This window comes from Pseudomonas sp. Leaf127 (assembly GCF_001423155.1).
Classification (GTDB): Bacteria; Pseudomonadota; Gammaproteobacteria; order Pseudomonadales; family Pseudomonadaceae; genus Aquipseudomonas; species Aquipseudomonas ovata.
The window spans coordinates 740,781-798,451 of the sequence record NZ_LMOA01000001.1; the positions used below are offsets into that span (position 1 = coordinate 740,781).

Annotated in this window: 50 protein-coding genes and 2 tRNA genes (2 of these 52 cut by a window edge); 27 read left to right on the forward strand and 25 right to left on the reverse strand. The window is 61.7% G+C overall.

Annotated features, from left to right (window positions below; all coding sequences use genetic code 11):
- Window positions 1–849, reverse strand: partial view of a 3-keto-5-aminohexanoate cleavage protein gene (locus ASF84_RS03360; RefSeq protein ID WP_056835179.1) — the 5' portion only. 39 nt of this gene lie to the left of the window's left edge; only the first 849 of its 888 coding nucleotides appear in the window; its start codon is at window positions 847–849; its stop codon lies beyond the left edge, outside the window.
- A gap of 72 nt (window positions 850–921) precedes the next feature.
- Entirely contained in the window at window positions 922–1,866 is a 945-nt protein-coding gene (locus ASF84_RS03365) for a choline ABC transporter substrate-binding protein (RefSeq protein WP_056835181.1), read from the reverse strand.
- 193 nt (window positions 1,867–2,059) lie between these two features.
- Between ASF84_RS03365 and ASF84_RS03370 the strand changes: the two genes are divergently transcribed.
- Window positions 2,060–3,004, forward strand: coding sequence for a GlxA family transcriptional regulator (locus ASF84_RS03370; RefSeq protein ID WP_056835367.1), 945 nt, complete (start codon window positions 2,060–2,062; stop codon window positions 3,002–3,004).
- 62 nt (window positions 3,005–3,066) lie between these two features.
- Here ASF84_RS03370 and ASF84_RS03375 read toward each other — a convergent pair whose 3' ends face one another.
- The gene (locus tag ASF84_RS03375) at window positions 3,067–5,991 is read right to left on the reverse strand and encodes a DUF4132 domain-containing protein (RefSeq protein WP_056835183.1); all 2,925 of its coding nucleotides are present in this window, start codon (window positions 5,989–5,991) and stop codon (window positions 3,067–3,069) included.
- Window positions 5,992–6,021: 30 nt separating this feature from the next.
- A complete protein-coding gene (locus ASF84_RS03380; protein ID WP_236709348.1) occupies window positions 6,022–6,366 on the reverse strand; it encodes a hypothetical protein in 345 nt (114 codons plus the stop codon).
- Window positions 6,367–6,715: 349 nt separating this feature from the next.
- On the opposite strand from ASF84_RS03380, the gene ASF84_RS03385 reads away from it, so the two are divergent.
- The 10 genes from ASF84_RS03385 (at window position 6,716) to ASF84_RS03430 (ending at window position 18,550) form a co-directional block, all read left to right on the forward strand.
- A tRNA-Val gene (locus tag ASF84_RS03385) sits at window positions 6,716–6,791 on the forward strand.
- 15 nt (window positions 6,792–6,806) lie between these two features.
- Window positions 6,807–6,883, forward strand: a tRNA-Asp gene (locus ASF84_RS03390).
- A gap of 661 nt (window positions 6,884–7,544) precedes the next feature.
- Complete coding sequence (locus ASF84_RS03395) at window positions 7,545–10,007, forward strand: TonB-dependent receptor plug domain-containing protein (RefSeq protein WP_056835187.1); 2,463 nt, start codon at window positions 7,545–7,547, stop codon at window positions 10,005–10,007.
- 52 nt (window positions 10,008–10,059) lie between these two features.
- Complete coding sequence (locus tag ASF84_RS03400) at window positions 10,060–11,034, forward strand: amino acid ABC transporter permease (RefSeq protein WP_056835189.1); 975 nt, start codon at window positions 10,060–10,062, stop codon at window positions 11,032–11,034.
- Entirely contained in the window at window positions 11,027–11,812 is a 786-nt protein-coding gene (locus tag ASF84_RS03405; protein WP_056835190.1) for an amino acid ABC transporter ATP-binding protein, read from the forward strand. Before ASF84_RS03400 ends, ASF84_RS03405 begins: the two co-directional genes overlap by 8 nt.
- Window positions 11,813–11,840: 28 nt before the next feature.
- Window positions 11,841–12,788 carry an ABC transporter substrate-binding protein gene (locus ASF84_RS03410; RefSeq protein ID WP_056835369.1) on the forward strand — a complete coding sequence of 316 codons (948 nt, stop codon included), beginning with the start codon at window positions 11,841–11,843 and terminating at the stop codon, window positions 12,786–12,788.
- Window positions 12,789–12,803: 15 nt separating this feature from the next.
- Window positions 12,804–14,411: a flavin monoamine oxidase family protein gene (locus ASF84_RS03415; RefSeq protein WP_056835192.1), complete on the forward strand. Its 1,608-nt coding sequence runs from the start codon at window positions 12,804–12,806 to the stop codon at window positions 14,409–14,411.
- 28 nt (window positions 14,412–14,439) lie between these two features.
- Entirely contained in the window at window positions 14,440–14,874 is a 435-nt protein-coding gene (locus ASF84_RS03420; RefSeq protein ID WP_056835194.1) for a RidA family protein, read from the forward strand.
- 139 nt (window positions 14,875–15,013) lie between these two features.
- The gene (locus ASF84_RS03425) at window positions 15,014–17,320 is read left to right on the forward strand and encodes a TonB-dependent receptor domain-containing protein (protein WP_056835196.1); all 2,307 of its coding nucleotides are present in this window, start codon (window positions 15,014–15,016) and stop codon (window positions 17,318–17,320) included.
- Between the two features lie 3 nt (window positions 17,321–17,323).
- Entirely contained in the window at window positions 17,324–18,550 is a 1,227-nt protein-coding gene (locus tag ASF84_RS03430) for a dipeptidase (RefSeq protein WP_056835198.1), read from the forward strand.
- A 90-nt stretch (window positions 18,551–18,640) separates the two neighbouring features.
- Here the strand turns inward: ASF84_RS03430 and ASF84_RS03435 are convergent, their stop codons facing one another.
- A complete protein-coding gene (locus tag ASF84_RS03435; protein ID WP_056835200.1) occupies window positions 18,641–19,696 on the reverse strand; it encodes a tartrate dehydrogenase in 1,056 nt (351 codons plus the stop codon).
- Between the two features lie 133 nt (window positions 19,697–19,829).
- On the opposite strand from ASF84_RS03435, the gene ASF84_RS03440 reads away from it, so the two are divergent.
- From ASF84_RS03440 to ASF84_RS03460, 5 genes are all read left to right on the forward strand, one after another.
- Entirely contained in the window at window positions 19,830–20,756 is a 927-nt protein-coding gene (locus ASF84_RS03440) for a LysR family transcriptional regulator (RefSeq protein ID WP_056835203.1), read from the forward strand.
- A gap of 159 nt (window positions 20,757–20,915) precedes the next feature.
- Window positions 20,916–21,692 (forward strand): FKBP-type peptidyl-prolyl cis-trans isomerase, encoded by a 777-nt coding sequence (locus ASF84_RS03445; protein WP_056835205.1) that lies wholly within the window; start codon window positions 20,916–20,918, stop codon window positions 21,690–21,692.
- Between the two features lie 381 nt (window positions 21,693–22,073).
- Window positions 22,074–22,526 (forward strand): YkvA family protein, encoded by a 453-nt coding sequence (locus ASF84_RS03450; protein ID WP_056835370.1) that lies wholly within the window; start codon window positions 22,074–22,076, stop codon window positions 22,524–22,526.
- Window positions 22,527–22,649: 123 nt separating this feature from the next.
- Window positions 22,650–22,985: a helix-turn-helix domain-containing protein gene (locus ASF84_RS03455; RefSeq protein WP_056835207.1), complete on the forward strand. Its 336-nt coding sequence runs from the start codon at window positions 22,650–22,652 to the stop codon at window positions 22,983–22,985.
- Window positions 22,982–23,365, forward strand: coding sequence for a hypothetical protein (locus ASF84_RS03460; protein WP_056835209.1), 384 nt, complete (start codon window positions 22,982–22,984; stop codon window positions 23,363–23,365). The genes ASF84_RS03455 and ASF84_RS03460 overlap by 4 nt, the downstream gene beginning before the upstream one ends.
- A 171-nt stretch (window positions 23,366–23,536) precedes the next feature.
- Here the strand turns inward: ASF84_RS03460 and ASF84_RS03465 are convergent, their stop codons facing one another.
- Together ASF84_RS03465 and ASF84_RS03470 are read right to left on the reverse strand one after the other, a co-directional pair.
- Window positions 23,537–25,318 (reverse strand): bifunctional diguanylate cyclase/phosphodiesterase, encoded by a 1,782-nt coding sequence (locus ASF84_RS03465; protein WP_056835211.1) that lies wholly within the window; start codon window positions 25,316–25,318, stop codon window positions 23,537–23,539.
- Window positions 25,319–25,435: 117 nt separating this feature from the next.
- Entirely contained in the window at window positions 25,436–27,517 is a 2,082-nt protein-coding gene (locus ASF84_RS03470; protein WP_177339440.1) for a carboxy terminal-processing peptidase, read from the reverse strand.
- Between the two features lie 136 nt (window positions 27,518–27,653).
- On the opposite strand from ASF84_RS03470, the gene ASF84_RS03475 reads away from it, so the two are divergent.
- Window positions 27,654–28,619: an NAD(P)H-quinone oxidoreductase gene (locus ASF84_RS03475; protein ID WP_056835214.1), complete on the forward strand. Its 966-nt coding sequence runs from the start codon at window positions 27,654–27,656 to the stop codon at window positions 28,617–28,619.
- A 15-nt stretch (window positions 28,620–28,634) separates the two neighbouring features.
- Here the strand turns inward: ASF84_RS03475 and ASF84_RS03480 are convergent, their stop codons facing one another.
- From ASF84_RS03480 to ASF84_RS03500, 5 genes are all read right to left on the reverse strand, one after another.
- Window positions 28,635–29,288: an HAD family hydrolase gene (locus tag ASF84_RS03480; RefSeq protein WP_056835216.1), complete on the reverse strand. Its 654-nt coding sequence runs from the start codon at window positions 29,286–29,288 to the stop codon at window positions 28,635–28,637.
- 156 nt (window positions 29,289–29,444) lie between these two features.
- The gene (locus ASF84_RS03485) at window positions 29,445–30,434 is read right to left on the reverse strand and encodes an ABC transporter ATP-binding protein (RefSeq protein ID WP_056835218.1); all 990 of its coding nucleotides are present in this window, start codon (window positions 30,432–30,434) and stop codon (window positions 29,445–29,447) included.
- 1 nt (window position 30,435) lies between these two features.
- A complete protein-coding gene (locus ASF84_RS03490) occupies window positions 30,436–31,233 on the reverse strand; it encodes an ABC transporter permease (RefSeq protein ID WP_056835220.1) in 798 nt (265 codons plus the stop codon).
- Window positions 31,220–32,062 (reverse strand): ABC transporter permease, encoded by an 843-nt coding sequence (locus tag ASF84_RS03495; RefSeq protein WP_109514346.1) that lies wholly within the window; start codon window positions 32,060–32,062, stop codon window positions 31,220–31,222. Before ASF84_RS03495 ends, ASF84_RS03490 begins: the two co-directional genes overlap by 14 nt.
- Window positions 32,063–32,159: 97 nt before the next feature.
- On the reverse strand, window positions 32,160–33,227 hold the full coding sequence (locus ASF84_RS03500; protein WP_056835224.1) for an ABC transporter substrate-binding protein: 1,068 nt from the start codon (window positions 33,225–33,227) through the stop codon (window positions 32,160–32,162).
- Window positions 33,228–33,569: 342 nt separating this feature from the next.
- Here ASF84_RS03500 and ASF84_RS03505 point away from each other — a divergent pair, with 342 nt between their 5' ends.
- Window positions 33,570–34,286 (forward strand): UTRA domain-containing protein, encoded by a 717-nt coding sequence (locus ASF84_RS03505; RefSeq protein WP_056835226.1) that lies wholly within the window; start codon window positions 33,570–33,572, stop codon window positions 34,284–34,286.
- Window positions 34,287–34,296: 10 nt separating this feature from the next.
- Here ASF84_RS03505 and ASF84_RS03510 read toward each other — a convergent pair whose 3' ends face one another.
- From ASF84_RS03510 to minC, 5 genes are all read right to left on the reverse strand, one after another.
- Window positions 34,297–35,586, reverse strand: coding sequence for a M18 family aminopeptidase (locus ASF84_RS03510; RefSeq protein WP_056835227.1), 1,290 nt, complete (start codon window positions 35,584–35,586; stop codon window positions 34,297–34,299).
- A 73-nt stretch (window positions 35,587–35,659) separates the two neighbouring features.
- Window positions 35,660–36,295: an RluA family pseudouridine synthase gene (locus ASF84_RS03515; RefSeq protein WP_056835229.1), complete on the reverse strand. Its 636-nt coding sequence runs from the start codon at window positions 36,293–36,295 to the stop codon at window positions 35,660–35,662.
- A gap of 101 nt (window positions 36,296–36,396) precedes the next feature.
- A complete protein-coding gene (gene minE, locus ASF84_RS03520) occupies window positions 36,397–36,657 on the reverse strand; it encodes a cell division topological specificity factor MinE (RefSeq protein WP_056835231.1) in 261 nt (86 codons plus the stop codon).
- A 3-nt stretch (window positions 36,658–36,660) separates the two neighbouring features.
- Entirely contained in the window at window positions 36,661–37,470 is an 810-nt protein-coding gene (minD, locus tag ASF84_RS03525; protein ID WP_056835233.1) for a septum site-determining protein MinD, read from the reverse strand.
- 216 nt (window positions 37,471–37,686) lie between these two features.
- Window positions 37,687–38,433, reverse strand: coding sequence for a septum site-determining protein MinC (gene minC, locus ASF84_RS03530; RefSeq protein WP_056835371.1), 747 nt, complete (start codon window positions 38,431–38,433; stop codon window positions 37,687–37,689).
- Window positions 38,434–38,554: 121 nt separating this feature from the next.
- Here minC and ASF84_RS03535 point away from each other — a divergent pair, with 121 nt between their 5' ends.
- Together ASF84_RS03535 and ASF84_RS03540 are read left to right on the forward strand one after the other, a co-directional pair.
- The gene (locus ASF84_RS03535) at window positions 38,555–39,487 is read left to right on the forward strand and encodes a lipid A biosynthesis lauroyl acyltransferase (protein WP_056835235.1); all 933 of its coding nucleotides are present in this window, start codon (window positions 38,555–38,557) and stop codon (window positions 39,485–39,487) included.
- A gap of 27 nt (window positions 39,488–39,514) precedes the next feature.
- On the forward strand, window positions 39,515–40,702 hold the full coding sequence (locus tag ASF84_RS03540; protein ID WP_056835237.1) for a patatin-like phospholipase family protein: 1,188 nt from the start codon (window positions 39,515–39,517) through the stop codon (window positions 40,700–40,702).
- 208 nt (window positions 40,703–40,910) lie between these two features.
- Here the strand turns inward: ASF84_RS03540 and ASF84_RS03545 are convergent, their stop codons facing one another.
- Entirely contained in the window at window positions 40,911–41,765 is an 855-nt protein-coding gene (locus ASF84_RS03545; protein ID WP_056835239.1) for a pirin family protein, read from the reverse strand.
- 310 nt (window positions 41,766–42,075) lie between these two features.
- On the opposite strand from ASF84_RS03545, the gene ASF84_RS28285 reads away from it, so the two are divergent.
- On the forward strand, window positions 42,076–42,438 hold the full coding sequence (locus ASF84_RS28285) for a DUF805 domain-containing protein (protein ID WP_082481283.1): 363 nt from the start codon (window positions 42,076–42,078) through the stop codon (window positions 42,436–42,438).
- Window positions 42,439–42,518: 80 nt separating this feature from the next.
- On the opposite strand, the gene ASF84_RS03550 is transcribed toward ASF84_RS28285, so the two are convergent.
- Window positions 42,519–43,331 (reverse strand): MlaA family lipoprotein, encoded by an 813-nt coding sequence (locus ASF84_RS03550; protein WP_056835241.1) that lies wholly within the window; start codon window positions 43,329–43,331, stop codon window positions 42,519–42,521.
- The gene (locus tag ASF84_RS03555; protein ID WP_056835372.1) at window positions 43,324–44,622 is read right to left on the reverse strand and encodes a serine/threonine protein kinase; all 1,299 of its coding nucleotides are present in this window, start codon (window positions 44,620–44,622) and stop codon (window positions 43,324–43,326) included. The genes ASF84_RS03550 and ASF84_RS03555 overlap by 8 nt, the downstream gene beginning before the upstream one ends.
- Window positions 44,623–45,825: 1,203 nt before the next feature.
- On the opposite strand from ASF84_RS03555, the gene ASF84_RS03565 reads away from it, so the two are divergent.
- From ASF84_RS03565 to ASF84_RS03575, 3 genes are all read left to right on the forward strand, one after another.
- Window positions 45,826–46,680, forward strand: a complete 855-nt coding sequence (locus ASF84_RS03565) for a glycine betaine ABC transporter substrate-binding protein (RefSeq protein ID WP_056835374.1) — start codon at window positions 45,826–45,828, stop codon at window positions 46,678–46,680.
- Window positions 46,681–46,888: 208 nt separating this feature from the next.
- On the forward strand, window positions 46,889–47,200 hold the full coding sequence (locus ASF84_RS03570) for a DUF485 domain-containing protein (RefSeq protein ID WP_056835245.1): 312 nt from the start codon (window positions 46,889–46,891) through the stop codon (window positions 47,198–47,200).
- Window positions 47,197–48,855, forward strand: a complete 1,659-nt coding sequence (locus tag ASF84_RS03575; RefSeq protein ID WP_056835247.1) for a cation acetate symporter — start codon at window positions 47,197–47,199, stop codon at window positions 48,853–48,855. The genes ASF84_RS03570 and ASF84_RS03575 overlap by 4 nt, the downstream gene beginning before the upstream one ends.
- A gap of 103 nt (window positions 48,856–48,958) precedes the next feature.
- On the opposite strand, the gene ASF84_RS28290 is transcribed toward ASF84_RS03575, so the two are convergent.
- Window positions 48,959–49,117: a DUF3309 family protein gene (locus ASF84_RS28290; protein ID WP_082481286.1), complete on the reverse strand. Its 159-nt coding sequence runs from the start codon at window positions 49,115–49,117 to the stop codon at window positions 48,959–48,961.
- A 295-nt stretch (window positions 49,118–49,412) separates the two neighbouring features.
- Here ASF84_RS28290 and ASF84_RS03580 point away from each other — a divergent pair, with 295 nt between their 5' ends.
- Both ASF84_RS03580 and csrA read left to right on the forward strand, forming a co-directional pair.
- The gene (locus ASF84_RS03580; protein ID WP_056835249.1) at window positions 49,413–49,778 is read left to right on the forward strand and encodes a DUF2784 domain-containing protein; all 366 of its coding nucleotides are present in this window, start codon (window positions 49,413–49,415) and stop codon (window positions 49,776–49,778) included.
- 122 nt (window positions 49,779–49,900) lie between these two features.
- A complete protein-coding gene (csrA, locus tag ASF84_RS03585) occupies window positions 49,901–50,104 on the forward strand; it encodes a carbon storage regulator CsrA (RefSeq protein WP_056835250.1) in 204 nt (67 codons plus the stop codon).
- 6 nt (window positions 50,105–50,110) lie between these two features.
- Here csrA and ASF84_RS03590 read toward each other — a convergent pair whose 3' ends face one another.
- From ASF84_RS03590 to ASF84_RS03605, 4 genes are all read right to left on the reverse strand, one after another.
- Window positions 50,111–50,338, reverse strand: a complete 228-nt coding sequence (locus tag ASF84_RS03590; RefSeq protein ID WP_056835252.1) for a YheU family protein — start codon at window positions 50,336–50,338, stop codon at window positions 50,111–50,113.
- Between the two features lie 111 nt (window positions 50,339–50,449).
- Entirely contained in the window at window positions 50,450–51,643 is a 1,194-nt protein-coding gene (locus ASF84_RS03595; protein ID WP_056835254.1) for an osmoprotectant NAGGN system M42 family peptidase, read from the reverse strand.
- A 96-nt stretch (window positions 51,644–51,739) separates the two neighbouring features.
- A complete protein-coding gene (gene ngg, locus ASF84_RS03600) occupies window positions 51,740–53,479 on the reverse strand; it encodes an N-acetylglutaminylglutamine synthetase (RefSeq protein ID WP_056835256.1) in 1,740 nt (579 codons plus the stop codon).
- Window positions 53,480–53,482: 3 nt separating this feature from the next.
- Window positions 53,483–55,255 carry an N-acetylglutaminylglutamine amidotransferase gene (locus ASF84_RS03605; RefSeq protein WP_056835258.1) on the reverse strand — a complete coding sequence of 591 codons (1,773 nt, stop codon included), beginning with the start codon at window positions 55,253–55,255 and terminating at the stop codon, window positions 53,483–53,485.
- 308 nt (window positions 55,256–55,563) lie between these two features.
- Here ASF84_RS03605 and ASF84_RS03610 point away from each other — a divergent pair, with 308 nt between their 5' ends.
- On the forward strand, window positions 55,564–57,671 hold the 5' portion of the coding sequence (locus ASF84_RS03610; RefSeq protein ID WP_162241240.1) for a polysaccharide lyase family 8 super-sandwich domain-containing protein. 661 nt of this gene lie beyond the right edge of the window; only the first 2,108 of its 2,769 coding nucleotides appear in the window; its start codon is at window positions 55,564–55,566; its stop codon lies beyond the right edge, outside the window.

Sequence of the window (57,671 nt, forward strand, 5' to 3'; positions counted from 1 at the left end):
AGCCGGGGTCAGCACGCGTGCGCCCAGGCGGCTGAGGATTTCGCCGGCGCGCTCCACCAATTGGCCATTGGTCGCCAGCACGCCCTTGTCCAGCCACAGGTTGTCTTCCAGGCCGACGCGGACATTGCCGCCCAGCAGCACCGCTTGCGCCGCCATCGGCATCTGCATGCGGCCGATGCCGAAGCCGGCCCACACGGCATCGGCCGGCAGGTTGTCGACCATGGCCTTCATGGTGGTGGTGTCGGCCGGTGCGCCCCATGGGATGCCCAGGCACAGCTGGAACAGCGGGTTGTCGAGCAGGCCTTCCTTGATCATCTGCCTGGCAAACCACAGGTGGCCGGTGTCGAAGATTTCCAGCTCGGCCTTTACCCCCAGTGCCTGAATGCGTCTGGCCCCGGCGCGCAGTTGCGCCGGGGTGGACACGTAAATGGTGTCGCCGTCGCCGAAGTTCAGGGTGCCGCAGTCCAGGGTGCAGATTTCCGGCAGCAGTTCTTCGACATGGGCCAGGCGGGTCAGCGGACCGACCAGGTCAGTGCCCGGGCCGAAGGCCATCGGGTTTTCCCCCGCACCGATCTCCAGGTCGCCGCCCATGCCGGCAGTAAGGTTGACGATAATGTCGATGTCGGCCTCGCGGATGCGCTCCATGACTTCGCGGTACAACGCCACATCGCGGCTGAACCGGCCGGTCTCGGGGTCACGCACATGGCAATGCACCACGGTGGCGCCGGCCTTGGCGGCTTCCACGGCAGCCGCGGCGATCTGTTTGGGGGTGACCGGCACGTGGGGGCTTCTGGCGGTCGTGTCGCCAGCACCGGTGAGTGCGCAGGTGATGATGACGTCGTGGTTCATGAGGCAATTCCTTAGGGCGTGTTAATGCTGTTCGCAGCCTTTCACAGCGGCGAAGCGGTGATTGAACAGGGATTATTTGCCGGTCAGTTGCAGGTTGGCGGCCGCCGGTTTGCCGTCAAAGGTGGTCACGCCTTCCAGCCAGCGAGCCTGGTCCTGCGGGTGATCCTTGAGCCACTGCCTGGCCGATTCCAGCGGATCCTTGTGATCCAACAGCGGCTGCATCATCCGGCTCTCGTCGGCGGCGGTGAACGTCAGGTTGGTCAGCAGCTTGTGCACGTTGGGGCACTGCTGGGCGTAGGTGGGCGACGTCACCGTCCAGACGGTGGCCATGCCTTCATTCGGGCCCAGGGCATCTTCGCTGCCGGTGAGGTAGGTCATGGCGACGTTGATGTTCATCGGGTGCGGTGCCCAGCCGAAGAACACCACGGCTTCCTTGCGGCGTACGGCGCGGTCGACGGTGGCGAGCATGCCGGCTTCGCTGGACTCCACCAGTTGGAACTTGCCCAGGCCGAACTGGTTTCTGGTAATCATCGCCTTGATCTGGGTATTGGCCCCCGAGCCTGGCTCGATGCCATAGAGCTTGCCACCCAGTTCTTTTTCGAACCGGGCGATGTCGGCAAAGGTTTTCAGGCCCTTGTCTGCCAGGTAGGTCGGCACGGCGAGGGTGGCACGGGCGTCCTGCAGGCTGGGTTTGTCGAGGACCTTGACTTGCCCGGCGTCGACGAACGGGGTGATGGTCTGGGTCATCAGCGGGTTCCAGTAGCCCAGGAACAGGTCCAGGCGCTGGTCGCGGATGCCGGCAAAGATGATCTGCTGGGACGCACTGGTCTGTTTGGTCTTGTAGCCGAGGCCATCAAGCAACACTTGGGTCATGGCACTGGTGGCGATGACATCGGTCCAGTTCACCACGCCCATGCGCACGTTCTGGCAGGACGCGGCATCCGCTGCCATCACCTGTGTGCTCAGGATGGCGCTGGCGCCGAGTGTGAACACGCAGCGGCTGATCAGTCGGTTCATGGTGGAGCCCTCGGCAGTCGTTATTGTGGGGAGGCGGCGTCTTTGTGCACCGTGACGCCACGTTACGGACCTTCGAGGCTGACAAAGCGTACGGTGGCGACCGGCGTTTGCACTGTGGCGACCTGGGCTCTTGAATCTGCCCATGAACGGGAGTATCACAGTGCCACGCTGCCCGTCCTTCGAGAGCGCCATCGTGGTCCAGAACTTCTACTTTTTGCTGATGCCGGGGTTTTCGGCCATTGGTTTCATCTCCGCGCTGGAACCGTTGCGGGTGGCCAACCGCTTTCGTGGCGAGCTGTATCGCTGGCAGGTGTTGAGCGCCGACGGCGGTGCGGTACTGGCGAGCAATGGCATGTCGGTCAACGCCGATGCCGCGCTGGAACCGTTGAAAAAAGGCGCGACCCTGCTGGTGGTTGCCGGTTTCGAACCCTTGCAGTCCGTCACGCCTGCGCTACAGCACTGGCTGCGTCGCCTCGATCACGAGGGCGTGACCCTCGGTGCCATTGACACCGGCGCCTGTGTACTGGCCGAGGCGGGCCTGCTCGACGGCCATCGCCTGACCTTGCACTGGGAAGCCATCGACGCCTTCAAGGAATCCTACCCACAGCTGACGGTGACCCAGGAACTGTTCGAGATCGACCGCCGCCGTATCACCTGTGCCGGTGGCACCGCGTCCATCGACCTGATGCTCGACCTGATCGCCCAGGCGCACGGCCCGGACCTGGCCATCCAGGTCTCCGAACAGTTCGTGCTCGGCCGCATCCGTCCGCGCAAGGATCACCAGCGCATGCAGATCGCCACGCGCTACGGCATCAACAACAAGAAACTGGTGCAGGTGATTGGCGAGATGGAGCAACACACCGAACCCCCGCTGAGCACCCTGGTGCTGGCCGAGACGATCAAGGTCACCCGGCGCCAGCTGGAGCGCTTGTTCCGCTTGCACCTGAACGACACACCGAGCAATTTCTACCTGGGGCTGCGCCTGGAAAAAGCCCGGCAATTGCTGCGCCAGAGCGACATGAGCGTGCTGGAGGTCAGCATTGCCTGCGGGTTTGAATCGCCGTCGTATTTCACCCGCCGTTACCGGGCGCGGTTTGCCAGATGCCCGAGGGAGGATCGGCGACGCGAAGTGGCTTGAGCGTCGCTTTTGCTGTGTCACCCAAGGCACGGCGGCAACCGCACCGTTGAACAAAACCGCCATCAACTGCCGCGCTGTATCTGCTCCAGGATCAGGCTGTCGGTGATGCTCATATCGTCCAGCAACAGGAACAGCTTGCTCAGCACCTCGGCCATTTTCTGGTCGGTGTCGGCGAACGGCAGGTAGAACGCCGTGGGCTGGCTGCCGGCAGGCACGATGCACAAATAGTTGCCCGGCTCGATATGGATGACCGCGCTGCCCAGGTGAAGGCGGTAATTCGCACGCTGGCCGGTAATGTGCAGGAAATGCCCCTCGCACCGGACGTTTTGCAGCCCCAGCCCGGCAATCAGCTCACCGACCAGTTCGGCGCGTCGTTGCAGGGTTTCCTGGCTGGTGCTGTAGCCGTCGGCGGCGTGGGCCACCGACACCAGCAGGTCGGCGTCACGCATGACTTCCGAGAACAGCAGCGGCGGGACCTGCTCAAGCAGCAGGGCGTCGCCGTTGCGCTGGAATGCAATGGTGTCGAAGACAAGGTGTTCGGTTTCCGAGAGGTAATGGCCGGTCTCCAGAAAGTCGAACCGGGCCTCGATACCGTGTTGCTTGCTCGAATAATGGACATCCTCGACGTTTGAGGTCGACCAGTGGCGCGCCTGCAACAACCGGGCGGCGACCTTGCCTTTGAGGCGGTGGCCGGCAAACCGGCTGGACCACAGGGCGGTATCGCGCTCGGCCGGGGTCAGCAGGTACAGCTCGCGAAAGGCCTGCTTGAACGGTTGTACGCGACGGTGGCTGACCACCTCTTTCTGCCAGGCCGACAGCTGTCCTGCCGTGAACAGGTGAAACGGGTGGGCAATGCGCAGCTGCTGTTCAATGACGTGCTGGCGGCCTTCGAGGTCAGTCACCGCCAGCGTGGCGGCATCGAGCCAGCCCAGCACCGTGTCGTCGGCCTGCACGATCAGTTGTTCCAGCAGCAGGCGAACGGCAGGCAGGTTCAGCAGCGGCCCAAGGTCGGCCAGTGCCAGGGCTTCGCCGCTGCTCATCATCGCTTCCAGGGTGCGGCAGAAGCGGGCGATCTGTTCCTTGAGTTGGCTCTGCTGCGTTTTCAAGGCCATGAAGTCGACGTTTTTGCGCAGCGCAGGCGGTGCGCTCTTGAGCGTTTTTCCCGCTTTGCTGATGTGCAGCGTCGGCGACAGGCCGTCGATCACCAACGTAACGTCATAGCCCTCCAGAGTGGCGGCGGTCACGGCCGATTCAGCGATCTGCGATTCCATCGCCCATTCCAGGCGAATGGCCGAAGGGTAACCGGCGACACACGCCAGGTTTTCCAGGCCGGCCTGTATGGCCGCATGGGAGTTGGCCTGTCGTTCGGCGCCGTACTTGCACACCTCCTTGTGCAGTTTCTTCAGCATCAGGTAGCGCTGGCGAACGTCGTCTGCATCGGTGACGGGCAGCACGCCATAGATACGCATGGCCGCCTGGGCATAACGGGCCAGCTTTTTTTCCAGCGCCGGTCGGCCGATTCCCCGGTAGGCGTCGAGCAGCAGGCGTGTCTGGGGAAACGCCCAAGGCGAGTGTTCGAGTGCTGCCAGGTAAGCGCGCAGATGGTCCGGGTCGGCGTCGGCCAGTGCCTGGTCCAGCCGGTCACGATCCACCACCCCCACGGTTTCATCCAGTGTATTGGGCAGGTCAGTGCCCCAGCCGGAGCGGGGCGCCAGGGCAATCTCCAGGTATTGCTGCTGAAAGGCTTGCAGGTCATTCCAGCCGAGCGCGTCGAGCAGCACCGGGCTGGCCTTGCCGGCGTAGGGCAGTGCGGTCAGCAGGGTATTTCTGGAAAAGTCGCTCAGTGCTGTAAGCAGTTCTGCTGACAGGCTACCGGGCAATTGCTCAAGCCGCAGGAAGCGCTCAAGCACCGCAGCCGTATCACCAAAACCGTCATGGAAGTGATCCGGCGTCATGCCCATACGTTCGATAACTGCCAGCGCCTGCAGCAGCCAGCGCGGCTGGAACACCTCTACCAAACGGAAGGTGTCTGCAAGCCTTGCGGCGTTATCGGGCAAGGCGGCCAGGGCCGCCTCGACATAGCGAACGGTGAAATCAATCAGTTCCGGTGGCACGGCCGTGGTGGCTTCAGCGGCAGAGGCATCCTGTTGTGGCGGTTGATCATCAATGTCTTCGTCGGTGGGATGTTCATCATCGTCCTCCTCGCATGCCTCATCGGCATACCGATCCAGGTCAACGTCGTCGCTGGCCAGCCCGGTGTCGTCCGAATAGGCCATCATGGCGCGGCCCCAGGTGTCGGCGGCCCGCACAAAACGCGGGTAATCAAGGCCGCCGGCTTGCAGCAGGGCCGCCGCGATGCGGCCGATGTCCTGGTAGGCGTAGACATAGGCGTCGGCGATTTTCCGGGGTGCGTCATGGGGTGAGGACAGCGGCTGCTCGCGGTTCCAGCGGCCGTCCAGCAACCATCCGGCCAGGGTCTGCCAGGCCGGGGTGGGCGGGTAATGACTCAGGCGCCTGATACAGTCCTCGACATCAGGAAAGGCCCAGGCCTGGTCGTGGCGCCGACGGTAACAGGCCGGGCCGTCTTCGTCCGTGGGCAATGGATAATCACTGTCCTCGAACGCGTATTGCAGCATGTGCTGCAACCGCGCACCGATCTGCTCTTGCGCATAGGCATCCGGGTGGGCGGTGATCCAGGCATCGCAGAGTCGGTATTGCAACTCATGACGCTGTTGATCGCGGCGATCCTCCAGATCGTCCCAGACGGTGGGAAAGACAAAACCCTCTGCCAGTGCCCTGGGGCCTTCCCCGGGCTGCTGCCTGACCCAGTCAGTGGCGATGCGCAGCAAATCGACGCCGTTCCAGAAGCCGGGCTCGCCGTTGTCATGGCCTGCGAGTTCGGGGTCATTATCCAGCGCGTGTTCGCAGAAGGCGCGCAGCGCTGCAAGGCGTGTGGCTTGTTCAGGCACGGGACGGCGTGATTGCATGAGGGCATCCGGGAAAGGGAACGATGAGAATCAGCCGCCCATCAGCGGCACCAGGCGGATAAAGGCAAGCGTGGAGGTCGGACTCAGCTCGATTGACTCATCGAGCCGCTGCAGCATGACGCCGTTGTGCAGAATACGAAAAGCGCGGGTTTCAAAGCCCTTCAAGGCACGCCTGATTTCAACGCTAACGTCCAGTGCTGGAGGAGGGCTTGCCTGGGGCATGGCAATCACGCCTTCACCGGCTTGCTGAACGATGTCCCGCTCGCTCAGGTACTGGCGGTCGAGTACTTCACGCAGCGAGGCCTGTTGCGCGACATGTCGGGCTGAGAGCAAGGTGATCTGTTCGGCAACGGCCAGGCCGATAAGCTCGCTCACCGTTAAGGTCGATGAGGCGGGGCTCAGGCTGACAGAAGGCAGCAAAGGCTCCTGGCGTGCGCCTCTGAGGCAATAGCTATGAACCACCAGCTTCATGGGGTCTTCCTCGCAAGCCAGGCCAGGTTGATGAGTGTATCCCGGCGGGTCGCTTGTCTGCATGCGCCCCGTCTTTTATCAAATACCCGATAACGTGCAGATTCATCGTGCTATGGATTAGCCGCTTGTCATGGATTCGCTCTACACCGGCCCCTTGGGCGCTGTGTCCGCAACAATACGTAAACGTTGATGTTACAAAAGCTTGCTATTGCCGCCAGCACGCCATAGAATGCGCGCCGCACCGAGAGACAAAGGGTGATTAGCTCAGCCGGGAGAGCATCTGCCTTACAAGCAGAGGGTCGGCGGTTCGATCCCGTCATCACCCACCAATCTCAGTGCAATGCGCAGCGGTAGTTCAGTCGGTTAGAATACCGGCCTGTCACGCCGGGGGTCGCGGGTTCGAGTCCCGTCCGCTGCGCCATCTTCAGCTCAGGTTCACTGAACGATCTGAGCCAAACAAGAAAGCGACCTTAGGGTCGCTTTTTTGCTTTCTGCAGGGTGAAGCCGGCTTGTTTGCCGTCATTCATCCCTTCACCAGATCCTATACCTGGCTGTTTATACCTTCGGTGAATCCAGGGCGCAGGTTTAGATAAGTTTTATTCATATTTGGATATAGCCAAATAGAATTATCTGACCGTTATAAATTCCGTTATGTTTGCTTTCAACAGCCTACCCCCGCACCCAGGATGGTCCCAATGTGAAGAAGCGCCTGCATCGCAGACCTTCGCATCCCAGGCCAGACGCCTGAGGCTGTGCAGGTTGCCAGGGTGATCCCACAGGATCCCTGAGCAGGAATGTTGGAAGGGAATCTCCCCATGTCGCACACCCAGTCCTGCGATCTGCATAGCCTGCGCCGTCTGCCCACACGGCCTGTCCAGAAGTACCCGCCCACGCCCTTTTGTCTTGCGCCGCCCGGCCTGAACGGCTGAGGTCTGCCTGCGCGTGTCTTGCCGTCCACGGCGGCGCGCAGCACGGCCATCTGTCTCCTCCTTTTTATAACGCGTCATCCCGATGATGGCGTACGTACCCGACTGCGCCGTCTGGCGACACGGATGGCGCATGCCATTCGTTCTGGAGTGACCATGGAGCCTGTGATTCAAGGCAAAGGTGCGCAAGAAAACCGCCCTACATTCGCACCCGTCCCGTTGGGGCTGGCCATTGCCGGGCTGTTTTGGGCCGGTGCCGTGCAGGCCGATGACCCGGCACTTGCGCCCCGTAGCCAGGCCGACACCCTGTCGACCGTGGTGGTGACCGGCAACCGCGGTGCTGAGCAGCGCACGGTGACCAGCAGCCCGGTGCCGATTGATGTAGTGGGCGCCAGGCAATTGCAGGAAACCGGCAAGCCCGGCCTGATGGAAGCCCTGAGTGCGGTAATCCCGTCGCTGACCCTGCCGGAAAAGACCGGCTCCGATGCCAGCGGCATGGTCAAGGCCCCCAACCTGCGCGGCCTGCCGGCCTCCGAGGTGCTGGTGCTGGTCAACGGCAAGCGCCGCCACACCAGCGCGACGTTGAACATCAACGGTATCAACACCGGCGCAGCGCCCGCGGACCTTGACCTGATCCCCATCAGCGCCATCGACCACGTCGAGGTGCTGCGCGACGGTGCCGCGGCGCAATATGGCTCGGACGCGATTGCCGGGGTGATCAATATCATCCTCAAGGCCGACACCAGCGGTACGTCCATCACCCATGCCGGCATCGGCTACGACGGCAAGAAGCAGACCGTGCAGCAGAGCCTGAACAAGGGCTTCGAGATGGGTAGCGGCGGTATCCTGCAACTGGCCCTTGATGCGCGCAGCCAGAACGACGACAACAAGGCCAGCGACAATGGCTACACCTATGCGCAGGCCTATGACCTGGCGGGCAAATCGACCTATGGCGGTTACGGCACGCCGAAGAACAACCTGCTCAACCTGGCCTACAACGCCGAACTGCCGGTTGGCGACGACCTGACCCTGTACTCGTTCAGCACCTGGTCCCGGCGCAAATACGAGCAAGGCCAGAATTTTCGCCTGCCGACCATCGTCAACACCATTCGCACTGGCCCCAATGGTTACCCGGGCGGCTACACGCCCACCTGGTACATCGACGAAGAAGACTTCCAGGCCGCTTTCGGCGGCAAGGGCCAGGTCGGTGCCTGGGACTGGGATTTGTCGACCACCTATGGCCGTAACGATGCCGAACAGGGCACCTGGCACAACCAGAACCCGTCGCTGGGCGAGGCCACGCCCAATTCATTCAAGTCCGGCACCTGGATCGCCAGCGAGCTGACTACCAACCTGGATTTCAAACGCGGTTTCGATGTCGGCCTGAGCAAGCCGCTGGATGTGTCGCTGGGGTTCGAGCATCGCCGTGATGGCTATGAGGTCGAGGAGGGCGACTGGGCGTCCTGGGCCAACGGTGGTTATTGCCTGGCGGCGGGCAACTGCGCGGCCTCCGGCGCGCAGGTCACCAACGGTATTGCCCCCGACCAGACCGACAAGGCTACCCGCAACAGCCTGGCCAGCTACATCGACGTAGGGTTCAACCCGTTGCCGCAGTGGTACGTAGGCACGGCGCTGCGCTACGAGCATTACAACCAGGGCGTGGGCGCCACCCGCAGCGGCAAGCTGACCACCCGCTATGAATTCACGCCACAGTTTGCCGTACGTGCCACGGTGAGCAACGGCTTTCGGGCGCCGTCCCTGGCCAACAGCCTGTTCAGTGCCCGCTCGACCACCTATGGCGTGGTCGATGGCGTCTACCAGTCGATCAACTATGGCGTGCTGCCGGTGGATTCGGGCGCGGCCAAGGCGCTGGGCGCCGAATCGCTCAAGCCGGAGCGCTCGACCAACTTCAGCCTGGGCTTTGCCTTGACGCCCAGCGAGCGCCTGAGCCTGACCGTCGATGCCTATGTGATCAACCTGCGTGACCGCATCACCCTGACCAACACCTTGCTGGGCAGCGAAGTCACCCAGGTGCTGCTGGGCAATGGCATCGATTCGACCTCGGGCGGGCAGTACTTCATCAATGGCGCCGACACCCGCACCCAAGGCGTCGACCTGGTCGGCAACTACCTCCAGGACCTCGACGGCTTCGGCTCGCTGCGCTGGACGGCGGCGTTCAACTACAACGACACCGAGATCCTCAACTACAAGAACTCCACCACCATCCTGGGCACCGACTACGCGCTGATGGACCGCAAGGCGCGCAACGTGATCGACGGCGTGCAGCCCGCCACCAAGTTCATCCTCAGCGGCGACTGGAAGATCGACCGCTTCAACGTCAACCTGACCCTGACTCGCTACGGCAAGTACACCGAGGTCAATACCGCCAGCGACCGCTCGCTGGATCGCACCTACCAGGCCCGCTGGATCACCGACCTGGACGTGGGCTACGACATTACCCGCGACCTGAACCTGGCCATCGGCGCCAAGAACCTGTTCGACCTTTATCCCGAAAAACAAGGTGTGCCCAGCAGCACCATGGTCAGCAGCTACGGCACCTATTCGCCGTACGGCTTTACCGGTGGCTACTACTACACGCGCCTGAGCTACGCCTTCTGACCCGCCCGTGCGGTTGATCACGACACACGTCTCTGCCTGCAAGGAATATCACATGCCGACCATCGCCAAACCCTTCGATCTGCACCACGAGGTCAAGGATTACACCACCGCCACCGCCCCGCGTCGGCAGGCGCCTGTCCAGGTGCTGCGGGTAGTGCCGACGCGCCATCCGTGGCGCTGGGTCGGCACCGCGTTCGCCGTCCTGGTGCTGCTGACCCTGGGTCATTCGCTGCTGACCAACCCACGCTGGGAGTGGGGCGTGTTCGCCGAATGGTTCCTGGCGCCGTCGGTGCTGCGCGGCCTGGGCCAGACCTTGCTGTTGACCCTGCTGGGCACGGTGTTCAGCATTGTGCTCGGCACTGCGCTGGCGCTGGCGCGGTTGTCGAAATCGCCGCTGCTGGCGTCGCTGGCCTGGGGCTATATCTGGTTCTTTCGGTCGCTGCCGGCGCTGCTGGTGCTGATCATCCTCTACAACTTCGCCTACCTCTACGACCACATCGTGCTCGGTGTGCCGTTCACCGGTTGGGTCCTGGCCGAATGGTCAACGGTGGATGTACTCAGCCAGTTCACCGTGGCGGTGCTGGGCCTGTCATTGATGCAGGCGGCCTACACCGCCGAGATCATTCGCGGCGGCATCCTGGGTGTCGACCAGGGTCAGCATGAAGCCGCCGCCGCGCTGGGTTTGCCGACCCACCGACGCATCGTGCGCATCATCCTGCCGCAGGCGCTGCGTTCGATCCTGCCGTCGGGTTTCAACGAGATCATCGGCCTGGTCAAGGGCACCTCGATCGTCTACGTGCTGGCACTGCCCGAGCTGTTCTACACCGTGCAGGTCATCTACAACCGCACCCAGGCCGTGATCCCGCTGCTGATCGTGGCCACGGTCTGGTACCTGATCATCACCAGTGTGCTGACCCTCCTGCAGTACTACGTCGAGCGTTATTTCGCCCGCGGTACCAGCCGGGTCTTGCCACCGACACCGCTGCAGCGCGTGCAGCACTGGATCGAGGTGCGTCGTCATGGCTGAAGCCACTGCTGCACGGCCGGCAGGCCATATCCGTATCCAGGGCGTGGGCAAGCGTTACGGCCAGCATGAGGTGCTCAAGGGCATCGACCTGGACATCGAGCCGGGCAAGGTCACGGTCATTCTCGGGCCTTCCGGCTCGGGCAAATCGACCTTGCTGCGCACCATCAACCACCTGGAAAAGATCGACCACGGACTGATCACCATCGATGGCGAGTACGTTGGCTACCGACGCAAGGGCGAGCTTCTGTACGAACTCAAGGAGCGTGAAGTCCTCAAGCGCCGGGCCGAGGTGGGCTTTGTGTTCCAGAACTTCAACCTGTTCCCGCACCTGACCGCTGCGCAAAACATCGCCGAGGCGCCGCTGGCCCACAAGCGCTGGAGCAAGCCACAGGCAGCGGGCAGGGCGCTGGAGCTGCTGGCCCGTGTGGGCCTGGCCGACAAGGCGGATGCCTACCCCCGGGAATTGTCCGGTGGCCAGCAACAGCGCGTGGCGATTGCCCGGGCCCTGGCGCTGGAGCCCAAGGTCCTGCTGTTCGACGAGCCGACCTCGGCACTGGACCCCGAGTTGGTCGGGGAAGTGCTGGACGTGATCAAGGGCCTGGCCCGACTGGGCGTGACCCTGGTGGTGGTGACCCACGAGATCGGTTTCGCCCGTGAAGTGGCCGACCATGTGGTGTTCCTGTGCGAAGGCCGGCTGGTCGAGCAGGGGCCGCCGCAGCAGATTTTCAACCATCCGCGCCACCCGCGCACCGCCGCGTTTTTCGGCAAGGTCTTATGAATCCGGATGCACAGGGAGTCCATCGATGATGCTTGTTAATACCACCCGTATCACTTTGCTGGCGCTGGCCGTCAGCCTCGGCCAGTTGGCCGTGGCTGACCCAGGCCCGGCCGATGTCAAGGTTGTGAAGTTCGACCTCAGCGCCGAGCGTGAGCGCATTCGTGCGCCGCGCAACGAGGCGGCCATCGCGCAGATCCCGGCCGGTTTCAGGTTCGCCCAGCCGGGCAAGTTCACCGTGGCGGTGTCTGGCGCCTCCAACCCGCCACTGGCGTTGCTGGCCAGTGACGACAAGACCACCATCGGCAGCGAGGCCGACACTGCGCAATTGATCGCTGACAGTCTGGGCCTGCAGCTCAATGTCGTGCAAAGCAGTTGGGAGGACTGGCCGCTGGGCGTCAGCTCCGGCAAGTACGACGTCGTGATCAGCAACGTGACCGTCACCGAGGCGCGCAAGAAGCGTTTCGATTTCGCCACCTACCGCCAGGACGTGCTGGGGTTCTACGTCAAGAGCACCAGCCCGATCCAGGCCATCAACGCAGCCCCCGATATTGCGGGGCTGAAGATCATCGTCGGCTCCGGCACCAATCAGGAGAAGGTCCTGCTGGCCTGGAACCAGGCCAATGAAAAGGCCGGGCTCAAGCCGGCCTTGCTGCAGTACTACGACGACAACGCCTCGGCGCAACTGGCGGTGCAGTCCGGGCGTTCCGATGCCACCTTCGGGCCCAACGCCACCGCAGCCTATGCCGCCGCCCTGACCGGCGGCACACGTCGGGTCGGGGTGGTCAACGGCGGCTGGCCCTTGCAGGCCGACATCGCCGTGACCACCCGCAAGGACAACGGCCTGATCACGCCCGTTCATACCGCCCTGCAAGGGGTGATCGAGGGCGGTCAATACACCCAGGTGCTGCAGCGCTGGGGGCTGGATGTCGAGCGCATCGCCCGCTCGCAGATCAACCCACCGGGCCTGCCGGACTGACCCAGGAGAACGGACATGACACTGACACGACGTGAAGCCCTGTCGACCCTCGCCACCGTTGGCGGCGAGGGCGCAGTGACCGGGGCGCTGGCCGCACTGGGCCTTGGGCCTTCTGCACACCGTCGCCCGCAACCGCTCAAGCTGGCCGCCAACACCGGGCAGGGCGCCAGCGTGCTGGTTCTGGGCGCTGGTATCGCCGGGCTGGTCTCGGCACTGGAACTGACCCGCGCAGGGTTCAAGGTGCAGGTGCTGGAGGCCCGCCAGCGCGTGGGTGGGCGGACCTGGACGCTGCGCGATGGCGACCGGGTCGACTACCTCGACGGTCGCAGCCAGACCGCGCGGCTTGACCCTGGCTTATATTTCAATGCCGGGCCTGCGCGTATTCCCAGCCAGCATCGCACCTTGCTCGACTATTGCAGCGAGCTGGGCGTACCGCTGGAAGTGCTGGTCAACAGCAGCCATGGCGCCCATGTCAGGCCGGACCTGCAACAGCCGGCGTTCACCGTCGGCCAGGCCGTCAACGACACCCGTGGGCACCTGGCCGGCCTGCTGGCCACGGCGGTCAGGCGCGATGCGCTGGATGATGTGTTGAGCCACGAGGAGCGCACCCGGTTGCTGGCGTTTCTACAGGTCTACGGTGACCTGTCCCAGGAACTGGCCTATGAAGGCAGCCTGCGCGCCGGTCACCGGGAGTCGCAGCGGCACCCCGGTGCCTTGCCGGGCAGCCTGACGCCGGTAAGCCTTGACCGGTTACTGCATCCGGAGTTGTGGGGCGCCTTGCTGCACAGTGAGTTTCCCGAGTTCTCGGCGACCATGTTCCAGCCGGTCGGCGGTATGGACCGGATCACTGACGCCTTCTACCAGCGGGTTCGCGATCATGTGCAACTGGGCGCCGAGGTGCGCAGCCTGCGCCAGCGCGACGACGGCGTGGCGGTGACCTATCACGATCACGCCAGCGGTCTGGAGCAGGTGGTGCGTGCCGACTACCTGATTTCCACCGTGCCGCTGCCGCTGCTGGCGCGGCTTGATACCGACTTCAGCGAGCCGGTCAAGGCCGCCTTGCAGCGTGTCCCCAATGGCCAGGCCACCAAGGTGGCCTGGCAGTCACCGCGTTTCTGGGAAAGCGACTACCGCATTTATGGCGGCCTGTCCTGGGTCGAGCACCCGGCGCGACTGCTCTGGTACCCGAGCAACGACTTGAACACCCGCAACGGCCTGCTGGTGGCCGGTTACCTCACCAGCGACGACGCCCGCGAATTTGGCCGGCAGCCACTGGCGACGCAATACCAGGCCTCCAGAGACGCGGTCGAGCTGTTGCACCCTGGCTATTCGCAGCACCTGCGCCACCCGCTGGCCGTGTCGTGGGAGCAGATACGGTTCAGTGAAGGGCCGTGGCTGGCGCGTGATCGTTTTCCCGCCCTCGACAGCGCCTTGCTCGAAAAACCTCACGGCCGGGTGTATTTGGCCGGCGACGGGCTGGTGCAAAGCGGTGTCGGCATCTGGCAGGAATCGGCGGCCAACTCGGCGCGCCATGTGATCGGCCTGCTGGCCGAGCAGGTCATCGCCCAGCGTCAGGCGGTCCAGGCTGGCCTTTGCACTGCACCCCTCAACCGAACGCCGTGATGCGGCGCGACTTTCAAGGAACATCACCATGAGCGACAGCATTCAACGCACCCGCGCAGGAACCTTTCCCATCTCGCAAACCGTGACCGTGCCGGCCTCGGCCAGCCTGGTGTTCATCAGCGGCACCTTGCCGGATGTGGCCGACCCGAGCGCGCCGCCCGGGACGCAGGCGGCTTATGGCAACACCGAGGTGCAGGCGGTTTCGGTGTTCAACAAACTGCGCGCCATCCTGCGCCAGCAAGACCTGGACCTGGGCGATATCGTGTCGCTGAAGGTTTTCCTGCTGGGCACCGAGGCCACCGGCGGCCGCCTGGACTTTGCCGGCCTGCAGGCTGGCTACACGCAATTTTTCGGCACTGAACAACAGCCCGAAACACCGACGCGCACCGCCTTGCAGGTGGCTGGCCTGCCATTGCCCGGTGCGCTGATCGAAGTCGAGGCCATTGCCGCCAGGACCGCCTGACGCGATCGGCTGAACGGCGGCCTTGGCGCCGCTGACCATTTTCTCAACCTCATTAATTCGGACTCCGGGACGCTGGCCTGCACTGGCCGCTGTCCCGGCACGGGTTCGTGCGCCCGCGAAAAGCCGATAAGGACGAACGATGAACACCGCAATACAGGCCAGGTTCTGGTTGGGCAATCTGTTATGGCTGGGCCTGAGCGCTGAAACAGCCTGGGCCGAAGACGTGCAAATACGCACCGATCCGCAACTGCAAAAAGTCCAGGTGGTCGGCGCCCGGGTGACCGGGGCCGATGAGGCCATTGGCACCGACCGGATCAGCAATACGGTGTCGATCTCGCACCAGGCACTGCTTTCAGCACCGGCCGGCACCTCCGGGCTGAAAATGCTCGAATCACTGCCGGGCTTCAACGTGCAGGTCAATGACGCGCTGGGGTTATATGAGTTCGGCAACTCAGTGTTCGTACGGGCCTTCAATTTTCAGCAGATCGGCTTTTCCATCGACGGCGTGCCACTGGGGCGCAGTGACCAATTCGGCGGCAGCCCCATCTATCGCTACGTCGACAACGAAAACACCGAGCGGGTGACCGCCTCGACCGGGGCTGGCGATGTCTCGCAGCCTGGCTACACCTCGCTGGGTCCGTACGTGGATTATGTGTCGGTCAATCCCGGCCAGAAGGCGGGTATCAGCACGTCCTACACGTTGGGCAGCGACAGCCTGCGACGCAGTTTCTTCAAGGTCAACACCGGTGAGTACAACGGCCTGTCGGCCTATTTCAGCCGCTCCAAGATCGACGGCGACTTGTGGCGCGGCCCCGGCACCATTGACCGCGAGCACCTGGAAGGCAAGGTGCGTTATCAATTTGGCGACGATAACGACCTCCAGTTTCGCGTGGTGCATAACGATTTCTTCGACTACGACTCGCCCTCGATCACTCAGGCCCAGTACCAGGGTATGGCAGGGGATGCCTTTGGCCGCTCGGGACGTGACTTTGCCTACCTCGGCACAGTGCCGGACCTGACCCCCACGGTCGCCGGGGTGCAATACAGTAACGCCGGCTACAACCAGTTCTACAAGACCGCGATCAATCAGCGCCGCGACACGCTGTACAGCCTGAGCGGGCGCTTTGCGCTCAATGACAACCTGGACAACACCACCAGCGTTTATTACGAAGACAAGCAAGGCTTTGGTGTGTCGCCTGAGGCCTACGGCACCTCGTTGGCCTTGCACACCGCCCAGGTGGCCACCGTGCCCGGCCTGAGCGCACCGCGCGGCATCCAGTATGGGTTGTCGGCCCTGAGCGGGCATCGCTACGGCGCCACCACGAACTTCACCTGGCGCGTCGGCCAGCACGCCATCGAAGCCGGCATCTGGGCCGAAAAGGACGTGTTCAATCGCTTGCAGGCCCGTTACAACCTGACCGATGGCAGCCCGGCCGGTTATCGTCTACTCAACGAGCCGGTGCATCTGCAAGGCGACTTCAGCTCGACCCGCGACTCGCTGCAACTGCATCTCAAGGACACCTGGACACTGCTGGACGACCGCCTGCGCCTGCAGTTCGGTGTCAAGCGCCTGGACCTTGATTATGAAGTGCAAGGCTACCGCAACGCCGGCGACTACATTGCCAACCGCCAGCCGAAGCTGGGCACGAACTGGCGCGATAACTTCTTGCCCCAGGCCGGCCTGGTCTATGACTTGACCGGCGACTCACAGCTGTTTGCCTCCTATTCGGAAAACCTCGCCCTGCCGCGCGGCGCCGATGACGTCTACCGGGCAGCCAGCCCCAACGTGCCGGCCCCGGCTGCCGAGACCTCGAAGAACTACGAAATCGGCTACCGCTTCAACCGGCCGACGTTCAACGCCGCCTGGGCGCTGTACCGCACCGAGTTCGACAACCGCCTGCAAGCGTTCGCCGCCATGGTGCCCGGCAGCAGCACCACCGAGACCTTCTACCAGAACGTCGGCAAGGCCTCGGCCTACGGCTCGGAGCTGAGCGGGCAATGGAAGCCGCCGATCCTGGCCAACAAGGTCGTGCTCAACGGCAGTGTCAGCTACAACGTGGCGCGTTTCGACGATGATGCGGCAGGCTTTGCCCTCAAGGACAACGAAATCCCCGACAGCCCGCGCTGGCTGGCCCAGGCCGGCGTGACTTACGAGTTCAGCCCCTGGGCGGTGCTGAACGTCTCGGCCCGGCATATCGGTTCGCGCTACAGCAACTTCACCAATACCGAATCGGTGCCCGGCTACACGTTGTACAACGCCTACCTCGATTTGGGCGGCGACGCGCTGCATTACGGCCCGCTCAAGAGCGTCAAGCTGCGTTTCAACATCGACAACCTGTTCGACAAGCACTACCTGGGCTACATGCTCAGCACCGTCAGTGGCCCGGCGTCCTACCGGCCCGGTTCGCCGCGTACCTTCCAGACCACCCTGAGCGCGGAGTTCTAAACCATGCCCCCACTCAAGCGTTCAGTTCTGCTCGCCCTGGCTCTGACCTCTTTCCAGGCGCAGGCCGACGAGCAGGTCAGCCCTGCGACCCAGGCCTTGCATCAGCGCCTTCTGGTGCTCGACAGCCACTTGGACACCCCGATGAATTTCCTGCGCCCCGGCTGGGACATGCTAGTGCGTCATACCTACAAGGACGACGGCAGCCAGGTCGACTTGCCGCGCATGCGCGAGGGCGGGCTCGATGGAGGCTTCTGGGTGATCTACACCCCGCCAGGCCCGCGCACCGAAGCCGGGCGCGCCTACGCCAGTCACTACGGACTGTCGGTGCTGGCGCGCATCAAGGACCTGATCAGCCGTGCCCCGGATCAATTCGAGTTGGCGCTGACACCGGCCGATGCCCGGCGCATCGCCAGTGCCGGCAAGCGCGTGGTGTTCATCAGCATGGAAAACGCCGACCCGCTGGGTTCGGATCCGGCGCTGTTGCAGACCTACTATCGTCAGGGCCTGCGCATGCTTGGCCTGGTGCACTTCAGCACCAACGAGATGGCCGACTCGGCCACGGCCTTGCCGGAGTGGCACGGTCTGAGTCCCAAGGGGCGTGACCTGGTGGTGGCGGCCAACCGCGCGGGCATCCTGCTGGATGTGTCGCACGCTTCCGATGCGGTGTTCGATCAGGTGCTGGCGCTGTCGACCGCACCGGTCATCGCCTCGCACAGCAGCGCCAAGGCGATCAGCCCACACCCGCGCAACCTGGATGACGAGCGCCTGCGCCGGTTGGCGGCCAAGGGCGGGGTGGTGCAGGTCAACAGTTATGGCGACTACCTGATCCCGTTCAAGCCCAACCCGCAGCGGCAAAAGGCCCTGGCACCGCTGTACGCCCGCTACCACGACCTGGCGGCCCTGAACCCGGTCGAGGTCAAGGCGTTGCAGGGCGAGATCGCAGCGGTCAAGCAACGCTATCCGCAACCCCGGCCGGACCTGGACGTGTTCATGCAGCACCTGTTGCACATCCTTGCCGTTGTCGGCCCCGAGCACGTTGGTATCGGCGCCGATTGGGACGGTGGTGGCGGAGTCGCGGGGCTCGAAGACGTCAGCCTGCTGCCGCGCATCAGCGAGCGGCTGCTGCGGGCGGGCTACAGCGAGCAGGACCTGGCCAATATCTGGGGCGAAAACCTGCTGCGGGTGCTGCAGGCCGCCCAGGATCGGCGCGACGGGCCGGCGCCTTTGTAGGACCCGCTTCAGCCGGGAAGCAGGCGCCGTTTCTGCGTCGTGGCCTTCGTCGCTGAAGCGGCGCCTACGGTCAGCCAGGGCGCCCGTCGATCAGCGATTGATCAGCGCCAGCACCGCATCGGTCACCTGCCGGGTGGTGGCGGTGCCGCCCAGATCGGGGGTGTGCACGCCGCTTTCGGTAACCGCCTCGATGGCCGCCATCAGGGTCTTGGCCGCCGCCGGTTCGCCCAGGTGTTCAAGCATCATGGCGGCAGTCCAGAAGGTGGCGATGGGGTTGGCCACGCCCTTGCCGGTGATGTCGAACGCCGACCCGTGAATGGGCTCGAACATCGACGGGAATTGACGGCCCGGGTTGAGGTTGGCGGTCGGCGCAATGCCCAGGCTGCCCGACAGGGCCGCAGCCAGGTCCGACAGAATGTCGGCGTGCAGGTTGGTGGCCACGATCACATCCAGGGTCTGCGGCTTGAGCACCATGCGCGTGGTCACGGCGTCGACCAGCTCCTTGTCGACCTTCACGTCCGGGAAGTCCCTGGCCACCTCAAAGAAAATCTCGTCCCACAGCACCATGCCGTGGCGCTGGGCGTTGGATTTGGTGACCAGGGTCAGGTGCTTGCGTGGTCGGCTGCGGGCCAGCTCGAAGGCAAAGCGGTGGATGCGCTCGACGCCGGCGCGGGTAAAGACCGACACTTCGGTGGCCACTTCTTCAGGCAGGCCGCGATGCACACGCCCGCCATTGCCGGAATATTCACCCTCTGAGTTTTCCCGTACCACCACCCAGTCGATTTCATGGCCATTGTGCAGTGGGCTCTTGACCCCTGGCAGTACGCGGGCAGGGCGCACGTTAGCGTACTGGTCGAAACCCTGGCAGATCGGCAGGCGCAAGCCCCAGAGGGAAATGTGGTCAGGCACATTCAACGCGCCCACCGCCCCGAAGAAGATGGCGTCGAAGGTTTTCAGCTCGGCCAGGCCACCCTCGGGAATGTAATGGCCATCCTTGAGGTAGTTGTCGGAATTCCAGCCGAAGTGTTTGAACGCCAGCTCGAAGCCGGCCTTGGCAGCCAGGGCCTGCAAGACCTCGACGCCTGCGGCGATGACTTCGACGCCAATGCCATCACCGGGTACTGCTGCAATGTTGTAGCTACTCATGGGTCACTCCACTCGGTTTGCTGTTGTTATCTGCCGGAGCGGGGGTATCCGGCCGGGTGTAAGCGGAGTATATGTAGTGAATTGAACGCTAAGAGTGACTTGTAATCACCACATCATTAACTTTGGGTTATCAATGAGCAAGACGCAGGATCTGTCGTTTTTTCATCTGTTGGCCAAGCAAGGCAGCCTGGTCGCCACCGCTCGTGAACTGGGCATCACGCCGCCGGCTGTCAGTAAGCGCCTGAGCCAGCTTGAAGCGCGCCTGGGCGCCCGGCTGGTCAACCGCACCACCCGCTCCATGAGCCTGACCACCGAGGGTGAACTGTATTTCAGCCATGCAGCACGCATCCTGACCCAGATCGATGAGGTCGAGCAGTTGGTCAGCCAGGCACAGGCCACACCGCAGGGGCTGATCCGGGTCAATGCCTCGCTGGGTTTTGGCCGACGGCACATCGGGCCGGCGCTGGCCGCCTTTTTCAGCCAGTACCCGCAGGTGCAGGTGCAACTGGAGATCAGCGACCACCCGCTGGACCTGACCGCCCATGGCTTTGACCTGGGTATTCGCTTCGGCACGCTGCCCGATGCTGCCTTTCATGCGCGCAAGATCGCCTCCAACCGCCGGCTGCTGTGTGCTTCACCGCTGTACCTGGAAAAGCACGGTACGCCGCAACGCCTTGGCGATCTGGCGCAGCATAACTGTATCTTTCTGCGTCAGAACGAAACCCCGCATGGCGTGTGGAGCTTCACGCACGGCGGCCGAACGCAGAACATCAAGGTGCAAGGCGCATTGGGCTGCAACGATGGCGAAGTGGCGCTGAACTGGGCGCTGGAAGGTTATGGCATCTTGTTGCGCGCCGAGTGGGACATCGCCAAATATGTGCGCAGCGGCCGGCTGCGCCTGGTGCTGGAGGACCAGACACCGACTCGCGCGGACGTCTACGCCGTGTATCCACAGCAATTGCACCTCTCGGCGCGGGTGCGGTGCCTGATCGACTTTCTGGTGGCGCGTTTCGCCAGGCTCGATCAAGTGGCGGTCAGTACATCGCCAGACAACATCTGAACCGGCCCTGAACGGCATGCAGCCGATCCGGGAATACCTTTGTTTACCTGAACTTATCGGGGTTTTCGGTCTCTGATCCCGGTAGCCATTGATCGCGGCGGCCTGATAAGCTCGCGGCTTTACTCGTTTGCCCTTTCGGCGCATGAACAAGGAAACAGCATGAAACAGCATCGGTTGGCAGCGGCGATTGCCCTGGTTGGTCTGGTACTCGCAGGTTGTGACAAGCAGGCCAGCACTGTCGAGCTGAAATCCCCGGCCCAGAAAGCGTCCTACGGCATCGGCCTGAACATGGGCAAGAGCCTGGCACAGGAAGGCATGGACGACCTGGACTCCAAGGCCGTTGCCTTGGGCATCGAAGATGCCATCGGCAAGAAAGACCAGAAGCTCAAGGACGAAGAACTGATCGAAGCCTTCGCCGCGCTGCAAAAGCGTGCCGAAGAGCGTCTGGCCAAGCAGAGCGAAGAAGCCGCCGCCGCCGGCAAGAAATTCCTGGCCGACAACGCCAAGAAATCCGGCGTCACCACCACCGCTTCCGGTCTGCAGTACGAAGTCATCAAGAAAGCCGACGGCGCGCAACCCAAGCCGTCTGATGTCGTGACCGTTCACTATGAAGGCAAGCTGATCGACGGCAAGGTCTTCGACAGCTCCGTCGAGCGTGGCAGCCCGATCGACCTGCCGGTCGGCGGCGTGATTCCAGGCTGGGTCGAAGGCCTGCAACTGATGCACGTGGGTGAGAAGGTCAAGCTCTACATCCCGAGCGAGCTGGCCTACGGTGCCCAGAGCCCGAGCCCGCTGATTCCGGCCAACTCGGTTCTGGTCTTTGACCTGGAACTGCTGGGCATCAAGGATCCAGCTGCGGTGCCTGCACCTGGTATGCCAGGCGCCATGGACGAGGAAGAAGAAGCAGAGCCGGCCCAGGCCCCTGCCAAGAAGTAACACGCCAGAACGCACATCTAGCGCTTTGACCCGAACGCCCTGTCCCGACAGGGCGTTCTTGTATCCGGTCGAACGCATTGGCGTTCATACAGTCCCAGTATCATGAAACCTGCACCTGTAGGTCCGGCAAACGTGCCACCGGCACGATGGAGCGCCTCAAGCGCTCTAAGTCAACGATTTCACAGGATTTTTCAGGTGAGTAAAAAATGCCCGATTTAAGCGCGCGCCCCGTAAACCGGGGGGCTCAGGCGTGAAAACGGCGGCTGTTCACAAGGTTATCCACAATTTATGTGGATAACATGACGGCCATTGACCTTCATATCCGGACAGCGCGGACGTACGGCAAGGGCCGTACCTGAGCGCTTCCATTGGGGACTGATGATGAAAGCACCCTGGACCTTCATTCGATTTCTGCCCGGCGCCCGTCGTCTGCTGGCGGCCGGGCGCCTGCCGGCCTTGCTGTTTGCCGTGGCCCGCAAGGGTTCCAGCGAGGGCAGCCGGCTGGGGCGTATCAAGGATGACCTGCGCCTGCTGCAGTCCTTGTGCCTGGCCTACTGGCGCGGTGAATACCGCAGCATCAGCCCCAAGTCGATTCTCTTTATTGTCGCCGGCCTGATGTATTTCCTGAGTCCGCTGGACGCCATTCCCGACTTCATTCCGGGGTTGGGCATGTTCGATGACATCGCCGTCCTGGCCTGGGTCATGAAACAAGTGACCGATGAACTGGACGCTTTCCGTGCCTGGCGCGAGCAGCAGGCCCCTGAAAAACTGGCGATTGTCGAGCGTCTGCCACCGACCGAAGCCTTGCTGGAGCAGGAAAAAGCCAAAAACTGAGGACGCCCAAGCGAGTGGCGCTGCACCGCACCCTTGCAGGTGGGCAATCTGTGTTCATCCGCTGTTAAGATGTCGGTCATTATTCCTGCTCGACATGAGCCCACATCCTACAGAGGGGGTCGTATGGATCTTCAGGTCATCTCCCGTGACGGCGAACCCGAGTACGCTGTGCTGCCTTGGGCCCAATATCAGGCGTTGTTGAATGCCGCCGGCCTCAAGGAGAAACAACCGGCCGCTGCCGCCCAGGCGCAACCGACGCCTGAGGAGTTTCCAGGCTTTGATCAATTGGGTGCGCTGCGCCAGGCCAAGGGCTTGGAGCTGGCGGGTCTCGCCCGTTCAGTGGGCATCAGCCCGGCTTACCTTGAATTGATTGAAAGCGGTACCCGCGAGCCGGATGCAGCCATCAAGCGCAGCCTGGCCTGGAACCTGGGGGTGCCAGGCTGGCGGGCTGAGTCATGAGCGTGCGTATCAGCCGGCAGCAGTGGCAGAGCCTGCTCAATGAATTGGATATGGCGCGCCGGCAGCGTCATCTGCTGACTTATCGCGCCTTGCTGGAGCGCCTGCAACTGCCCACGCCGGCAATGCAGACCCTGACCGCTGCCCTGGAATACCTTGCGGTACTGGACGCCCGCGCCGAGCAGCCGCTGCGCAGCTCGCTGGTCATCAGCCAGGGCGCCAGCCGATTGCCGCGCACCGGGTTTTTCGAGTGTGTGACGCGGCTTGGGCGTTTCAATGGCCCTTCCGATGGCACGGCCGCGGCGGCCTGGCATGCGTCGGAAGTGGTGCGGGTGTTTGAGTTTGCCTATCCGGTCGAGGAAGAAAAACAGCAGGTGGGGTAGGGTGTGTAGGAGCGCGCTTGCCGGTATGCCGGACCACCGCGACCGAGTGCGTAGCGCTCGCAAAATTGATGAAACGCCACAAATTTACGATCTGAAAATCTATGAAACGCTGCAAATTTACGACTGCTACGCAGCCGGTCGCGGTGGTCCGGCATACCGGCAAGCGCGCTCCTACAAAGCCTTGGCGGTGTGACAGGACTGTGTCAGCGCTGTATCGATCAGGTGGATGCTGGCGCCGCTGATGTCCTTGGCGTAGTGCTTGGCCTGGGACGCCAGGTCGGCCACCTGGCTGGCATCGACCCGTTCACAAGCGTCGCTGCGCAGATGGACCACGCCGATCGACAGCGACAGCAGCGGAAACTCCTGACGCTGGCCCTGACGATTCAGGGCGGTGAAACACCCGGCTTCCAGATGCTCGGCGCGGTAGAAGCGCCGGCACTGGTTCTGGAAATCCTCAAGCAGCGTCTGAATGCGCCTTTCCCACTCATCCGGGCCCAGCACCATCAGAAAGTCGTCGCCGCCAATGTGCCCGACAAAATCACGGCTGGGATCAATCCGGTCGTTCAGGCACTGCGCCAGGCACAGCAGCACCTCGTCGCCACGGGCGTAGCCATAGATGTCGTTGAAGGGTTTGAAGCTGTCGATGTCGACGTAGCACACCATCGACTCGCGCTGTTGTTGCAACACTCGGGTCAGGCATTGCTGAATCGGTACATTGCCAGGCAGCAGGGTCAGCGGGTTGGCATAACGGGCCTGCTGGATTTTCAGCTCGGTGATCAGCTTGAGCACATCGATCACCCGGCCCAGGCCCACATAGACGCCGTTGCTGGTAATGATGAAATCTTCCTCGATGCGCTGGCGCGCACGGCTGGTCAGCAAGCGGCTGACCTGTTGCAGTGACTGGTTCAACTCGACGGCCAGAAAATCATCGCTCATCAACCGGCTGATCGGCTTGCGCGCAAACAGCTCGGTGCCGAAGGGCTTGAGCAGCGCCTCGGACAACGAATGGCGATGCACGATGCCACAAGGGCGTGACTGCTCGTCCAGCACCGCCACCGAGTTGAGATTGGCTTGCAGGCGAAAGGCTTCGAGGACCTGAGCGGTGTGGGTGCTCTGGCTGATCGCCGGCTGCGGATTGAGCAGGGCACTCAGGTCGGCGGCTTCCTCGCTCAAGGGCAGGCTGATGCTTTCGGCCTTGGGCAGCATGCTGCTGATGTCGCGGGGCGGGCGCTCCTGCGGGCGCGCCAGCAGATAGCCCTGGACCAGGTCGACACCCATTTCCAGCAACACTTCCAGCTCTTCGGCCAGCTCGATGCCTTCGGCGATCACAATGGCCCGTGAAGCCTTGGCCATGTGCAGCATGGACCCTACGAACTCGCGCTTGACCGCGTCCTGGTGAATGCCATCGATGAAGTGCCGGTCGATCTTGACATAGTCCGGGCGCAGCTCGGACCACAGGCGCAGGCTTGAGTAGCCCGCACCCAAGTCGTCCAGCGCAATCGAAAAGCCCATGTCGCGGTAATGGTGCAGCGCCTTGTACAGCAGTTCGAAATCGTCGGTGGGGGTCTGTTCGGTCAACTCGATCACCACATCCTGAGGCGCAATGCCATAGCGTTGCAGCATCTCCAAGGTACGGCCCGGCGGGTGCGAGACTTCGAGCAGTGATTCAGGCGAGACATTGAGAAACAGCTTGCCTGGCAGTTTCTGCTGGCTGAAGCGTCGACAGGCGCTGTCGCGACAGGCCAGCTCCAGCTCACTGAGGCGCCCGCTCTGGCGGGCCACGGCAAACAGGCTGACAGGTGAATGCAAAGGGCTGTTGGAAGGGCCGCGGGTCAAAGCTTCATAGCCCAGGATGCGGCGTTGCGAGAGCATGACGATAGGCTGGAACAAGCTGTGCAGGTCACTGCGAGCCAGAATGGAGCTCAGTGCGCTCAGTTGTTCGGTCACGGTCATGGCGGTCTCTACGGCAAAAAGAAGGGCCAGGACGGTGAAGCCGTCCTGGCCCTATTGCACGACAGAATCATGACTGTTTAATGACAATATGGGCAGTTTGCCATTGTCATTGGCAGGTCATTTTTTCGCGACTGAAGTGCTCAGCCCCAGGTAGTCGAGCAGAATGCGCCCGGTCTCGGCCAGGTAGGCGTCGTCTTCGGGCTTGGTCTTCTCGTCTTCCACCGGCAACGCTTCTTCGTCTTCCTTTTTCAGCTCCTTGAGCGGCTCTTCACCCTTGGCCTTGCGACGGGTGTTTTCCAGCGCCAGTTGCTTGTTTTCGATGGCCGTGTGCTCGGCACGACGGTCCGCTTCATTGAGGCTGACGGTTTTCTCGTTCATCAACTGACGGGCCAGGGCCAGGCGATCTTCGATGAACACGAACTCGGCATCCTTGACCTTGCGCTGGTCATGCCGGGCCTGCAATTGAGCCAGGAACGGCTTGAACGGATCGCTCGCCGGACGAATGGCCGGACGAATGCTGTCCCAAGGCATGGCTTCGGGCAGGGCGCTTTCACCGATTTCCTTGGTGTCGATCAGCGACGGGTAGGCGATGTCAGGCACTACGCCCTGATGCTGGGTGCTCTGGCCGGAAACCCGGTAGAACTTGGCCAGGGTCAGTTTCAGCTCGCCATGATTGAGCGGCTGGATGGTCTGCACCGTGCCCTTGCCAAAGGTCTGGCCGCCCACGATCAAGGCGCGGTGGTAGTCCTGCATGGCGCCGGCGAAAATCTCCGAGGCCGAGGCCGACAGGCGGTTGACCAGCACGGCCATCGGGCCCTTGTAGAACACGCTCTTGGCTTCGTCCTCGAGCACATCGACCTTGCCGTCGGCATTGCGCACCAGCACGGTCGGGCCTTTCTCGATGAACAGGCTGGTCAGTTCGGTGGCTTCCTGCAACGAGCCGCCGCCGTTGTTGCGCAGGTCCAGCACCAGGCCGTCGACTTTCTCGGCCTGCAACTCGGTGAGCAGTTTCTTCACGTCGCGCGTAGTGCTCTTGTACTCCGGATCACCCGCCTTGTAGGCCTTGAAGTCCAGGTAGAACGCCGGAATCTCGATCACGCCCAGCTTGTAGTCGCGACCGTCCTGGTTCAGGTGCAGGATCGACTTCTTGGCGGCCTGCTCTTCGAGCTTGACCGCTTCACGGGTGATCGACACCACCTTGCTGGTCTGGTCGTTCGGAGCGTTGCTGGCCGGGATGACCTCAAGGCGCACCACCGAGCCCTTCGGCCCGCGGATCAGCTTGACCACTTCGTCCAGGCGCCAGCCGATCACGTCGACCATTTCCTTGTCACCCTGGGCCACACCGACGATCTTGTCGGCCGGCGCCACTTGCTTGGTCTTGGCCGCAGGGCCTGCCGGTACCAGGCGCACGACCTTGACGTTGTCGTTGTCGCTTTGCAGCACCGCGCCAATGCCTTCGAGCGACAGGCTCATGTTGATGTCGAAGTTTTCCGCGCTGTCGGGCGACAGATAGTTGGTGTGCGGGTCATACGACATGGCGAAGGAGTTCAGGTACGCCTGGAAGATGTCCTCGGCGCGGGTCTGGTTCAGGCGACCCAACTGATTCTTGTAACGCTTGGTGAGCAGTTCCTGGATCTTGGCGGGCTCTTTGCCAGCGATCTTCAGGCGCAGGACTTCATCCTTGACGCGCTTGCGCCACAGGTCGTCCAGCTCGGCCTGGTTCTTGGCCCAAGGGGCTTCCTTGCGATCGACCAGCAAGGTTTCCTTGTCGGTGAAGCTCAGCTTGTCGACGCCCTTGGCCAGTTCGGCGAGGACGAAGTCCATGCGCGCCTTGCTGCGATCCAGATAGCGTTTATAGATGGTAAAGCCGGCGTTCAGGTCGCCGCTCTTGAGAAAGTCGTCGAACTGGGTCTGCCACTTGTCGAACTCGGCGATATCGCTGGCTGTGAAGTAGCTGCGAGCCGGGTCGAGCAGCTTGAGGTAGCTGTTGTAGATGATGACCGAGCGCTTGTCGTCCAGCGGCGGCTTGCTGTAGTGGTGACGCTTGAGCAGTTCGACGACATTGAGGCTGGCAACCACCTCGTCGCGATCGGGCTGAAGCTTGTCCCAGCTGTTGGCGGCAAAGGTGCAGGCCGACATCGGCACAATGCTGAAGCCGATGAGCAGGGCGAGGGCGGTGCTTGGGAAGAAATGCTTCATGCTGATTCGACGCGGAGACAATTGATCACGCATATTAGGCCGTCTTAGAGATCGCCGGTTCCATGGACCCGGTCGCATAATGCAAAAGCCCGGGGCAGCAGCCGCGGGCTCAGTCCTGACTCACTATGGAGGCACCGTGAAGGCATTGCAAGGCGTTAACGGACATGTGGAATGGGTCCAGACACAGAGCCTGGCTCTGGATGTCGGCCAGGTTCGTATCAAGGTGGCAGCGGCGGGACTCAACCGCGCCGACCTGTTGCAGCGTGCGGGCCAGTATGCCCCGCCGCCTGGGGCGAGTGAATTTCTGGGCCTGGAGTGCTCGGGTGTGATCGTCGAGGTCGGGCCCGGCACCGCCTGGAAAGAGGGCGACAGGGTCTGCGCCCTGCTGGCGGGCGGCGGTATGGCCGAAGAAGTGGTGGTCGATGCCCGGCATGTGTTGCCGGTGCCCGAGGGCCTGTCGCTGCAGCAGGCCGCCGCGATTCCCGAGGTGTACGCCACCGCCTGGTTGAACCTGTTTCAACTGGCCGGCCTCAAGCCTGGAGAAAAGGTCTTGCTGCATGCCGGGGCAAGTGGCGTTGGTTCAGCCGCCATTCAGCTCTGCAAGGCCTTTGGCAGCCCGGTCTGGGTCAGCGTCGGCTCTGCCGAGCGCCTGGCGTACTGCACCGAACTGGGTGCCCAGGGCGGAGTGGTGCGCAGCGACAACCTCGAAACGCTCAAGGACTTTGCCCCCTTCGATGTGGTGCTCGATCCGGTCGGCGGCAACGACTACGCCGCGCTCAACCTCAAACTGCTGGGCCAGGACGGCCGCTGGGTGCTGATTGGCCTGATGGGCGGGCGCCAGGCCGGGATCGACCTGGCACAGGTGCTGGGCAAGCGTATCCAGTTGCTGGGCTCGACCCTGCGCAGCCGCGATGATCAGTTCAAGGCCGACCTGCTCAGCGACCTGGGCCAGCATGTATGGCCGCTGTTCAGCGAAGGCCGTCTCAACCCGCAACTGGCCCGTACCTTCCCGATGGACCAGGCCAGTGAGGCTTATGAGACGCTGGAGGGCAATCAGGTCAACGGCAAGCTGGTGGTGGTCATCGACGCCAGCCTGGCCTGACCCTTCACTGGCCGGTCACTTCCAGCGATGCACCGGCCAGCCGGCCTGCTCGGCATGCGCCAGCAACACCGGATCAGGGTTGACCACCTGCGGGTGGTCAACCTTGAGCAGCAGCGGCAGGTCGTTGCGTGAATCGGAGTAGAAGCTGGCGCCTTCGAGGTTTTCGCCTTCGGCGTCCAGCCATTCCAGCAGACGGGCCACTTTGCCCTGCTGGTAGGTCAGCACGCCGACCGTAGCGCCGCTGTACACCCCGTGTTGCACGTCCAGATCGATGGCCAGCACTTCATCGATGCCCAGGCGCTCGGCGATCGGGCGCACCAGGTGCTCGCCGGAGGCCGAGATCACCAGGATCCGGTCGCCCTTGGCGCGGTGTTCGGCGATGGCCTTGCAGGCATCGCTGAAGATGATCGGCTCGATCACATCCTCGACCCAAGGGCCGACCAGGTGTTCGATTTCTTCCGGGGTACGCCCGATCATGGGCTCCAGGCTGAAGGCCATGTAGTCTTCCATGGCCAGCTCGCCGGCACTGTAGGCGGTCATCAGTTCATCGTTGCGTTGCATGAACCACGCCGTGTCGACCCAGCCCAGCCGCCCCATCTGCTCGCACCACAAGGTGGCGCAGTCGCCATCGATCAGGGTTTCGTCCAGGTCGAAAATTGCTACGGGCATGCGTGCCTCCCAAGGCGTTTGAGCGAAGCGGTCATGGTGAGGGCACGCAACGGCTCGTTTCAAGGGGTAAGTCACAAGCCGCAAGCCGCAAGCCGCAAGCCGCAAGCTGCAAGTGAAAGCAAAAGCCATGCGATCAACTTGCCGCTTGCCACGTCTTCAGCTTACGGGGCAGAGGGCCGTTGGTTCGATCTTCAGGCTGACCGGGCTGCCCTCGGCGCGCAGGTCATCGGCCGAGCGGTTCAGGACGTCGACCACAAGGTCCACGCCGTTGGCCTCGACCCGATAGCGGATCACGTTGCCCAGCAGGCTGTGGCTACGAATCCGTCCCTGCAGCGTGCCCTCGGCATGCAATTCAATGGCCTCCGGGCGGATGGCGATGCGGCTGGCGACCGGGCGCTGCAGCAGGCGACTGGCCACGTCGGCCTCCAGCAGGTTGTAGTTGCCGATGAAGCCGGCCGCAAAGGCATCCACCGGGGCGGTGTAGAGGGTCTCGGCATCACCGCTCTGGACAATGCGCCCTTTGTTCATCAGGAAGATGCGGTCTGACATCGTCAGGGCTTCTTCCTGGTCGTGGGTCACGAAGATAGTGGTCAGGCCCAGTTCGCGCTGGATGGCGCGGATCTGTTCGCGCAGGTGCTTGCGGATCCGGGCATCGAGTGCCGACAGCGGCTCATCGAGCAGCAGCAGGCGTGGGCGGGTGACCAGCGAGCGGGCCAGGGCCACGCGCTGGCATTGCCCGCCGGACAACTGGTGCGGGTAGCGTTTGGCAAAGTCCTGCAGCTCGACCAGCCTGAGCATCTCATCGACCCGTTGCTGGCTGTCGGCCGCACTGACCTTCTGCATGCGCAGGCCGAAGGCGACGTTTTGTGCCACGGTCATGTTGGGGAACAGCGCGTAGCTCTGGAATACCATGCCGATCTGGCGTTTCTGCGGGCTTAAAGGAACCAGGTCCTGGCCATCGAGCAGGATGCGGCCCTGGTCCACCGGGGTCAGGCCGGCAATGCAGCGTAGCAGGGTCGACTTGCCACAGCCGGACGGGCCCAGCAGGGTGATGAATTCGCCCTTGGCGATATGGCACTGGATGTCACTGAACACCGGGGTGCCGCTGTAGGTCTTTTGCAGGTTTTCGATACTGATAAAGCTCATCTCAGTCTTTGTCCTTGTTCAGTCGATTGGCGACCCAGGTCAGTACCAGTACGAAGAGAAAATAGGAGATCACCAGTGCACTGTTGAAGTGGCCGCTGCTGTTGCGCATGTTGTTCAGGTACACCTGCAAGGTCTCGTAACGGGTGCCGACCAGCAGGTTGGCGAACACGAACTCGCCGAACAGGAACGAAAACGACAGCAGCAAGGCGACCATCAGGCCCTTGCGCAGGTTGGGCAGCACCACCAGGAACGCGGCTTGCCAGGTGCTGGCGCCCAGCAGGCGGGCGGCGTCCATCAGGTCGACGAGGTTGATGGCTTGCAGGTTGTTGGTGATGGCGCGGTACATGAACGGCAGGGCCACGGTGAAGTAGCAACCGATCAGGATCCACGGTGTGCCGACCATCGCCATGGGCCCGGAACCATAGAGCTGCAACAGGCCCACCGAAGACACCACCGGCGGCACCGCGAAGGGCAGCAGGATCAGGATGTTCATCAGCCCGTCCAGGCGCGGGAAGTGGTAATGCACTACGAACAACAAGGGCAGGATCAGCACCACGGCCAGCAACAGGGCCCCCACGCACACCAGCAGCGACTGGCCGAAGGCGCTGAGAAAGCGCGCATCGCTCCACAGGGCCAGGTACCACTTGAAGGTCAGCCCGCTGGGCAGCACGGTGGCCGACCAACTGGTGGAAAGTGAATACAGCAGGGTGCCGACCAGCGGCAGCAGCAGGATGGCAAACAGCAGCCAGACCACCAGCCGGTGATAGAGCGGGGCAGGGCGGCGTTCAGCGCGCGACATGGTAGCTCCTCTTGAGCAGCCACTGATGCACCACGGTCACCAGGGTCATGAGCCCGACCAGGATCATTGCCAGGGCGCTGGCCATGTTCGGGTCCAGGGTGATGTCGCCGGACACCATGGCTGCAATGCGGATCGGCAGGACGTTGAAGTTGCCGGTGGTCAGCGCGTACACCGTGGCATAGGCGCCCAATGCGTTGGCCAGCAGGATGACAAAGGTGCCCAGCAGCGCCGGTGTCAGCACCGGCAGGCCGATGTGCCGCCAGAACTGCCAGGGGCTGGCGCCCAGCAAGGCGGCGGACTCCGCCCAGTCGTCGCGCAAGGCGTCGAAGGCCGGGTACAGCAGCAATACACCGAGCGGAATCTGGAAGTAGGTGTAGACCAGGATCAGTCCGGTCTTGGAGTACAGGTTGAAGTCATCGATGATCCCGGCCTGCTTGAGGATCAGGGTCAGGGCGCCGTTGAAGCCCAGCAGGATGATGAAGGCAAACGCCAGCGGCACCCCGGAAAAATTGCTGGTCATGTTGGCGAACGCGCTGACGAAGTCGCGCAACCGTGAATCGACCTGATGCAGCGACCAGGCGCCCAGGGTGGCGATGAGGATACCGAACAGGCTCGACCAGAAACTGATCTCCAGGCTGAACTGCATGGCCTGGCGATAGAAACGCGAGTTGAATGCCTTGGCAAAGTTGTCCAGGCCCCAGCCGTTGTCGGACTGCAGGCTGTGAATCGCCACCCAGGCCAGCGGTGCGATCTGGAACACGATGAAAAACAGCGTAAAGGGCAGCAGGCACAACAGGGCCAGCCATTGACCGCGGGAAAGAGGTTTCACATGAATGGCTCGCAGGCAGTGGATGGATGGCATGGGCGCGCCTGGCCAGAACCAGGCGTGCCCATGTCAACGGGTAATCCCGTTTACCGCATCGGGATCAGTTCATCTCGATGATGACTTGCTCGTTCCATTTCTGCGGCAGGGCCTTGGCGGTTTTTTCCCAGGCGTCGGCGTTCTTGATCGGGGTCACGTGCTTGTATTGCTCGTTGGGCAGCAGCTTGGCCTTCACGTCGTCCGGCAAGGTCACATGCTCGGCGCGGATCGGCCGGGCGTTGCCGCGGGCCAGGTTGATCTGCCCGGCGTCGCTGAAGATGTACTCACGCGCCAGCTTGGCCGCGTTGGGGTGCTTGGCGTACTTGTTGATGATGGTGGTGTAGCCGGAGATCACCGAGCCATCGGAAGGAATCAGCACCACGAAATCATCGGGCTTGGCCATCTTGGCCTTGTAGCTCAGGCCGTTGAAATCCCAGACCACGCCGACTTCCACTTCACCTTTTTCGATGGTCTGGATGGTCGGGTTGGCCAGCGACAGGCGTTTCTGCTTTGCAATTTCGGTGAACAACTGCAGGCCGGGCTCGATATTGGTTTCGTCGCCCTTGAAGGCCATGGCCGCTGCCAGCACGCCATTGGAGGCCTGGGCGGCGGTGCTGACATCGCCGATGGAGACCTTGTATTTGCCGGTTTTCAGGTCGGCCCAGCTTTTTGGAATGTCCGAACCGTGCAGCAGGTTCTTGTTGACGATAAAGGCGATGGTGCCGGTGTAGGCCAGCGCCCAATGGCCATCCTTGTCCTTGGCCCACTCCGGAACCTGCTCCCAGGTGCTGGGCTTGTACGGCTGGGTTACGCCCTTGGCGGTGGCGATGGGGCCGAAGGCGGCGCCCACGTCACCGATGTCGGCGCTGGCATTGTCTTTTTCGGCGTCGAACTTGGCGACTTCCTGCGCCGACGACATGTCGGTGTCCATGTGCTTGAGGCCATATTTGGCCGTCAGATCGGCCCAGGTGCCTTTCCAGTTTGCCCAGTCATCCGGCATGCCAACACTGTTGACCGCGCCTTCGGCACGGGCAGCGTCTTCCAGGGTCTTGAGGTCGGTTTCAGCCGCAAAAGCCAGGTTGCTCATGGCAATGGCCGAACCGAGCAGTGATGCCAACAAAAGGTGTTTCATTCGAAGCTCCTTGAATACGCTGCGGCAAAAAGTGTTGGTTGCACAGGATGTGGTCTAGATCAGCAATACCTGAGCCAAGTTAAGCGCCTTGCATGACATTTTCGTGTCGATGCATGTACAAGCGTTTGTTCAGGTTGTGCTGGAATACAAGCGTAGACCAAGGCAAAAGGCTTGCCCGGCAGCGTATTCACTCCGGCATGAGCTAGTCTTGGCAGGGCGTGAAAGCGTGTGTGTCACAGCACAGTCATGGAGGATGTCTAGGCTGTGCACCTTGAATCATGGCTGCAGGATGTGTCGATCATGCCCGTTTATGGCGCTGGTCTAGACCAAATGGGTAACACAATGCGCGACGATGAACCACGAGCTTTCACCCTTATCTGCAACGCCCTGCAAGAGCAGATCGAGCGCGGCCTGTTGCTGCCGGGCAGCAAGCTGCCGGCCGAGCGCCGGCTCAGCGAAGTGTTCGCCACCACACGCATTACCTTGCGTGAAGCGCTGGTACAGCTTGAAGCGCAAGGCTTGATCTATCGCGAAGAGCGCCGTGGCTGGTTCATTTCACCGCCGCGCCTGGCGTATGACCTCAATAGCCGCAGTCATTTCCACGCCATGGTCCAGGCCCAGGGCCGCCAGGCACACACCGAGCTGTTGTCAGCGCGCCTGCAGCCGGCGTCGGCTGCCATCTGCCAGCGTCTGCAACTGCCGGCATTGTCCAGCGTGATCCAGATCTGTCGGGCACGACGCATCGACCAGCGGCTGGTGCTGTATGTGGAGCACTACCTAAAGGCCGACTATTTTGCGGGGATTCTCGATTGCGATCTCAGCCAGTCGCTGACCGAGCTCTACAGCCAGCGTTATGACGTCCATTACGGGCAAGTGAGCTTCGAGATACAGCCGACAGCCCTGCACGCACAGGCGGCCGTGGCGCTGAAAGTGTCAACGGGCACCCCGGGCCTGCGCATTGCCCGGGTCAATCACGACCGCCAAGGGCGGCTGATCGATTGTGACCTGGAGTACTGGCGCCACGACGCGATTGATATCAGCGCCGTGGTGCGAGGGTAACTTCCTGCAATCAGGGCAATTCGACGCTGGCGTAGAACGCCCCCAGCACCTTGACCAGATGTCCCAGGTCCTGGCTGCCGGCCAGTTCGCGAATCGAGTGCATGGCGAAGGTCGGCAGGCCGATGTCCACGGTGCGGATGCCCAGGTGGCTGGCGGTGATCGGACCGATGGTCGATCCGCAGCCCATGTCGCTGCGCACCACGAAGCTTTGCACCGGCACTTCTTCAGCCATGCACAGGTGGCGGAAAAACCCGGCCGTTTCGCTGTTGGTGGCGTAGCGCTGGTTGCTGTTGACCTTGATCACAGGACCCGCATTGAGCTTGGGGCCATGATTGCTGTCGTGCTTGTCGGCGTAGTTGGGGTGTACGCCGTGGGCGTTGTCGGCCGAGATCAGCAGCGAGCGCTGGATGCTGCGCACGTAGGTTTCATGTTCGGGCAGCAGGCGTTGCAGGGTCTGCTCCAGCATCGGGCCGTCGGCGCCGCAGGCCGAGGATGAACCGATCTCCTCGTGGTCGGTGCAGACCAGCAGGCAGGTTTCTTCGCTGCTGGTGTTGAGCAGCGCTTGCAGGCCGGCATAGCACGACAGCAGGTTGTCGAGCCGGGCGCCGGCGATGAAGTCACCATTGAGGCCCACCACTGCAGCACTCTGGGTGTCGTAGAAGCTCAACTCGTAATCGAGTACCACGTCGGCGATCAGGTCGTGCTCACGGGCCAGTTGCTCGGTGAGCAGGGCGCGGAAGTCCGGACGCTCGTCGCCGGCCACTTGCGCGACGATCGGCGGCAGTTCGAGCTGGGCGTTGATCGGCCAGCCTTCGTTGGCCGTGCGATTGAGGTGAATCGCCAGATTGGGAATCACGGCAATGGGCAGCTTGAAGTCGATCAGCTGGCTTTCAACCTTGCCGTCACGGCGAAAGGTCACGCGCCCGGCCAGCGACAGGTCGCGGTCGAACCAGGGCGCGAGCAATGCGCCGCCATAGACTTCCACGCCCAGTTGCCAGAAGCCCTGGCGTTGCAGTTCAGGCTGTGGCTTGACGCGCAGGCAGGGGCTGTCGGTATGGGCGCCGACCATGCGGATGCCGCCGATCAAGGGCGAGTGGCGACCCATGCGAAAGGCAATGATAGAGGAATCGTTGCGGGTGACGTAATAACGCCCGCCCGACTCGACACTCCAGGTATCACGCTCATCCAGACGCTGGAAGCCACCGGCTTCCAGGTGTTGCACCAATGTGGCAGTGGCATGGAACGGGGTAGGCGAGGCCTTGAGGAAGTCGATCAGGCCCTTGTTCAACTCTTCACGCATAAGTCACTCCAGACAGCAATGGCGCGAGTTTAACGCATTGGCTGGCAAGATGGGGGTCATGCGTTGCGGCGATTCAGAAGGGCGCCGGACACTCGAAACGCAGGCGTTCGCCGCTGAGCGGGTGGGTGAAGCTCAGCATGCTGGCATGCAGGCACAACCGCGCGCAGGCGACCAGCGCTTCGGGGTGCGCATACAGGCCGTCGCCCAGAAGCGGATGGCCGATCGACAGCATATGCACACGCAACTGGTGTGAGCGTCCGGTGATGGGGGTCAGTTCCACACGGCAATGATCGGCGTGGCGTTCGATGACCTTCCAGAAGGTCAGGGCGTGCTTGCCCGCCTCATGGTCGACCACATGGCGCGGCTTGGTCGGCGGGTCGTAGCGCAACGGCAGGTCAATGCTGCCGCTATCCAGTGCCGGCTGGCCCCAGCACAGGGCGGTGTAGGCCTTCTCGGTTTCCCGGTCATGAAACTGACGCGACAGTTCGCGGTGGCTGTCGGCGTCACGGGCCAGCAGGATGATGCCGGAGGTTTCCCAGTCCAGGCGATGAACGATACGTGCCTCGGGGTAACCGTTTTCCTGCAGGCGCGTGATCAGACAGTCTTTGTTGTCGTCGGCACGACCCGGCACAGACAGCAGGAATGTAGGTTTGTCGATGACCAGGACGGCGCTGTCCTGATGAAGAATGTGGATGTTGGACAGCGGCATGCGGGTAGGCGGCCTTGATTCACGGTTGAGAAAACGCCAGCGGCGCAACACACGGCTCTATGATCGCAAAGCCGTGTGTTGCGCCGCTGGCGACTGCCGGATCAGCGATCGGGCAGGGTGACGTTGAGTTCCAGAATCGAAAAGCTGCCCTGGTTTTCCAGAGCGACCTGGACTTGATCGGACTCGATATTGACGTATTTGCGGATCACTTCCACCAGTTCCTGCTGCAGGGCAGGCAGGTAGTCAGGGGTCTGTAAACCGCGTTGGCCGCGCTCGTGCGCCACAATGATCTGCAGACGCTCTTTCGCAACCGAAGCGCTGTTGGCTTTCTTGCGGTCACGAAAGAAGTCGAAAATATTCATGCGTCAACCCCCGAACAGACGTTCAAAGAATCCTTTCTTTTGCACATCCAGGAACCGATGTTCCCGGTCTTTGCCCAGCAGGCGGTCGACGGCATCGCTGTACGCCTGGCCGGCGTCGCTCTGTTCGTCGAGAATGACCGGGATACCCTGGTTGGATGCCTTGAGTACGGCCTGGGACTCGGGGATCACGCCCAGCAGGGTCACTGCCAGGATGTCCTTGACGTCTTCCACGCCGAGCATTTCGCCCTTGCTGACGCGCTCCGGATTGTAGCGGGTCAGCAGCAGGTGTTCCTTGATCGGGTCTTCGCCCTTCTCGGCGCGACGCGATTTACTGGCCAGCAGGCCCAGCATGCGGTCGGAGTCACGCACCGAGGAGACCTCGGGGTTGGTGACCACGATGGCTTCGTCAGCGAAGTACATGGCCAGGTGCGCACCGGTCTCGATGCCGGCCGGCGAGTCGCAGACGATGTATTCGAATGTTTCGCGCAGCTCGTTGAGCACCCGCTCCACGCCTTCCTTGGTCAACGCTTCCTTGTCGCGGGTCTGGCTGGCGGCCAGTACGAACAGGTGTTCGATCTTCTTGTCCTTGATCAGCGCCTGTTGCAGGTTGGCCTCGCCATTGACGACGTTGACGAAGTCATACACCACGCGGCGTTCGCAGCCCATGATCAGGTCGAGGTTACGCAGACCGACGTCGAAGTCGACGATCACTGTCTTGTGGCCACGCAGGGCGAGGCCGGTACCGATGGCAGCGCTGGTGGTGGTCTTGCCCACACCACCCTTGCCGGATGTCACTACGAGAATCTTGGCCAAGGTGTTTCACCCCTAGAGCAAACGGACTTGTTCAGTCCTGAAGAGCGTCCCTTGAAGCGGCGTCAGTAGAGCAATCTGGAAATCTAAGGAAGTTATAGGCTTGGCAGGCAGCCCACTAAGGCGCCTCTAAGACATAAAGTTCTCTGAATTTCCTAAAGCCTGTGCTACTTGTTCGCGACCACTCAGAGATGCTTTGATAAATGGCGGCAGTATCCGTTAAAGCCTAATGATGTTCAACACATCGCCTGACAGGCTGATCTGCACTCCGGTGCCCCACAGCGGATCACGGCGCAGGTCTTCGGACACCTTGTATTGACCTGCAATCGAAATCAGCTCGGCACCCATCTGCTGGCAAAAGATCCGTGCCCTGGTATCGCCTTTGATACCGGCCAGTGCCCTGCCGCGCAATGGACCATAGACATGGATGTTTCCATCGGCCAGAAGTTCCGCACCGGGGCTTACCGGCGCGACGATCACCAGGTCACTGCCCTGGGCATAAATCTGCTGGCCGCCGCGTACAGGCGAGGTGACGATACGGGTTGGCCTGATGAGCGGCTCGGGTGGTTTTTCCGGAATTTTCTTAATTGCCAGGGGCTCGGCCTCGGCCGCATCCAGTGGCCGTTCCCGGGCGCCGGAAGGTGGCAGTACCGGCAGGTCGATGGCAATGGCTGCCGCGATGTCCTCGATGCGGCTGGCACGGATTGCCAGGGTGCGCAGACCGTGCTGGCGGCACAGGCGGATCAGGGCCGGCAAGTCCACGGCCCCTTCATGCGGCGCGAGTTTGTCCAGGGCCAGGATGAGCGGTGTATTGCTGAAGAAATTTGGCGCCTGGGCAACCTTGGCCGCCAATTGGCGATCCAGGGCATCAAGGTCAGCGCGCGCCAGTTCCATCACGGTGATGGCCAGCATGCTGCCCTTGAGCTGGAACACGGGGTCGGTGTATTGCGATTCGGTCTGGCTCATGGTCGACATAGACAACGGCTTGTCACTAAAAGTGCCGTGACTTATAACGAGAACCTCCGCGAGCCGCAAGCCATGACGAACCGATGTAGAATGCGCGGCCACTGTCCTGACGGAAGCTTAAATGGATCGCCCGCGTTTTCGACTGTATTTCCTGCACCCGCGTTTCTGGGCGCTCTGGCTGGGGCTGGCGCTGTTGTGGCTGATCGTGCAGTTGCCGTTTCGCGTGCTGCTGCTGATCGGCCGCCTGCTGGGGGCAGTGATGTACCGGTTTGCCGTTGATCGAAAAGCCATTGCCGCACGCAACCTGCAACTGTGTTTCCCGCACCTGTCCGACGCCGAGCGCAAGAAACTGCTCAAGGACAATTTCGCCTCGACCGGCATCGCCTTTTTCGAAATGGCCATGAGCTGGTGGTGGTCGCCCCGGCGCCTGGCAAAGCTGGCCCGGATCGAAGGCCTGGAGCATCTGCGCGAAGCCCATCGGCAAGGGGAGGGGGTGATTCTCATGGCCCTGCACTTCACCACGCTCGAAATTGGCGCGGCGCTGCTCGGCCAGCAACACACCATCGACGGCATGTACCGTGAGCACAAGAACCCGCTGTTCGATTTCGTCCAGCGCCGTGGTCGTGAACGGCACAACCTCGACTCGCTGGCGGTCGAGCGCGAGGACGTGCGTGGCATGCTCAAGCTGCTGCGCAGTGGCCGGGCCATCTGGTATGCGCCCGACCAGGACTATGGCGCCAAACAGAGCGTGTTCGTGCCGTTGTTCGGGATTCAGGCTGCCACTGTCACGGCCACCAGCAAGTTTGCCAGGCTGGGCCGTGCCCGGGTGATGCCATTCACTCAGCAGCGCCTGGCCGATGGCAGCGGTTACCGGCTGGTGATTCACCCGCCGCTGGATGATTTTCCCGGGCAAAATGATGAAGAAGATTGCTTGCGCATCAATCAATGGGTAGAAAAGGCCATTACCGAATGCCCTGCGCAATACCTGTGGGCGCATCGGCGTTTCAAAAGCCGGCCACCCGGTGAACCCAGGCTGTACGCAAAACGAAAATAAAAATAGCGATCACTGAGGTTCCTGTGGATGTCCGAACCCGCCGTAGTGACAAACCCTTGCAGCGATGCTGAACCGGTCACCGGTCTGATTCTGTCTGGCGGCGGTGCCCGTGCGGCCTATCAGGTCGGCGTGCTGGCCGGTATTGCTGAATTATTGCCCTATGGCGCGCCCAACCCGTTCCCGGTGATTGTCGGCACCTCGGCCGGGGCCATCAACGCCGTGAAACTGGCCAGCGATGCCTTGCACTTTCGTGCGGCCATTCACCAGTTGACCCTGTTCTGGCAGAACTTTCGCAGTCATCAGGTGCTGCGCAGCGACTGGCCTGGCGTGATTCGCCAGGCCAGTCGCTTCATGGGCAAGAGCCTGCTGGGGCTGGGTTCCCAAGTGCCGGTGGCGCTGCTCAACAGTGCGCCGCTGCGCGACCTGCTCACCGAGCGCATGGATTTTTCCGGCATCGAACAGGCCATCGAAGCCCGGCAGTTGCGCGCTGTGGCCGTGACCGCCTTTGGCTACGAGTCCGGGCAGGCGGTGACCTTTTATCAGGGGCGGGGCACCATTGATCCATGGCTGCGCCATCGTCGCGTCGGCTTGCCGACCCGATTGACGGTGGATCATCTGCTGGCCAGTTCGGCGATCCCGCTGTTGTTCGCCCCGGTCATGGTCGAGCAGGAGTACTTTGGCGACGGCGCGGTGCGCCAGTCGGCCCCGATCAGCCCGGCCCTGCACCTGGGCGCCAACCGGGTGCTGGTGATCGGCGTCAGCGGCAACCCACGCGGCGTGAAGGCCCAGGTGCCCGTGCACCGGGTCACCAGCGGCCAGCAACCCAGCCTGGCCCAGATCAGCGGCCATTTGCTCAACAGCACCTTCATTGACAGCCTGGAGAGCGATATCGAGCTGCTGGAGCGTCTCAACGCCCTCAGCGCCCTGTTACCCGACCCGCAAGCGCGCTGCCAGCCGGGCATGGCCCCGGTGGACGTGCTGGTCATTTCGCCCAGCCGCCCGCTGGACGAAATCGCCGCCCGCCACCGTCACGAACTGCCACCGGCGCTGCGCACCTTTCTGCGTGGTCCTGGCGCAACCAAGACCAGCGGTGCCAGTGTATTGAGCTACCTGTTGTTCGAGGCCGGCTATTGCAGCGAACTGATCGAACTGGGCCGGCACGATGCCAAGGCACAAAGCGAAGACCTCCAGCGTTTTCTGCGCATTACTCCGTAGGCATGATGCCGCCCAGAATATCGGGCCTGACACCGGACTGTGGGAGGCAGCTCTGCTGGCGATGGCTATGTGTCAGGCGCAGCAGGTGTAGGGGCCTCAATGGCCCTGTCGCGAGCAGAGCGCCCTCCCATACGTTCAGCGTTCAACGAAATTTGGCTGAACTGATCGGTATTACCCCAGGCACGGACAGAGCGGCAAAAGCCACGTTTTACGCCGTCAATCGATCATCACGGAAATCGCGCAGCGCCTGCTCGATCTCTTCACGGGTGTTCATCACGAACGGCCCGTATTGCACGATCGGTTCGCCCAGCGGCTTGCCGGCAATGAGCAGTACCCGTGCACCTGCGGCGCTGTCGATGCGCAGCTCACCGGTGTCACCCAGTCGCACCAGGCGACTGGCTGCCACCGGTTGCGGGCAGCCGGCCACCTCGACCTGACCTTCATACACGTACAGCAACACCCGGTGGCCACGGGCAATCTGCGGGCTGATCTGACTGCCAGCGGGCAAGTGCAGATCAAAGTACTGCGGCTCGGTGTCCGGACGCTGCACGGCGCCGTCCTGCTGCACCTGGCCATCATCGAAGCGGCCGGCAATCACTACCACATCGATGCCGGCGGCCGTGGTCAGGCGTGGGATGTCCTGCGGCTGAATATCCCGATAGCTGGCATCCATCAGCTTGTGCTTGCCCGGCAGGTTCAGCCAGAGCTGAAAACCACGCATCACGCCTTCTTCCTGTTCAGGCATTTCGCTGTGGATGATGCCGCGTGCTGCGGTCATCCACTGTACGCCACCGCCCTGCAGCAGGCCGACATTGCCCATATGGTCTTCATGACGCATGCGGCCTTCAAGCATGTAGGTCACGGTCTCGAAGCCACGGTGCGGGTGCGGCGGGAAGCCGGCGATGTAGTCATCGGGCTGGTCCGAGCCAAACTCGTCGAGCATCAGGAACGGATCGAACTGCTCGACGCCTGCGCCGCCGAATACGCGAGTGAGGCGCACGCCGGCGCCATCGGAGGTGGGTTTGCCGGTGTGAATCGATAATACCTTGCGAAATGAGGTCATGAGAGGGGCGCTCCTTATCAAGTGGCGATGGGGAGCATGGTAAGCGGATTGGGTTGATGGATGGGTTTGAAATTCTTGATAAATCAATCGAATTTCACGATTGTTCTGGTTGGGTAACGTCGATTTACGTTAGCCAGCTTAATCGCATTGATTTGTTTATATGAATCGTGAAGTTTACAGATAATTCCTACAGGTTTTGTTGCTTCGTCCGACATCTATATTTTTATGTGTCCCTATATTGCTCGGCTTCGGTCAAAGGTTTGAAAGAAGTGCCTTTGTCTTCATCAAAGCCTCATGCCGGGAGCCTGAAATGAGATCCATTCTGAGTGTTTATAAACGTTCTTTTGACTTCGAAGGGCGTTCAAGTATTCGTGAAATTGGCATTTACTTTCTCTTCCTGCTGGTCGCATCAAGTGCACTGGTCTTTCTGGATGTGAGCAACGGCTGGTACAGCAGCGATTGGGGGGCAGGGCCGTGCGTCATGCTCTTTCTGGTGCTGAACTGCCTGCCCAATCTCGCCCTGAGTGTGCGTCGTCTTCACGATTCGAACCGCAGTAGCGGATGGTTCTTTTTAAGCCTTGTTCCTCTGATCGGGCCTGTGATTGTGCTGGTGCTTCTGTTTCAGCCGGGCACCGATGGAAATAACCGCTTTGGGCCTGTGCCGGGGCGTTGATTCGAGCAGCGACATTGTTGTACCTGTAAAAAAGGCCAGTCCGGTTTCCCGGCCTGGCCTTTTTTCATGACGCCGCCAACTTACTCGGCAATCTGCAACTTGCGTGACTCGGTGTACACGTAGCGGACCTTTTCATACTCGAACGGCGAGTTCATCTGGCCATAACGGAAGCTGGTCGTGTAGCGGCGGTCGATCGCCCGCAACAACAGGATTTCCGGGTGGTCGCTGCTGACCTGGGCCACATTGAGGAAGTTGATCTGCGCTTCGGCGGCGACGTCGAAGATCAGCCCGCCTGTGTCGCGCAGGTTGGAAGGACCAAACAACGGCAGCACGATATAAGGGCCTGCCGGTACGCCATAGAAGCCCAGGGTCTGGCCGAAATCTTCGCTCTGGCGTGGCAGGCCCATCAGGGTGGCCGGATCCCACAGGCCGGCCACGCCGATCGTGGTGTTCAGCAGCAGGCGGCCGGTGGTCTGCAACGAGCGCTGGCCCTTGAACTGCAACAGGCTGTTGACCAGGTTGGGGACGTCGCCCAGGTTGCCGAAGAAGTTGCTGACGCCGCTGCGTACGAAGCCTGGTGTGATGTAGCGGTAGCCATCGACCACCGGCAGGAACACCCATTCATCGAAACGGTAGTTGAAGTGGTAGACCCGGCGGTTCCACGACTCCAGCGGGTCGAAGACTTCCAGGGCATTGATCGAGGCACGTTCAAATTCACGCTGGTCCAGGCCCGGGTTGAACTTCAGCGCCTTGAGCGGCTGGGTAAACCCGTCGGCATCGTACCGGGGCACAACCGTGGCTTCATCCTTGGTGGCATGGGAGATGTCGGTTTTTTCGGCATGCGCCGTACCGGCAGCCAGCAGGGCGGCCAGAAGCAAGAGACGTTTAGCCACGGAAAAACTCCAGCATGGCGTCGCTGTTGACGCGGTAGTTGATGTTGCCGCAATGCCCGCCATGCGGGTATACGGTCAGGCGATCACCGAAAGTCTGGCGCAGGAAGCCCAGGTCACCTGATCCCAGGATCAGGTCATCGGCGTTGTGCATCACCGCAATCTTGCTGCTGCCTTGCAGATAATCCTTGAGGGCATACAGGCTGACCTGGTTGACCAGTTGCAGCATGCTGCCGCCGTCGGTGCGTGCGCGCCACATCGGAATCAGTTGCTCGGTCATGTAGCAGTCGAAGTCGCATTGCATGGCCCGCTTGAGGAACGGGGTCAGGCTGGTGCCTTCGGTGATCGGGAATTTCGGCGGAATGATCAGGCCGCGACGGTTGATCAGGTCCGAGGTAAAGGCGATGTCGGCCGACGAGAAGCGGAAGGAGGTGCCGATCAGCATGGCCATCTGCTCGTTGCTCAGGTGCTCACGCGACAACTGAAAGTCGTAGAGCAGGGCGTCGTTGAGGTCGATGTAGCCTTTTTGCTGGAAGTAACGGGTCAGCTTGGCCAGCACCAGCTCATAGAAGGTGGTGGTGTTGTTGACGCCCTTGACCTGGGTCTGCACCAGCTTGTCGAGGTTGGACACCGAGGTGTACAGGTTGACCGGCGGGTTGAGCAGCAGCACTTTCTTGAAGTTGAAACTGCGGCGGGTTTCGTCCAGCTTGCTGACGAACGCAGCATTCAACGCGCCCAGGCTGTAGCCGGTCAGGTAGAAGTCGGTAATCGGCAGCTCGGCATTCTGCGCGCGGATGGCCTGCATGACCCGGTACAGGTCTTCGGCATCTTCCTTGGACAGGCCCGGGGTGGCATAGCGCGAAGCCGAACTCATGAAGTCATAGCTGGTGGGCGACGACAGTTGCACCACGTGGTAGCCGGCGCCGTAGTACAGCTTCTTGAGAAACTCGTTGAGCGTGCTGTTGTAGGGCGCCCCGGTGCCGGCAATCAGGAAGATCAGCGGGGCGGCGTGATCCTGTTTCGCCAGGCGGTAACGTAGTTTCTTGACTGCCCAGAAGTTGTCGGGCAGCGTGAACTCGCGTTCCGGGTGCAGGTTGAGGGTGTAATCGTCCTGATCGATATCATCATCGGCCGGCAGGTCGGGCCGCAGGTCAGGTGGCGTTGTGGCGATGGTCGCTTCGAACGGATTAGTCAGCGGATAGCCGTAAGTGGCTGGATCGACGGTTTTCGCCAGGGCGGCCGTACTTATACAGAGGCCACCCAGGACTGCAGCGAAACGCAGGAGACGGAGCATGACTGAATCCCATGGAAAGAAGAGCAGGTTAGGTTCGCAGCCTATGACCTTCGGCATGCTGCCAAAGTGCCGCATCGGCAAGCGATCTTTGTAAGATGGGTGAAACGATACACGCTCCCGCGTTTGCGGAATGTAGCGATGTGCGTTTTTTTTGAGAAACGCCTTGAATCGCACAACCGCAGGTGCGGCTGGGTGGCGATCCCCTTCAGCCGCGAAAGCCGCTCAAGTCGGGCCCGCATCATCCGGGGCCCAGACGCACAAAGGGAGCCCTAAGGCTCCCTTTCCAGTGGTTTTACGTGCTCTTTTTATTTTTATGGGGCGGCCTGTTGTTGTTTTTTTCGGCTGACCCTTCACTGCATTCTTTTGGTCCCCATACGGGATCAAGAGCAAACGTATTTTTTTGAGCGCTGACCCAGCTTCAATCGACTGTCTGCACAACAGCCTGATCCAACCCGTGCGGTGCTACCTGAAGGTAGTTTTATTGTTCTGTGCAAGGTTGCGTGGTCTTCCGCAAAAGACCCGGTGAAGCCCATCGACTCCAAAAAAATCAGTTGGCTGCGTCTCTGTCCGTGTTGTTCTTGTTATGTCAGAGCCGTTACGTCTTGTTTTTATTGGGTTGCTGCTTGTTTTTGTTCTTGTTGTGCCTGAGATATAGCAGGTGCTGTGCCAACTTTTTTAAATCCTTTTAAATCAAGCGCTTAAGAAAATAGCTCTCGGCAGGCAGGTCGTTTCTGGCCTTGGTGTGTTTCCGTGTTACCCGTTGGCCCCTGGTCAGCGCAAGGCCCGGTAACACATTGTGTTTCTTCCTCGGGTCGGGTCGCGCAACGTTCGATAATGATCCATCCTGCAGTGCGCACGTTGTGGCATGACCGCAGCAATTACAGGAAAGGGCGCCTCAGGCAAGCCTCGAAACACAAGGCTGTCCACGGCACGACACCATGTTACGGCGTTGATTCTTTCGGCTTTGTCGCTGATGGCTCTGTGATGTCGTTTACCGTTGCCTGGGAGTCGCTGACAGAGCATGTCGGTTCAGCCATGGGGCAGATGATCAACAGGTCGATGCAGTGCCTCTGACTGCGCGCAAGAGTGCTTGAAACGTGAAGGACGCACATGGCCCCGTTTCCGGGCGTGGTGCGCGGCCTTGAGAACAACGTCAACGATGCCCGACCTTTGTCGGTGCAGGACTCTACCGGGGAAGTAATGATGAATATGCGCAAACTCCTGGGGGCGGGTGCCGCTCTGGTGCTGGCTGCCGGCTCCACGCTGGCCAGTGCCGAAACCAAGACCGTGAGCATCGGTTATGTCGAAGGCTGGTCCGACAGCGTCGCCACGACTTTTGTCGCCGCCGAAGTGCTCAAGCAGAAGATGGGCTATGACGTCAAACTGCAATCGGTTGCCGCCGGGATCATGTGGCAGGCGGTAGCCACCGATAAACTGGACATGATCCTGTCGGCCTGGCTGCCGGGCACTCATGGCGAGTACATGACCAAGTACAAGGACCAGGTGGTCGACTACGGTCCCAACTTCAAGGATGCCAAGATCGGCCTGATCGTCCCCGAGTACGTCAAGGCCATCAGCATTGCCGACCTCAAGACCGATGAGTCCTTCAAGAACAAGATCACCGGGATCGATGCCGGTGCCGGCGTGATGCTCAAGACCGACCAGGCCATCAAGGACTACGGCCTGGACAGCTACAAACTGCAGGCCAGTTCCGGAGCCGGCATGATTGCCGAGCTGACCCGTGCTGAAAAACGCAATGAATCCATTGCCGTGACCGGCTGGGTGCCGCACTGGATGTTCGCCAAATGGAAACTGCGTTTCCTGGAAGACCCTAAAGGCGTGTATGGCGCCGCCGAAACCGTCAACAGCGTCGGCAGCCTGAGCCTGGAAAAGAAAGCGCCTGATGTGGTCGCCTTCCTGAAAAAATTCCAGTGGCAATCCAAGGACGAGATCGGTGCCGTGATGCTGGCCATTCAGGACGGTGCCAAGCCCGAAGCTGCAGCCAAGGACTGGGTCGCCAAGAACCCTGAGCGTGTTGCCGCCTGGACCGCCAAGTAAGACTTCCCCCTCTTCAAGCGGCCTGCGGGCCGCCCTGCAAAAACCATCTGGCGCTGGCGCCCGGTGGTTTTTTGCGTTTCAGGGGCAGGCCATTTCGGCCAGGCTCGCGTAATTAATGTCGTTCTAATACTAAGGTCGTCTGGAGTCGGGCCCGCAGCGGACTAAAGTAAAGTTGTGTCATATCTTCCGTGCTGCGAGGACAAAAACAATGAACGACAGCATCTATCAAACGATACAGAACAACCCGCGTTTCAAGGAGCTGGTTGCCAAGCGAGAACGCTTCGCCTGGATTCTCTCGGCGATCATGCTCGGAATCTACGCCTGCTTCATTCTTCTGATTGCTTATGGACCGCATATCCTGGGCGCCAAGCTCAGTCCTGCATCGACCATCACCTGGGGCATGCCGATCGGGGTCGGCCTGATCATCACCGCCTTTATCCTGACCGGTGTCTACGTGCGCCGCGCCAATGGCGAGTTCGACGACCTGAACAACGCCGTGCTCAAGGAGATCCAGCAATGATCCGTCGTCTCCTGGCAGGTCTTGGTCTTGCAGCGTTTGCGCCCGCCTTGCTGGCGGCCGATGCCCTCACCGGTGCCGTGCAGAAGCAACCGCTGAACGTTCCGGCGATCGTCATGTTCGTGGCGTTCGTTCTGTTCACTCTCTACATCACCTATTGGGCGTCGAAGAAAAACAAATCGGCGTCCGACTACTATGCGGCAGGCGGCAAGATCACCGGTTTCCAGAACGGTCTGGCCATCGCCGGTGACTACATGTCCGCGGCGTCCTTCCTGGGTATTTCCGCGCTGGTGTACACCTCTGGCTACGATGGCCTGATCTACTCGATCGGCTTCCTGGTCGGCTGGCCGATCATTCTGTTCCTGATCGCCGAGCGCCTGCGCAACCTGGGCAAATACACCTTTGCCGACGTCGCCTCCTACCGCCTCAAGCAGATGGAAATCCGTACCCTGTCCGCCTGCGGTTCGCTGGTGGTGGTGGCGTTCTACCTGATTGCGCAGATGGTCGGTGCCGGCAAGCTGATCCAGCTGCTGTTCGGCCTGGACTACACCGTGGCGGTGATCCTGGTCGGTATCCTGATGTGCCTGTACGTCCTGTTTGGCGGCATGCTGGCCACCACCTGGGTACAGATCATCAAGGCAGTGATGCTGCTGTCCGGTGCCTCGTTCATGGCGCTGATGGTCATGAAGCACGTCAACTTCGACTTCAACCAGCTGTTTGCCCAAGCCGTTGCCGTGCACCCCAAGGGTGAGGCGATCATGAGCCCTGGCGGTCTGGTGAAAGATCCGATCTCGGCGTTCTCGCTGGGCCTGGCGCTGATGTTCGGTACCGCCGGCCTGCCACACATCCTGATGCGCTTCTTCACCGTGAGCGATGCCAAGGAAGCCCGCAAGTCGGTGTTCTACGCCACCGGTTTCATCGGTTACTTCTACATCCTGACCTTCATCATCGGCTTTGGCGCCATTCTGCTGGTCAGCACCAACCCTGCGTTCAAGGATGCCGCCGGTGCCCTGATCGGTGGCAACAACATGGCGGCGGTGCACCTGGCGAACGCGGTGGGCGGCAGTCTGTTCCTGGGCTTCATTTCGGCAGTGGCATTCGCCACGATCCTGGCGGTGGTGGCGGGCCTGACCCTGGCCGGTGCTTCGGCGGTGTCGCATGACCTGTATGCCAGCGTGATCAAGAAAGGCAAGGCCAACGAGAAAGACGAAATCCGTGTGTCGAAGATGACCACCATGGCCCTGGCCGTCGTGGCGATCATTCTGGGTATCGCCTTCGAGAGCCAGAACATCGCGTTCATGGTCGGCCTGGCGTTCTCGATCGCGGCCAGTTGCAATTTCCCTGTGCTGTTGCTCTCGATGTACTGGAAAAACCTGACCACCCGTGGCGCCATGATCGGCGGCTGGATGGGCCTGATCAGTGCGGTGGTGTTGATGGTGCTCGGTCCGACCATCTGGGTGCAGATCCTGCACAACCCCAAACCGATCTTCCCGTACGAATACCCGGCGCTGTTCTCGATCATCATCGCCTTTGTCGGTATCTGGTTCTTCTCGATCACCGACAAGTCCAAGGCTGCCGCTGACGAGCGTGCGCTGTTCGTTCCACAATTTGTCCGCTCACAAACCGGCCTGGGCGCCAGCGGTGCCGTCTCGCACTGAGGGTTGAACCTGGCATGACGAAAAAAGCAGCCCGAGGGCTGCTTTTTTTCGTTTGGGTGGGCGTTCGCGTCAGGCGCGAATGGGCCTCACTTCTTCCCTGGATTCATATCCTGCCCAGCAGTACCAGGACCAGCAGAATGATCAGGATGGTACCGACCACACCCGATGGACCATAACCCCAGCTGCGCGAGTGGGGAAATACAGGCAGACCGCCAACCAGCAGCAAGATCAAGACGATGATAAGAATTGTACTGATGCCCATGACGAGTTCCTTCTTTCAATGGTGGAGGCAAGGATCGCCTTCAATACCTGAGCCGATAGGCATCAAGTTTGCAGGCTTCTTGAATACTCCGACCCTGGGCATTTCCGAAAGGTTCTAAGGGTCATGAATATTTTTTTACAATTTTTTAAATTACTGTTTTTAAAAGGTTTTTTGAATTATTGGCCTGTTAGGTACTCTTCGGGGCTTTTTAATAAGCCAACGAAATATTGAACTTGTAGGGTACTCAGGTATCTGCGTTGGCTTACTGGTTTTCGCCGACAAGGATACCCCCCGCATGTTGATCAGCCTGGCCGCCGACCTGGTGGTTGTCTTTCATTTGTTATTTATCCTGTTCGTACTGTTCGGGGCCTTGCTGGTGGCCTGGAAACCCTGGCTGGCAATCGTGCATCTGCCGGCAGCCGCATGGGGCATGGCCGTGGAGTTCCTGCACTTGTACTGCCCGCTCACACCGTTGGAAAACAGCCTGCGCAAGCAAGCCGGCGAGCAGGGCTATGCAGGCGGTTTCGTCGAGCACTACCTCATTGCGCTGATCTATCCTGCTGGTCTGACAATGTCCATCCAGCTCTGGTTAGGGGCTGTCGTCCTGGTGATCAATGTGCTGGCCTACGCATGGGTGCTCACGCGTTTACGGCGTCGGTAGGACGTTTCCTTCAGTCAGATCCGTCTGGTTTGCAGGACATGACTGATTTTTCCTTGCCGCATTGAAGCACTGTGCCATGCGCGGCACTCTGCCTGCTTACTTGATAACAAGAGAGCAGCCCTATGCTGGTATTGACGCGGGAAGTGGGTGAGACGTTTTCAATCGGCGATGAAATCACCGTGCAGATTCTCGGCGTAAGTGGCAATCAGGTGCGCTTTGGCTTCGAAGCGCCCAAGCACATCAAGATTCATCGCGCCGAAGTGTTCCGGCGCATTGCCAACACCTTGTCGCAGCCGCAGGAACGGCCGCAGTCGCCAGCGGCCTGAGGCGTGTCAGTCGAACATTTCCCGTGGCACTTCGTGACGGGCCATCAGTTGGCACTGCTGGCTGTCCATATCGAAGAAAATCACCGCCTGGCCTTTGGTCAAGGCATGCCGCACTCGCAGCACGCGGGTTTCCAGGGGCGTTTCGTCACCGTTGTCGGTGCCGTCGCGGGTCACGAAGTCCTCGATCAGGCGGGTCAGGGTTTCAGGTTCGAGTTGGTCGTAGGGAATCAGCATGGAGGGCTCTCACGGCAGGGCCGGGGATGATAGTGCAGCGCGCATCGGCATGCACCTGCCTTGCACCGCCCGGCTCGCGCCGGGCGGTGCAATGATTCGGTGACCGCTGTTTTACTCCTCGCGGCCCTGGCCGATCAGGCTGTCCACCGGGGGTACACGGGTTTCCGGTTCCATTTGCGTTTCATGTTCCAGTTGATGGCTGAAACTTTCGAGCGAGGCCTTGCCTGGCTGCGCATCGCTGGCAAATACCGGCGGGCTGAGCATGTAGGCACTGAGCAACTTGCTCAGGGCGGCCAGGCTGTCGATATGCGTACGCTCGTAACCGTGGGTCGCGTCGCAGCCGAACGCCAGCAGGGCGGTACGAATATCGTGCCCGGAGGTGACGGCCGAATGGGCATCGCTGAAGTAGTAGCGGAATATGTCGCGGCGCACCGGCAATTCATTATCGACCCCAAGACGCAGCAGATGCCGCGATAGATGGTAGTCGTAGGGCCCCCCGGAATCCTGCATGGCCACACTGACCGCGTGCTCGCTGGAATGCTGGCCGGGCGCGACCGGGGCGATGTCAATGCCGACGAACTCACTGACGTCCCACGGCAAGGCACCGGCGGCGCCCGTACCGGTTTCTTCGGTGATGGTAAACAGCGGGTGGCAGTCGATCACAGGCTGCGCGCCACTGTCGACGATGGCCTTGAGGGCGGCCAGCAAGGCCGCTACACCGGCCTTGTCATCCAGGTGACGAGCGCTGATATGGCCGCTCTCGGTGAACTCCGGCAGCGGGTCGAAGGCGACAAAGTCACCAATGCCCACGCCCAGCGATTCACAGTCGGCCCGTGTTGCGCTGTAGGCGTCGAGGCGCAGTTCGACGTGGTCCCAACTGACCGGCATCTGATCGACGGCGGTATTGAACGCATGCCCGGAGGCCATCAATGGCAGCACACTGCCACGGATCACGCCGGTGTCGGTGAACACGCTGACCCGGCTGCCTTCGGCAAAGCGACTTGACCAGCAGCCAACGGGCGCCAGTGACAAGCGACCGTTGTCCTTCACCTCGCGCACGCTCGCGCCAATGGTGTCCAGGTGCGCCGAGACCGCACGGTCCGGGCTGTTCTTGCGGCCTTTGAGCGTGGCGCGAATCGTGCCGCGTCGCGTCAGCTCAAAAGGGATGTCCATTTCCTCCAGGCGCTCGGCGACATAGCGCACGATGGTGTCGGTGAAACCGGTCGGGCTGGGGATGGCGAGCATTTCCAGCAGGACTTTCTGCAGATAATTCAGATCCGGATCAGGGATATTTGCATCAGGCATGGTGGAGGCTCCTTCGGCGCAGCGGCAAGCTTGAAGCTACAAGCTGCAAGCGATTCAGGCTACTTGCGGCTTGCAGCGTGTCGCTTGAGGCTGCAGTCAGTTATGGACGGGCAGGCTATGGGGAAACAGTAGATCAACAAAGCGTTCAGCGGTGGGTTGCGGTTCATGATTGGCCAGGCCTACCCGTTCGTTGGCCTCGATGAACACATAGTCAGGCTGATCGGCGGCCGGCACCATCAGGTCCAGACCAACCACCGGGATGTCGAGCGCACGTGCAGCGCGCACGGCGGCATCGACCAGCACCGGATGCAGAATGGCAGTGACATCCTCAAGACAACCGCCGGTGTGCAGATTGGCTGTACGGCGCACGGCCAGGCGCTGGTCCATGGGCAGGACACTGTCGTAGTCGAACCCGGCCTCACGCACCGTGCGTTCGGTTTCTTCATCCATCGGAATACGACTTTCGCCCCCGGTGGCCGCCGCACGACGACGGCTCTGGGCTTCGATCAACTGCTTGATGGTGTGTCGACCGTCGCCCAGAATCTCTGCCGGGCGACGAATGGCAGCGGCCACCACTTCAAAGCCGATGACCACGATGCGCAGATCCAGGCCTTCATGAAAGCTTTCCAGGATCACCCGGGTGTCGAACTGGCGGGCCCGTTCGATGGCCTGTTGCACATCTTCGATCGTACTCAGGTTCACGGCCACGCCCTGGCCCTGTTCGCCGTCCAGTGGCTTGACCACCACACGGCTGTGTTCTTCCAGAAACGCCAGGTTGTCATCGGCATTGCCCGCGCGCTGCTGGGCCGGCAGGTTCAAGCCCGCCGCCTTCAGCGCACGGTGGGTCAGGCTCTTGTCCTGACACAGCGTCATGCTGACTGCACTGGTCAGGTCGCTCAGCGATTCGCGGCAACGCACACGGCGTCCACCGTAGCTGAGCGTGAACAGGCCGGCATCGGCATCGTCGACCTGCACATCAATGCCGCGGCGGTGAGCCTCTTCGACAATTATGCGCGCATAGGGGTTGAAGTCGGCCTGAGGGCCGGGGCCCAGGAACAACGGCTCGTTGATGCCGTTCTTGCGCTTGATGGCGAACGTCGGCAGTGTGCGGAAGTCCAGCTTGGCATACAGCGCCTTGGCCTGCTGGTTGTCATGCAGCACCGACAAATCCAGATAACTCAGGCCACGACTCATGAAGTGCTCGATCAGATGCCGTACCAGCACCTCGCCCACACCGGGGCGGGTGCAATTGGGGTCGACTGCCAGGCACCACAGGCTGCTGCCTTTTTCCGGGTCGTGAAACGCCTTCAGGTGGTTCAGGCCCATCACGCTGCCAATCACCGCGCCGGTGGTCTCGTCCTCGGCCAGCCAGTACACCGGGCCACCTTCGTGGCGCGGCGTCAGCAGGGCCGGGTCGATGGGCAACATGCCGCGGGCGATGTACAGATTATTGATAGCCTGCCAGTCAGCCTCGTTCTGCGCACGGCGGATACGAAAGCCACGGAACACCCGCTGCGCCGGACGATAATCGCTGAACCACAGGCGTAACGTGTCGGACGGATCAAGAAACAGCTGTTGCGGTGCCTGGGCCAGGACCTGCTGCGGAGCGGCCACGTACAAGGCAATGTCGCGTTCGCCGGGCTTTTCGTTCAGCAATTCCTGGGCCAGCGCCGCCGGCTCCGGGTAGGTGTGGCCGACCAGCAGTCGCCCCCAGCCGCAGTGCAGGGCCAGTGGCCCGCCTTCGGGCTGGTTGCCGTCTTCGGCAAACTGCGCCTGCAAGCGTTCATAGGAGGGCGACTGGCGTCGCAGCAGGCGCTGGCTGTAAGTGGATTTCATCACTCAGAGTCCTTGTTCGCTCAGCCACAGGTTCAGGGCCGCCAGTTGCCACAGCTTGGAGCCGCGCAGAGGTGTGAGCTGGTCCTTGGGGTTGGTCAGCAAGGTGTCGACGATCGACGGATTGAACAGCCCGCGATCCTGGCTGGGGTCAAGCAGCAGCTCGCGTACCCAGTTCAAGGTATTGCCTTCCAGGTGCTTGAGGCCCGGCACCGGGAAATAACCCTTCTTGCGGTCGATCACCTCGGCCGGAATCACCAGGCGTGCCGCTTCCTTGAGTACATGCTTGCCGCCATTGGGCAGCTTGAATTTCGCAGGCACGCGGGCCGACAGTTCGACCAGGCGATAATCCAGGAACGGCGTACGTGCTTCCAGGCCCCAGGCCATGGTCATGTTGTCGACCCGCTTGACCGGGTCATCGACCAGCATCACCGTGCTGTCCAGGCGCAGCGCCTTGTCCACGGCGGCATCGGCACCCGGCTGGGCAAAGTGATCGCGAACGAAGTCACCGGCGGCATCATGGTCGAGCAGCCATTTCGGTTGCACGGTGGCGGCATATTCTTCGTAGCTGCGATCAACGAACGCGGCGCGGTAGGCCGCCACCGGGTCGCTGGCACCATCCACTTGCGGATACCAGTGGTAGCCGGCAAACAGCTCGTCGGCGCCCTGGCCGCTTTGCACCACCTTGCAGTGCTTGGCCACTTCACGCGACAACAGATAGAAGGCAATGCAGTCATGGCTGACCATCGGCTCGCTCATGGCCCGGAAGGCCGCTGGCAACTGCTCGATGATCTCGCTTTCCTGGATGCGCAACTGATGGTGACGGGTGCCGTAGTGCTTGGCGATCAGGTCCGAATACTGGAACTCGTCGCCACGCTCGCCACCGGCATCTTCAAAGCCAATGGAGAAGGTCGACAGGTTCTCGGCACCCACCTCACGCAACAGGCCCACAAGCATGCTGGAATCGACACCGCCCGACAGCAGCACCCCGACATCCACCGCGGCACGCTGACGAATCGCAACGGCCTCGCGGGTGCTGTCCAGTACACGACCGCGCCAGTCTTCGAAACTCAGGTTGCGCTCGTCTTCATGCGGACCATAAGGCAGCGTCCACCACACCTGTTGCTCGCTCTTGCCGTCGGCATCAATCATCAGCCAGCTGGCCGGCGGCAGTTTTTCAACGCCTGCCAGCAGCGTGCGCGGGGCGGGCACCACGGCATGGAAGTTCAGGTAATGGTTGAGCGCAACCGGGTCGAGCATGCCGCTGATGTCGCCGCCCTTGAGCAGCGCCGGCAGGCTGGAAGCGAAGCGCAGGCGCTTGTCGGTTTTCGACAGGTACAGCGGCTTGACGCCCAGGCGGTCGCGGGCAATGAACAGGCGCTTGCTGTCACGCTCCCAGATGGCAAAGGCAAACATGCCATTGAGCCTGGGCAGCAAGTCCTTGCCCCAGGCGTGGTAGCCCTTGAGCAAGACTTCGGTGTCGCCACCGGAATGGAACGCATAGCCCAGGCTTTCCAGCTCGGCACGCAGTTCGGGGAAGTTGTAGATCGCGCCATTGAAGGCCAGCGACAGACCGAGATGATTGTCGATCATCGGCTGCGCCGAGCCGTCGGACAGATCCATGATCTTCAGACGGCGATGACCAAGGGCAATCGGCCCCTGGCTGTGAAAGCCCCATGCGTCCGGGCCACGAGGCGCCAGTTCATGGGTGATTCGTTCAACAGCGGCAAGATCCGCTGGTTGATGGTCAAAACGCAACTCGCCTGCTAATCCGCACATAAGTCCTTACCGGGTTTCCGTTGGGGAGGTGACCGTCCTGAATGCGGCCACTCAGGAACTGACCCAATGAAGAAGAAGGAGTTTTAGATCAACTGGTTATAAGCAGGATTGGCCAAGTGTTTTTTGCTGATCGAGAGACCCTCTGGGCAGCGTTCGTCATCGGGTTTCGACGAGCTTGACGGTCATTTTTCGCCCGGACAGCTTCAGGTCGATGCAGGCACAGCAGACCCTGGCATAACTGCCAGTTTCCTGGCAGCGCTCTTCAGTTGCATGCTTGTCAATCAGGCCAGAGAACCAGGGAGCGGGTCATGGAAAGCGCGGTGACATGGACGTCATCAGGACGGATTTCTTCAGAGCGGGCGCTGAGCGCCGGTGAAAAACTGCACATCAAGGTCATCGACAGCCAGACTGAAGCCGTGATCGAGACGGTCGAGTTCGAGCCGTCGGCCACCGACCTGGGGCTGTATCGCTGGCCCCATGCCCTGGCCCGACACATCAACGCCACGGCCGCGCACCTGCGCGCGGGCACCCAGAGCGCCGACGGCAGTTTCACGCCTCAGTTCAGCACCTACCTGAACACTCTCTGGACCCGGAGCACCACCTCCAGCGTGGTGCTGTCCACCGCCTGCAACCTGGCGGGCTGGGCCGACCTGGGTGAAATCCGCTCGATCGGCTCGCTGCCGACGGGGACTTCCATCGCGTGCCGACTGTCGAGCGCCAACAGTGAGGTGACCTATCAGGAGCTGACCTGGAGCATGCCCGACAGCCAGGGCGGGCGTTATGCCTGGCCTGTGCACCTGAGCCACTTCATCAATGCCCGGGCAGGCCTGCTGCGGTCCGGGGAGAAAAACCAGGACACCAAGACCATCACGCCGATCGGCAGCAGCTACCGTAACCGCCTGTGGGCGCCTGTCGGCCTGACGTTAAGGGTGCAGCGGGAAGTCGTCATGTCCGAAAGCACCCGGGCGTGCGCTGCGCAGATCTATGACACCCTGGGCGCACGCCTGGCCGGCAACGTACCAGCCCCCGAAGTGATCGATGGCTGGCTGCAAGGCTTCGCAGAGGGGCGCTATCAGGATCTTGTCTATCCGCCCAACGACAAGCCGGTCAGTGATACGACTGTGTTGGCCACGCATCTGGAGCGGACCCAGCGCATCGCCGCCTACCTGTTCAAACAAGCGGTGCCGTCGCCTGCCCGCTACCTGAACAGTGCTGCCCAAGCGCTGGATTTCTATGCGACGCAGGATTATCAGACCAGCAACTGGTGGGAACGACAGATCGGCCTGGCAAGGCGGGCGTGTGCCACAGGGTTGCTACTGGCCAGGCATCTGCAGCCGCACGCGTTGATGAATGTCTTCGTGCCGCACGCGATGAAGAACACCAGCACGTTCAATCATGTCCAGAGCGGTGCCAACCTGGCCGACTTTGCCAGTGTCCAGATCAGCTGGAGCCTGTGCGCCTGGAAGAACGGTGCAGGTGACCCGTACTTGCTCTACCTTCGCGCCGCCGCCGATGCCTTGTCCGGCTTGTGCCTGCCGGTGGCGCGTGACGGGGCGGAGCACGGTAATGGCATCAGTGTCGATCATTCCATCAGTCAGCACAATGTGCTCCGTCAGGAGCGTTACTTGAGCCAGCTGTACGCTGGCAGTTACGGGGTGGTTCTGCTGTCACGGATCTTCGAGAACGTGACCCTGCTCAACGGCGCGTTTGCCTTGGCCGAGGCGTCCTTGAAGGCGTTGATCGACGTGCTGGTGCAAGGCATTGGCTGGATGGGCTACGCCCGTCACCTGGATTTTCAGGTGTGTGGCCGGGCGATCAGTCGTGGCGTCAACCTCAGCCCCGGTTACAGCGCCTGGGTCCAGGCACTGTTGCCTCACGCCGATGAGCCCGGCAGGCGGGCACTGGAAGAGTTGACCCGGCGCGCCAGCGGCGACGAATCAGCCAATCGCCATTACCTTGGCGCACGGCTGTATTGGGTCAATGATTACCTGGCCTATCTGGGGACAGGGTTCTGCTGCTGGGCCAAGGCGGTCTCTACCCGCACGGTCGGTTGCGAGAGCGGCAACGGAGAAAACCTCAAGGGGTATTACATGGGCGCCGGCACCTGCTTTTTGAGCCGTGATGGCCTGGAGTACGAAGGCATCCAGCCAGTCTGGGACTGGCAGCGCCTGCCCGGGGTCACTGCCGAGCAAGTGCCCGGCTTCGACTTTCCGCTGATCAACTGGGGGCAGAATGCCTGGGGCAGCCATGACGTTGCTGGCGGTGCATGCGATGGCGACAACGCGGTGCTGTCCATGGAACTGTCCAGGGGCAACGTTACCCATGCGCTCAAGACGGTGATCGCACTCGATAACCGGATTTACTGCATTGGCTCACGCATCAACCGTGCGCCGCAATCGCATCCGGTGATCACCAG

Coding starts and splice junctions, on each gene's coding strand:
- ngg (WP_056835256.1), bottom strand. CDS start 53,479: ATGAAATCCACTTACAGCCAGCGCCTGCTGCGACGCCAGTCGCCCTCC.
- minE (WP_056835231.1), bottom strand. CDS start 36,657: ATGAATATTTTCGACTTCTTTCGTGACCGCAAGAAAGCCAACAGCGCT.
- ASF84_RS03435 (WP_056835200.1), bottom strand. CDS start 19,696: ATGAGTAGCTACAACATTGCAGCAGTACCCGGTGATGGCATTGGCGTC.
- ASF84_RS28290 (WP_082481286.1), bottom strand. CDS start 49,117: ATGGGCATCAGTACAATTCTTATCATCGTCTTGATCTTGCTGCTGGTT.
- ASF84_RS03430 (WP_056835198.1), top strand. CDS start 17,324: ATGCCCCCACTCAAGCGTTCAGTTCTGCTCGCCCTGGCTCTGACCTCT.
- ASF84_RS03535 (WP_056835235.1), top strand. CDS start 38,555: ATGGATCGCCCGCGTTTTCGACTGTATTTCCTGCACCCGCGTTTCTGG.
- ASF84_RS03450 (WP_056835370.1), top strand. CDS start 22,074: ATGAAAGCACCCTGGACCTTCATTCGATTTCTGCCCGGCGCCCGTCGT.
- ASF84_RS03575 (WP_056835247.1), top strand. CDS start 47,197: ATGATCCGTCGTCTCCTGGCAGGTCTTGGTCTTGCAGCGTTTGCGCCC.
- csrA (WP_056835250.1), top strand. CDS start 49,901: ATGCTGGTATTGACGCGGGAAGTGGGTGAGACGTTTTCAATCGGCGAT.
- ASF84_RS03480 (WP_056835216.1), bottom strand. CDS start 29,288: ATGCCCGTAGCAATTTTCGACCTGGACGAAACCCTGATCGATGGCGAC.
- ASF84_RS03565 (WP_056835374.1), top strand. CDS start 45,826: ATGAATATGCGCAAACTCCTGGGGGCGGGTGCCGCTCTGGTGCTGGCT.
- ASF84_RS03595 (WP_056835254.1), bottom strand. CDS start 51,643: ATGCCTGATGCAAATATCCCTGATCCGGATCTGAATTATCTGCAGAAA.
- ASF84_RS03415 (WP_056835192.1), top strand. CDS start 12,804: ATGACACTGACACGACGTGAAGCCCTGTCGACCCTCGCCACCGTTGGC.
- ASF84_RS03400 (WP_056835189.1), top strand. CDS start 10,060: ATGCCGACCATCGCCAAACCCTTCGATCTGCACCACGAGGTCAAGGAT.
- ASF84_RS03490 (WP_056835220.1), bottom strand. CDS start 31,233: ATGTCGCGCGCTGAACGCCGCCCTGCCCCGCTCTATCACCGGCTGGTG.
- ASF84_RS28285 (WP_082481283.1), top strand. CDS start 42,076: ATGAGATCCATTCTGAGTGTTTATAAACGTTCTTTTGACTTCGAAGGG.
- ASF84_RS03605 (WP_056835258.1), bottom strand. CDS start 55,255: ATGTGCGGATTAGCAGGCGAGTTGCGTTTTGACCATCAACCAGCGGAT.
- ASF84_RS03455 (WP_056835207.1), top strand. CDS start 22,650: ATGGATCTTCAGGTCATCTCCCGTGACGGCGAACCCGAGTACGCTGTG.
- ASF84_RS03465 (WP_056835211.1), bottom strand. CDS start 25,318: ATGACCGTGACCGAACAACTGAGCGCACTGAGCTCCATTCTGGCTCGC.
- ASF84_RS03485 (WP_056835218.1), bottom strand. CDS start 30,434: ATGAGCTTTATCAGTATCGAAAACCTGCAAAAGACCTACAGCGGCACC.
- ASF84_RS03505 (WP_056835226.1), top strand. CDS start 33,570: ATGCGCGACGATGAACCACGAGCTTTCACCCTTATCTGCAACGCCCTG.
- ASF84_RS03460 (WP_056835209.1), top strand. CDS start 22,982: ATGAGCGTGCGTATCAGCCGGCAGCAGTGGCAGAGCCTGCTCAATGAA.
- ASF84_RS03555 (WP_056835372.1), bottom strand. CDS start 44,622: ATGCTCCGTCTCCTGCGTTTCGCTGCAGTCCTGGGTGGCCTCTGTATA.
- ASF84_RS03440 (WP_056835203.1), top strand. CDS start 19,830: ATGAGCAAGACGCAGGATCTGTCGTTTTTTCATCTGTTGGCCAAGCAA.
- ASF84_RS03395 (WP_056835187.1), top strand. CDS start 7,545: ATGGAGCCTGTGATTCAAGGCAAAGGTGCGCAAGAAAACCGCCCTACA.
- ASF84_RS03515 (WP_056835229.1), bottom strand. CDS start 36,295: ATGCCGCTGTCCAACATCCACATTCTTCATCAGGACAGCGCCGTCCTG.
- ASF84_RS03545 (WP_056835239.1), bottom strand. CDS start 41,765: ATGACCTCATTTCGCAAGGTATTATCGATTCACACCGGCAAACCCACC.
- ASF84_RS03365 (WP_056835181.1), bottom strand. CDS start 1,866: ATGAACCGACTGATCAGCCGCTGCGTGTTCACACTCGGCGCCAGCGCC.
- ASF84_RS03375 (WP_056835183.1), bottom strand. CDS start 5,991: ATGCAATCACGCCGTCCCGTGCCTGAACAAGCCACACGCCTTGCAGCG.
- ASF84_RS03500 (WP_056835224.1), bottom strand. CDS start 33,227: ATGAAACACCTTTTGTTGGCATCACTGCTCGGTTCGGCCATTGCCATG.
- ASF84_RS03410 (WP_056835369.1), top strand. CDS start 11,841: ATGCTTGTTAATACCACCCGTATCACTTTGCTGGCGCTGGCCGTCAGC.
- minC (WP_056835371.1), bottom strand. CDS start 38,433: ATGAGCCAGACCGAATCGCAATACACCGACCCCGTGTTCCAGCTCAAG.
- ASF84_RS03470 (WP_177339440.1), bottom strand. CDS start 27,517: ATGAAGCATTTCTTCCCAAGCACCGCCCTCGCCCTGCTCATCGGCTTC.
- ASF84_RS03570 (WP_056835245.1), top strand. CDS start 46,889: ATGAACGACAGCATCTATCAAACGATACAGAACAACCCGCGTTTCAAG.
- ASF84_RS03540 (WP_056835237.1), top strand. CDS start 39,515: ATGTCCGAACCCGCCGTAGTGACAAACCCTTGCAGCGATGCTGAACCG.
- ASF84_RS03445 (WP_056835205.1), top strand. CDS start 20,916: ATGAAACAGCATCGGTTGGCAGCGGCGATTGCCCTGGTTGGTCTGGTA.
- ASF84_RS03425 (WP_056835196.1), top strand. CDS start 15,014: ATGAACACCGCAATACAGGCCAGGTTCTGGTTGGGCAATCTGTTATGG.
- ASF84_RS03405 (WP_056835190.1), top strand. CDS start 11,027: ATGGCTGAAGCCACTGCTGCACGGCCGGCAGGCCATATCCGTATCCAG.
- ASF84_RS03420 (WP_056835194.1), top strand. CDS start 14,440: ATGAGCGACAGCATTCAACGCACCCGCGCAGGAACCTTTCCCATCTCG.
- ASF84_RS03590 (WP_056835252.1), bottom strand. CDS start 50,338: ATGCTGATTCCCTACGACCAACTCGAACCTGAAACCCTGACCCGCCTG.
- ASF84_RS03510 (WP_056835227.1), bottom strand. CDS start 35,586: ATGCGTGAAGAGTTGAACAAGGGCCTGATCGACTTCCTCAAGGCCTCG.
- ASF84_RS03580 (WP_056835249.1), top strand. CDS start 49,413: ATGTTGATCAGCCTGGCCGCCGACCTGGTGGTTGTCTTTCATTTGTTA.